Below are 42,280 nucleotides of genomic sequence, written 5' to 3'. Positions count from 1 at the left end.
GAAGTTTAAATCAGAGTGCAGGGTAAACTAAGCGTTCGCCGGTTCAGGTTTTGCTTCTAGTTTTTTCTCTTCTGGAGATAAGCTCTTTTCATATTTTCCGTACTTCCACCACGCGTAGCCAAGGAAGATAACAATCCCGCCCACGTTGTAGAAGATGATGGTCATGATGTCAGCACCTGTTGGGAAGGTTGACGCAAAGAAGCCAACAGTGAAAATGCCGATCAGAATCGAGACCACGGTAATGCCTGTCATACGTGAGCCCATTCTGAAATCACGAGGTAAGTGATCCAACTTCAAACGTAAATTAAGGTACGCGATCATGATGAATAGCGGTGGCAACATCGATGCTGCAGCTGTCATGTTGATAATGGTACTCATCAGATCTTGAACCGTATCGGACGCCAGTGTCGGAATGAACATCAGTGGAATCACAATCAAGAACTGAATCCAAGCCGCACGCTCTGGAACGCCTTGTTTGTTTAGAGCGACCGTTTTCTCACCGAAGATACCTTTAGGGATTTCAGAGAAGAAAATCTTAACGGGTGTCGCTGTCCACATCAGTAGAGAGCCCAGCATCGCCGTGAATGAAACCACGCCCACAAAGCGATTCATTAGGATTTCAGATAACCCAAAGTGTCGTGCTAGCCCTTCGAATACCTGCACTGAGCCGCCAGTAAATTTAAGCTCTTCTCGCGACACAAACACGTTTGCTAGTACTGAACCCACCGAGTAAAGCGCTCCAATGAAGATACCGGCAATGATGATCACTTTAACGAAAGACTTGTGACCACCTTTGATGTCATTAACGTAAACCGCTACCGATTCTGCACCGCCAGCCGCCATGAAGATCCAAGTGATTACCCCAAGGAATGCCCAGTTAAAGCTTGGTGTCATCGCTTCAATGGTGATTGGGTCCGCCGGTTCGATACCACCGATCAAGGCACCGCCTGACAGCAGAATGTAAGACATGGTCAGAAGCAGCATCAATGACGAAGTTAATGAAGTGATAGGGCCTAATAGTTTCGCGCCGTTGTTAGAAATATGCGTCGCGACCGCAAACAAAATGGTACTCAATATCGCGGTGGTAATTGGCGTGAAGATGTACTCGAAACCTAAGAACGCATAAGACGCGTAAGCGATGATTCTAGGCAGTAGAGACGTGAAGAAGAATAGGTTAACAAACCAGTATGTGTAAGCTGAAATAAACGCCCAGCGGCCGCCTAGAGAGCTTTTAACCCATGAGTAAACGCCCGCTTCTGAGTCTTTATTCAGGGATACGAACTCAGCAACAATCAGACAGAAAGGAACAAAATAAAAGATGGTTGCTAAAAAGAACATCGGAGCCGAGGAGAGGCCGATTTCGATGTTGTTATTAATGATGTTATTGAAGCTATATACCGCCGCGAAGGTCATAGACAGTAGGGCAAACTTGCCTATCGTACTGCGTTTATTATCGGACATGATGTTCTCCGGTGAATCACGTTGATGATCGTTATAACTTGGTCCTAGATAGGGTGAATCTAGGCCGCACTTTTATTGTTATGTTGGTTTGGCAAACACCAGCTTTGCTTTGTCAGGGTTGGCTCGTTGTTATTTTTATTCGATGTACGATCGGACGCATAAGTATTGGTTTTTATTGATTTCAGTAAATTTATTACCGAAATCAAGGGGCAAAGACTAATGCGTTCTACAAAGAGATTACGTATTTCATAAGCGACGTTTTTATGGGGCTTGTAGGGGCTTTGTGTCGTTTTTTTTATATGAACCAGTTTGTCTCTTCAGCAAGAAGATTAAAGATTAAGCGGCGGGAAGTTAATCGAAATTGATCAAATATGTGACATTGAGTAAATATATTTAGTTAATGTTTTACCTTGGTTTTTGTAGCTGTTTTATTTAGCGACTTATCGGTGTTTATGAGAGGTCTACACTTGACGGAATGGCGTTTTTATTCTTGTTATTAAAGTTTTAATTGGTTGATTTAAATGAAAAAAAAGCGCCGTATTAGGCGCTTTTTTATAAATACTGAAGGTTAACTAAGGTTACGACTGCTTAGCCGTTTCTAGCTTAGCTTCTTTTCCTGCTTGCTTCTTTTCAAAGCGAGAGATCCACCACCATGCAATGCCGGAGAATACCGCTGTCATAAATACGTTGATGAAGAAGGCTTGAACTAGGTCTACACCTGTTGGGAAGGCTGACGCTGTCATGCTCACAACGAAGATACCAATAAGTACTGATACTACTGCCATACCTTGAACTCGAGTACCCATACGGAAATCACGCGGTGTTTCGTCGTGTTTCAAGCGGAATACAAAGTAGGCCACCATGATGAAGATTGGCGGTAGCATTGCGGTACCTGCTGTTAGATTGATTGCTGTATTCATCATGTCTTGTACAGATTCAGAGCCGAAGCCGTTCACCACAAGCATCACGAATACAAACGCGAACTGCCACCAAGCTGCACGTACTGGCACACCGTGTTCGTTAAGCTCTGTTGTCTTCTCGCCGTAAACACCTTTAGGAATTTCAGAGAAGTGAATTTTTACTGGAGCTGCTGTCCACATCATCATCGAACCGAACATAGCAACGAATAGGATAATACCGACGAAGCGACCCGTTAGAGATTGTGAAATGTCGAAGTAGTTCGCCATACCTGTGAAGATTTCAACCATGCCGCCAGCGTAGGTCAGTTCATCACGAGCAACGAATACGTTTACTAGAAGAGAGCCCACTGCGTACATTGCGCCGATTGCGATACCTGCACCAATGATAACCTTGATGAAAGACTTGTGACCGCCCTTAACATCGTTTAGGTAAGCGGCTGCGGTTTCTGCACCACCGGCTGCTTGGAAGATCCAACACATGATACCTAGCGTTGCCCAGTTGATGGTCGGTGTCATTGCTTCAAGCGTGATTGGTTCTACTGGCTCATGGTTGCCGCCCAGTGCCATTAGTGCACCGATAACGTAGATTGCAAACAGAGCGAATACACCGTAGGCCACGATCTCGGCAATCTTACCTAGCCAGCTCGCGCCTTTGGTTGAGATGTGAGTTGCTGCAGCAAACAGAGCAATCGAGATAGCCGATGTGACGACTGGCGAGAAGGCGTATTCATAGCCCAACATCGCGTAAGACGCATAGGCGATTACGTTTGGTAGCAGGGATACAAACCAGAAAAGGTTTACGAACCAGTATAGGAAGGAACCTAGGTAGGCTGCTTTTGAGCCTAGTGGTTTTTTTAGCCAGTCATACATGCCTGACTCAGAATTTTTATTTGCTGATACGAATTCAGCAATGATGAACACGAACGGAATGAAGTAAATAAGGGTCGCGAGCAAAAAGATAGGGGCTGAACTCAATCCCAATTCGATGTTGTTGTTTACAATGTTGCGAACGTTAAATACCGCTGCAAATGTCATGGAGAGTAGGGCAAATTTGCCTAACTTACCGCGTACAGATTCAGACATAGTGTCCTCCGAGGAATCACGTAATTATAGTCGTTATTTCTCAATGCTTCCTTGTAGGGAGGAAGCATTGAGGCTTTGTTCAGCATGTTGGAGCCTTGAACGGCAAGGCTCGATACATACTGTGAATAGATAGCGTTATTGTTTATTTATTGAGGAAGTAACCGTCTTCAATGGTCACTTTCAGTACCACTTTTCGAACTCGGTTATCACCGTGGAAACGGTAAGCCTGATTGTTGTCAAAGATCGCCACTTGGCCTTCAGCTAGCTCACGAGTTTCACCGTTCCCCATTAGGTGTTCGCGGTCGGTTTCATCGCTATAAGCTTGGATCTGCTCTAGCTCTGATTTCGCTGCGAATTCAACCGTTTCACGGCCTTCTAGGTAGTAGTGCACGTCGAAGTAACGACGATTACCGGTGAAGTTTTCTGTGTTACGAGCCACACCGTCTTCAATCATGTAAGCCAGTGAATCACCAATTGAATACATCACGCCATCTTTGATGTTTCCGATGTTTTCAATCGCTTCTACACAGCGTTGCCATTTACGACCATCGCGGTAGACGACTTTAAATTGTTCTAAGTTCTCTAAAACGATCATCGCTTATGCCTCGTTCAGTTGTGGTTGAGCTTTTGGTGCATTCACCGTAAAAAACTCATCGCCAAAGTTGTGATTGATTAGGTGCTGCGCATCGCAATCGCCTGCTTGGAATGGAATCAGAGTTAAACCGTAGCGGAACTCGTCCATGTAAACGCGGTAAGAATCGAGCACTTCGCTGCCCCAAGAGTTAGAGCCTAAGCCCATCACTTGGTGATCTAGGTTTAACGTGATGTAACCGCTTTTCTCTAGCTCAATGGTGTGTTGTGCTTGGTGCAGGTTTTGGTTGGTGTAGAACCATGCGCTGAAGTTGATTTCTTGCTGTGGTTTTACTGCAATACCATTACCCGCGCGGCTTGAAAGCGCAGCCCAACGAACGTGTTGGCGGTTGCCGTTGTTCTGTGGGAACGGGTAGTTCTCGAACATGTCTGCAACGGTTGATTGGTACACATCAATCATGTTGGCTTGCTTGCTGTCTTGGTAGTTCTCTTCAGGGCCGCGTCCGTAATATTGGACTTGGTCGAAGTCGCCGTTGATGCCCATATCAAAACCAATCACAGGAATTACATGAGGGTACTCACCGTAACATTCGCCGCTTAGCTCAACGTTCAATTGGCCTTCAGCATTAACTTGGTAGCGATATTCACAACGCATGCCGAAATCGAATACTGGTGGAGCAATGATGCTGGTGGTGGTGATCTCTACCTTGCCATTTACCTGTTCAACGTTAACGCATTCAAGGTCAATGCTACGGAAGTGCTCCTGCATAATTTGCACGTGTGCAGGCTCCCAGTAACCATCGTGCTCTTGTTTATGGTTATCGATCATTGGCTTGAAGAAGTTGATTCGTGGTTCTGACTTAATCATCTCTTCGCCATTGACCAACCATGACGTCAGCTTGCCGTTCACTTTCGAGAAGTTCAGTGCGAAGTTGTGGCCTTTGATTAGGTAAGCTAAACGAGACTCTTCCACATTCAGTGCTGTCGCATTGTTGTTAGTGAAGGCTTCTAGCTGTGCTGTGTTCTCTTTCACTTGGAATTGATACACCGCGATGTCGTGGTTCGCTTCGCTGTAAGGCGTACGAGAATCCTTGCGCACGGTAAAGTTCACAAACACTTCGCGCTCATCAAGTTGTGGCAAGTTAAGTGTCAGTTCACGGCTCGAGTTTTCTGCCAGTTCTTCAATCTTGATGTGTTGCACAGCAATGGTTTCACCTTCAGCACGGATTTCCGCAGTGATGGTGTAGTCATCGATGTTTGAGAACCAAAGTTTGTTGTCTACTGTGAAGGTGCCGTCTTCAGCATTGAAGTCACGGATCTTCACTGGTGCGATAACCTGCTTGTACTCTTTTAAGCCTGGCCCCGGTGTTTGGTCTGGGTAGATCAAACCGTCCATGCAGAAGTTGTAGTTGTTCGGGTAGTCACCGTAGTCACCGCCGTACTTATAGAACTCAGTACCCGCTTCATCACGCGCTAGAATGCCGTGGTCACACCATTCCCAAACGTAGTGACCTTGAATTGCATCGTGCTTGTAGAACACGTTTTGGTATTCGGTTAAGCCACCTGGGCCATTACCCATTGCGTGTGCGTATTCACAGATAATGCGTGGTTTTTCGTGTGGGAATTCACCGAAGGCATTCATCAGTTGAGCACGTGAGTACATGGTTGAAATGATGTCGACCACTTCAGCATCGCGGTCTTCTTCATAGTGAACCAAGCGGGTGTCATCAATCGCTTTTGCCGCATCGTACATAGAGCGGATATTGCAGCCGTAGCCTGATTCGTTACCTAAAGACCACATGATGATAGAAGGGTGGTTCTTCTGAGCGTGGATATGACGTTCGATACGTTCAATAAACACCGCTTCCCATGCGGCATCGTTAGTGATGCGGCTTAGGTCGCCAACGTTAGCAAAGCCGTGAGTTTCGACATCGGTTTCGCCCATAACGAATAGGCCATAAATATCACACAGTTCGTAGAAGCGTGGGTCATTCGGGTAGTGCGCAGTACGTACTGAGTTGATGTTGTGCTGCTTCATCAACACCAAGTCTTTCTCAACGCGATCCATGCCCACAGCACGACCTTTCAGGTGGTCGTTGTCGTGACGGTTTACACCATGCAGCATCACGTATTTGTTGTTGATGTAGAACAGACCATCGCGAACTTTAATGTCTCGGAAACCAACGCGCTGTGGAATCACTTCTAGCACTTCGCCGTCTGTGTCTTTTAGCGTCAGCAACAGTTGGTAAAGGTATGGGTTTTCAGCATTCCATTGAACAGGGTTCACCACATCGATAGAGAATTGAGTGTTCGCATTGCCGCCAGTCTGTTGGTTAGGAACAGTTAAGTTATCTACTGAGCCTTGCGAGATAACTTGGCTGCCATCAAGCAATGCGTACTCAAGAGTTGCGTTAGTCGCTGCTGCTAGGTTTTCTAGAGCAACGTTGCACGAAAGGGTCGCGCTTTGGTAAGCGTCGTCAAAATCAGTACGAACCATTAGGTCTTGAACGTGAAGTTGTTCTTTACCAACAAGGTAAACATCACGGAAGATGCCGCCTGTCCACCACATGTCTTGGTCTTCAATGTAGGTTGAGTCGGCCCATTGCATCACGCGAATAGAAAGTAGGTTGTTGCCTGCTTTTACGTGGCTAGAGAGATCGAACTCAGCGGTGAGGCGGCTGCCTTTGCTGAAACCCACGTACTCGCCGTTTACGTAAACTTCGAAGTAAGTCTCTACGCCATCAAATTTGATGATGGTTTGCTTATCGTCCCAGCTTTCGCCAAGGAAGAAAGAGCGTTGGTATGCGCCTGTTGGGTTGTCTGATGGTACGAAAGGCACATCAATTGGGAATGGGAAACCTTCATCTGTGTATTGAAGATCACCGTGGCCTTCCATTTGCCACATGTTTGGAACCGTAATGTGGCCCCAGTCTTTCATTTCTTGAGAGTAGAACTCTTCAGGAACTAATAGTGGATTGGTGAAATAGCTAAAATTCCATTGGCCACTCAATAGTTGGAAGTGGCTGCTAAGTTCACGCTGAAACGTTTTTGCATTCTTTTCTGATGCGTATGAGAAGAAGTATGCACGCGGTGCCATACGGTTCTCATGTAAGTTCAGGAAGTTTTCCCAGTTGTTCACGTTGCCTCTCTCTCGGCCTAAATGCAATTTGCTGACCGACGTTCTTATGCGTAATTGGGTCGTAGTGAATACGAGTATTTTTGGACTAAGGTAATTATTAGTAAAAGTTTTACTAAATGAAATTAGTGAAAACGTTTTACTTTAACTCCATCACGTTTTTTATGGTCTTTTTACAGTGCTGTGTGATCCACTTAAAAGAATACTATTGGCTGTTTTATGAAGCAGGCTAAAGAGGCTGGTATGTGTATATAGGCGTATGTGATAGGCACAAAAAAGGCCACCTTCAATAAAGGTAGCCTTAGTTTATCTATTTGATACTTTTAACTATTTTGTCGTGTCACGCAGCTTTAATTTGCTTGGTACATAGACACGTAGTGGGATAGTACGGCCGTCGCGTACTTTCTCAATCAACAGGTTAACGCCTTGAATTCCCATTAGTTCAGAGTGAATACGAACAGTCGATAAAGATGGGAAGGTAAATTTAGCTGTTGGGATGTCATTTACACTGATCAGCGCAATATCTTCAGGAATGTTTAATCCGTGCTCATGAACGGCTCGTAAAACACCAATTGCGATGGAATCTGACGCAATAAACATGGCTTTAGGGTAGTCGCCAGTCGCTAGCATCTGTTTTGCAAGCTTATAACCTGAAGAGCTAGAGAAGTCACCACGGTAGATGTCTTGCTCACTGACAACATTTTTGAGGCCACCATATTCAGCAAAGGCGACTTCACGAATATCAGGGGTGTTGACGTCGTCTTGGCCACCAATAAAGCCGATGCGCTCATAGCCTTGGTTGATAAAGAAGTTGGTGATCTCTTTGCTGATCAAAGCCAGGTCGATATCGACAGAGTCATAAGGTTCTGAGTGATCGGTAAAATCGACATAACAGATATTATCGCTCAGCTTCTTAGCTTGCTCGATAACCTCTGGTGTCATTCTTCCGACCAGCAAAACACCTGTGATTGGCGCTGAATTAATTTGTATTTTACTTTCATAACAGTTGGTTAGCTTAACTTCCATCTTTTCACATTGGGTTTCAATCCCGTGGCGAATCGATAGGTAGTAAGGGTCGTTAACCTCTGCTTCTTGCTTGTAGTTATACAGTGCTAGGAAGTGATGGTTTTGTTTTTTACTGCTAACGGTTTTTCGTGAGCTGCTGGTTTTGTATTCCAACTTCTCTGCAATTTCAAAGATACGCCTTTTGGTCTCTTCCTTGACGCTTAATGTTGGATCTTCATTGAGAACCCTTGAAACTGTAGCCAATGATACATTCGCTTCAGTCGCGATATCTTTTAACGTTGCCATACTCACTTCCTGTTATTGGAACATTGCGCTGCTTTGAAATTGGTATTTAGTAAAAAAGCAATGCACCTCTTTATTCTACAGACCTATTGTAATCAAACTGGACGTCATTGCATTAACTTTTAGTAAAATAAATGCTCAACTCATCTGTGATGTCTCAAATCTAACTATCTATAATTATCTTATTAAAATTCAATGAATTAGATGTGTTTGTTTATAGGTTCTCCCTATGTCACGTTCAGTAACAATGATATGAGTTAGTGTAAACGTTTACACTTCGTGGTTTTGATCACAGAATTATAGTCAAAATGGCTGCTACTATTTCTGGCATACGGTGCTACTGAGCTGAATGTCAGTTCGAGTTAGTCCAAGAATGACGACAAAGAGAGGTTGATTGTGAAAGTACTGGTTACGGGCGGCATGGGTTATATCGGAAGTCATACATGTATTCAAATGATACAGGCGGGTATGGAGCCAATCATTGTTGATAACCTTTGCAACAGCAAAGAGCTAGTACTGGAGCGAATCGAATCATTGACCGGTAAGCGACCAACTTTTTATCTTGGCGACATTCGTGATCAATCTTTTCTAGATAGCGTGTTTTCAGAAAACGATATCCAAGCCGTGATTCACTTTGCTGGCCTGAAAGCGGTTGGGGAGTCGGTGTCTAAACCTTTGGAGTACTACGATAACAACGTCAATGGATCATTGGTGTTAGCTCGCAGCATGAAGAAAGCGGGCGTGAAAAGCATCGTATTTAGTTCTTCGGCTACCGTTTACGGTGATCCAGAAGTAGTGCCGATTACTGAAACTTCACCAACTGGCGCGACAACTAACCCTTATGGTCGCAGCAAATATATGGTGGAAGAGTGCTTGAGCGATCTGTTCAACGCGGAGAACGACTGGAACGTCACTTTACTGCGTTACTTCAATCCAGTTGGCGCACATCCATCGGGCACTATGGGCGAAGACCCACAAGGTATCCCAAATAATTTAATGCCGTTTATTGCTCAAGTAGCCGTCGGTCGCCGTGAAAAACTGGCTGTTTTTGGAAACGATTACCCAACAGTCGATGGCACAGGCGTTCGTGACTATATTCATGTAATGGATTTAGCGGACGGTCACGTCGCAGCACTAAAAGTGGTTGGCGAGAAAGCGGGCTTACACATTTACAACCTAGGTACGGGCAAAGGCTCAAGTGTACTCGAGATGGTTGAAGCCTTCGCACAAGCATCGGGTAAGCCGGTTCCTTATGAACTTTGCCCACGCCGCGCAGGTGACATTGCCGAATGTTGGGCAAGTACTGAAAAAGCAGAGCGCGAACTTGGCTGGAAAGCGACTCGCAGCGTGATGGAAATGACGGCAGATACGTGGAACTGGCAGTCGAATAACCCACAAGGCTATTCCCCTTCGTAATTGAAGCCGCAGCGTTGTTAGCTGCGCTTACCAATTCCAATTACATAGAAGATCTATGCTCATGGATATTGGAAATCTTGCTGCCTAGCTGCAACTCCAATTTCTTTGGGGAAGGCAAAGACAAGATATGAGAAAAGAGAGATTCCAGATATCTCGTGCCTCTATTCTGGAATGACGGATGAGCATAAGGCTATGAAGTGGTTGCCTTTGCACAACTAGCACAACGAGATCACACGTCATTCCCTACAGCGAGGAACGAGCGTGATAGGGAATCTCCTTGTAGAAGAATTATTCATCTTGGTGAATTGACCAAGACACAAAATTTGAGAGCAATCTAAACATGTCAAAAGTTGAATTTAACCCAGTAGACCACCCGCATCGTCGTTATAACCCATTAACGGGTCAGTGGATCTTGGTATCACCGCACCGAGCAAAACGTCCGTGGAGCGGCCAAGATGAAAAACCATCGACTGCGCAGCTTCCAGCGTATGAGAAAGAGTGTTTCTTGTGTCCAACTAACACACGTATCTCGGGTGACGAAAACCCAGATTATGACGGTACTTACGTATTCAGTAACGATTTCTCGGCGTTGATGCCTGATTCACCTGACGCTCCAGAGTCTGAAAACCCTCTATTCAAGACTCAAGGTGTTCGCGGGTTGAGCCGCGTGATCTGTTTTTCTCCGGACCACAGCAAAACGCTGCCAGAGTTACCAGTAAACAAGATTCGCGGTGTTATCGACACATGGAATGAACAGATTGAAGAGCTAGGTAAAGACTACCTATGGGTTCAAGCGTTTGAAAACAAAGGCGAGACCATGGGCTGTTCTCAGCCACACCCACACGGTCAAATCTGGGCAAACAGCTTTTTACCCAACGAGATTGAACGCAAAGAAAAACTGCTAAAAGAGTACTTTGAACAGCAGGGCACAAACCTATTAGTGGATTACGTTGAAGCTGAAATGAAAGACGGCTCTCGCACTGTGGTTGAAACTGAACATTGGATTGCTGTGGTTCCTTACTGGGCAGCGTGGCCATTTGAAACCATGTTGCTACCAAAAACACACATCCGCCGTATGAGCGAACTGACTGACGAACAACGTGATGATCTAGCGCTTGCGATTAAGAAGCTGACTAGCCGTTACGACAACTTGTTCCAGTGTTCATTCCCTTACTCAATGGGCTGGCACTATGCGCCGTTCTTTGAAGAAGGCACCGACATCGATCACTGGCAACTGCATGCGTTGTTCTACCCCCCATTGCTACGTAGTGCTTCGGTTCGTAAGTTCATGGTCGGCTACGAAATGCTGGCAGAGTCTCAGCGTGATTTAACCGCAGAACAAGCAGCGCAGCGTCTTCGTGATTTGAGTGACGTTCACTACAAAGAGCAGGAATAGCCTACTTCGTAGATAACGAGTGAGATTCCTGATATCTCGTCCCTCGATGCTGGAGTGACGGCCGGTGAAAGGCCTAGAAGTTTAGAAGCTTAAGAGCTTAGGACTTTGGAGCTTAGACGCCGATGTTGTCATTCCCTACCGTGAGAGACGAACGAGATAGGGAATCTAAAAGAATTAAAGTGGTGCCGTGAAGGGACCATAACCAATTGAACAAAGAGTTTAACCAGAGAGTTTACTTATGTCTGACCTAATCCAAAACGTGAAAGCATCTTTTGAGCAAGTCCTTGGTTACCAAGCGGCTCATATTATCCAAGCACCAGGTCGTGTGAACCTGATCGGCGAGCATACCGACTACAACGATGGTTTTGTTCTACCGTGTGCCATTAACTACCAAACGGTAGTCGCAGCGGCTAAGCGTGACGACAACATTGTACGCGTAGTATCAGTGGACTACGGCAATGCAGTGGATGAGTTCGATTTAACTCAAGAGATCACCTTCCAACAAGACAAGATGTGGGCGAACTACATTCGTGGTGTGGTGAAGTGCTTAAAAGGTCGCGGCTTTGAATTTACAGGTGCAGACATCTCTGTAACGGGCAACGTGCCTCAAGGTGCAGGTTTAAGTTCTTCTGCGGCACTGGAAGTGGTGATTGGTCAAACATTCAAGGTGCTTTACAACCTAGAGATCAGCCAAGCCGAAGTGGCGCTTAATGGTCAACAAGCTGAAAACGAATTTGTGGGCTGTAACTGCGGCATCATGGATCAAATGATCTCTGCTGAAGGTCGCGCAAATCACGCGATGCTTTTGGATTGTCGTAGCCTAGAAACTCAAGCGGTTTCAATGCCAGAAGATATGGCTGTGGTTATCATCAACTCAAACAAGAAACGCGGCTTGGTCGACAGCGAATACAACACACGTCGAGAACAGTGTGAAGAAGCGGCGCGCATCTTTGGTGTTCCGGCACTTCGTGATGTGACCATTGAGCAGTTTAAAGCGAAAGAGTCTGAATTGGATGAAATGGTCGCGAAACGTGCTCGTCACGTGATTACTGAAAATGACCGTACTGTTGAAGCGGCTCAAGCTCTGCGCACTCACGATATGAAGCGCATGGGTGAGCTGATGGCTGAATCGCATGCATCAATGCGTGATGATTTTGAAATCACGGTGAAAGAAATCGATACGCTGGTTGATATGGTCAAAGAAGTGATCGGTGAACGAGGTGGCGTGCGTATGACTGGCGGTGGTTTCGGTGGTTGTATTGTGGCATTGGTTCCACCTGCATTGGTCGATGAAATCAAAACAACCGTTGAACAGAAATATCAAGCGGCGACGGGGCTAAAAGAATCTATTTATGTGTGCCAAGCGAAAGACGGAGCTGGCTTAGTTGAAGTAATCTAACGGCTTCGAGACTTAATATAGAGCTTACCAAGTAAAAAGATCATGGTAGGCCAAATGCTAAAGCCTTTACTTCAGGTAGAGGCTTTTTACTGGCACTAGAAGGAATTTAGAATGACACAAGAGCAAAACCTGCATCAATCCATGACGCAGACTCCAGCCTATGATGGCCAACCCGCTCAGTTAGTGACGCTATCAAATACGCATGGCATGCAAGTGACATTCATGGATATTGGCGCAACATGGTTGAGCTGTATCCTGCCAGTAAAGGGAAATAAAAGAGAAGTTTTGTTGGGTGTTAACTCAATGGAGAACTTCGATAAACAAGCCAGCTATATGGGCACAACCGTTGGCCGTTATGCTAACCGCATTGCTAATGGTCGTTTCAAAATTGATGGTCAGAATTACAAGCTGGAAACCAACCAAGCGGGCAATACCTTACATGGTGGCCCGAACGGATTTGATAAACGCCGTTGGAATATTGCCGAGCAAAGCGAAACGTCAGTGGTGTATACTCTCGAGTCTGCTGATGGCGACCAAGGATTCCCGGGGAATTTGAATGTGTCGGTACGTTATGACATCACCGAAGACAATCGAGTGTCCATTAATTACTCTGCAACCACAGACAAGCCGACTGTAGTCAACCTAACGAATCATGCGTACTTCAATCTACTTGGCGCTGAAGCTGGACACGATTGTTTGTCACACATTGTCAGTATCAATGCTAATCAGTTCTTACCGACCAATTCGGTGGGTATTCCGTTAGGTAACCTTAAATCAGTGAAATCGACCAGCTTTGACTTCAATCAGCCTATGATGATCTCAGAGCGTTTGTTGGGCGATGAACAGCAGAAAGCAGCAAAGGGTTACGACCACTCTTTCTTATTGGCTGATGGCTGCAAACGCACTCAATGCGCCGCGACCGTAACCTCACCGGATGCGCTCGTCACACTAAAAGTATTTTCAACCAAACCTGCGATGCAGCTATACACCGGAAACTGGCTTGGTGGCACACCAAACCGAAGTGGTGGCAGCTATGAAGACTACGCTGGTTTGGCGCTAGAAACCCAGTTCTTACCTGACTCTCCTAACCACCCAGAGTGGAAGCAGGACAGTTGTATTCTCAAGCCTGAACAAGAATATAACTACAGTACCTGTTACCAGTTTGAATTTTCGGGGGATTCTTCAAACTAGTACGCTCTAGCTCAAAGCGGTTACGTCAATATCTTTTGTTTGTGAATAGGACGATGTGAATTATCGCGTTGTTCTTGGGGGATGAGCAAAAGTGGCGCTCAACAAGAGTGCGGTTTATTAAGCGCGATTGTTGAGTATCTGAGTAAGGTAGGAAAGCCCTAACAGAAGCGATTCTGTTAGGGCTTTTTTTGTTTATTGCTTGATGAGTCGACCAGAACCTAGACTTTCTCTACCGAATTACGGCGTACCAGAGTTGGAGAGAACATCATTGGTTCAGTTGAGGTGTTTTCACCTTTGGCTAAGTGCAACGCGAGTCGTGTCGCTTTCTCTGCCATCATCTGAATCGGATAGCGAATAGTGGTGAGCTTTGGATGAACATAGCGGGCAATCAAACCATCATCGAAACCGATGATCGACATTTTGTCTGGCGCTTGAATACCGTTTTCATCAAGGACAGACAAAGCACCAGCTGCCATGTAATCGTTGTACGCCACAATGCCAGTGATTGGCAGTGACTTAGTCAGAAGGTTAGTCATGGCGTATTCGCCACCGTCACTGGTCGGCGCTGAGTATTCAATATAGCTGTCAGAGAGCGCTATTTTGTAATCTGAGAGTGCCGCTAAGTAACCTTGGATACGCTCATCGGCATCTTCAATGCTATGCGATGAGGCGATACAGGCAATGTTCTTATGGCCATGGCGGATCAGATATTCCGTCGCAAGATACGCACCTTTTTTGTTGTCTAAGAAAATACAGTGGTTGGCAATCTCAGCAATATAACGGTTGATCAGTACTAAGCCTTTGACCTCTTTTGCATAGGCAATCAGTTCTTCGTCGGTGAGGCCTTTAGAGTGGATCACCAGGGCGTCACAACGGCTGTTAATCAGCAATTCAATCGCTTGTCTCTCTTCTTCACGATCGTGCGAGCCATTACCGACAAGGATATGTTTTCCGTTCTCACGAGCGACATTGTCGACAGCCTTAACCAGCGTGCCAAAAAAGGGATCGGAGATGTCACCGACCAATACACCAACAGTGTTCGTGCTTTGGCTTACCAGCGCTCGAGCATTGGCATTCGGTCGATAGCCAAGTTTAGACATCGCTTTAGTTACAGATTCTACCGAGCTTGCACTCGCCTTGGGAGACTTGTTGATCACTCGAGATACGGTTGCAACAGAAACACCAGCTTCCTTTGCTACATCTTTAATTGTTGCCATTTTTAACCTCTATACATTGCTTCATCTATTTAACACCGACAATGATAGTAAGGCAACGAAACTCTCATTTTACTTCCAGTAATGAGATCTTTACCGCTTGTAATTATTAGGCTTAATGCTAGTGTAAACATTTACATTTTACTTAATTTTAGTAAATGATTTAATGAGTGAAAATAAACCAATATAGGAAGTGAGAAATGGATACTGTCTCTTATGGTGACTTTGCTAAGTTAGAAATGCGTGTGGGTAAGATCATTGAGGTTGTGCGTCATGAAAACGCCGACAAGCTTTACATAGTGCAAGTGGATGTTGGTGACAAGACACTGCAAACGGTGACCAGCCTAGTCCCTTACTACACAGAAGAAGAGTTGATGGGTAAGCAGGTTGTTGTTTTGTGCAATCTAGCGAAGGCGAAGATGAGAGGCCACACTTCTGAGTGCATGTTGTTATGTGCCGAAACGGAAGATGAATCTGAAAGTGTATTGCTAACACCTGAACGTGCGATGCCTGCAGGTATTCGTGTCGTTTAAGCTCACTTTAGGTTGGTGAGTCAATGTGTTCACCAACCTAAATCAACTAGCTGCGTACAGTCAGTATCAAGCTATCAATCACACTGTGGTGGTGATCGGAAACCCCAGCAAGGTTGCCGTATTTAGGCTGGTGGCGATCATTTTCTAATGGGTGGTGCCAACCTTGTGTGTGTTTAACAAAATGCGCCGCAAAGCTTTCAGACACCTCTAAACATCCTGCCAATACCGTATCGACGTAGGTTTGAACGATAGGGCTGTTTTCGCAAGGTGCTTCAATCTCGTCTTTGATGTAAACCCAGATCGATTGATCCTGTTTGAACTCATCTTGGCTTTCTATCTGAGAGGCCTTTAATTCGATTCGGTGATAACCACGCTCACGGCGATCAAACTCAGCCAGTGCAATATCATCCACCTCAAGCAACACACCATTCACTTGTCCTTCGCCAAGATTGACGATCAAAGGTGATAACACATAGCTGTCATCGATCTTGCTCCAATGGCGAATCAAGCCATGAACAATCGCAGGGATCGCTTGCCCTGTCTGACCGGTAAGCTGACGTGAAGATGAGTTGATTAAACTGCCATAACCAAAAATATACATCGCATTCCTTGTCTGAGTTGTTCCATTTAAGTCTAGTCTTACTATATGTGGCGAGATACCAAAAGTCAGTAAGTTTCTATTTATACATGTATATGTCTTTATGACTCTTTTGGTTGTGTTTTTTTGACTTGTTTATTGGCTATTGAATCTCGTGAGTCGCTGTTTTTACTGGTTTTATCTAATTGGCGCGTTTCATGCAATGTGATCTGCATATTGCATCGGATTTGATGCACACAAAATTTGGTTTAGGTAATACCTTGGCCGCTTATCTGAGAATTAGGAGCGAGTTTGTTAAATATCACAGATAAAAGTGTAGAAGACGCGATTCCAGCCTACCTGCGTTTAGGCTTTCGACCTTTCTTCTTTTTAGGCAGTCTCTATGCAGTGATCGCGATTGTCGCTTGGGTCATCATGTTCCAAAACGGTCAGCCTGATATTTTAAAAGTTCCCGCACTGTGGTGGCACGTGCATGAGATGCTGTTTGGTTTCTCAATGGCGATAGTGGTCGGTTTTGTGTTAACGGCAGTACAAACGTGGACGGGTGTCAATGGCACCAAGCATTATCGATTAGCTGCGCTAGTCGGTTTGTGGCTCGCACCTCGTATTCTGTTTTGGACACCCGCTCCGTTATGGCTGATCTCGTCGGTTGAGGCGCTGTTCTTAATCTTCGCCGCCTACGAAATTGGTTTCCGAGTCGTGAAGTCGAAAGGCTGGAAGAATCTATTCTTTGTGCCACTGTTTATATTGGCTATCGTGGCGAACTTTGCTAGTTACGCGACCATTAAGGGGATGCCTCCATTCCCATCGTCTGCAGTTTGGCAGGCTATGTTGTGGTGGTTTACCTTGCTGTTATCAGTGATGGGTGGGCGAGTGCTCCCATTTTTTACAGCGCGTCGTTTTGATTTCGAAAAAGCGCAGCCCTTGGTTTGGTTGGAATGGTTAGCCAATCTACCTTTGGTTGGCTTATTTGTGTTGAGCTTCTTCCCATTGACCTTTGCTCAAGTCGGCAATGAGTTGATGGTATTTGCAGGTGTGACACAGTTGGTGCGCTTTATCCGCTGGAAGCCTTGGACAACACTATCAGAACCCTTGGTGTGGTCGCTGCATGCGGCTTACCTATGTATCCCTCTCAGCTTGCTGTTACGCGGTTTGCTAGATAACCCGTTCGCGAGCCATAACATGCTGCACCTGTTTGCGATTGGCGGTTTGAGTGGGTTAATTCTGGCGATGATCACGCGCGTGACAATGGGACATACTGGCCGTGCTATCTATAAAGGGCCAAGTATGGCTTTGGCGTTCTCGGCTATATTTATCGCGGCACTCGTTCGTAGTTTAGGTGTGACATTCTTCCCGGCGTATTTATTTGAGATGGTCAATATCAGCGCGGGTTTATGGACGTTAGCGTTCGGTCTATTTATCTGGAAATTTGGGATGATGCTGTTAACGCCAAGAGTGGATGGTCACCCGGGCTAAGCCAATTAGTTATCTATTGATATAGATAGGGAAGCTCAGAGCTTCCCTTTTTGATCTTGATAACTCATTAAGTACTCGCAGCAAGGTATTGGCGTACCTGTGTGATGAGATCTTCCTTGGCGTGAGGCGAGATAAAACTGGCTTCGATGGCATTAATACTGAACTGCGCCAATTCGTTTTTGGTCACTGGGTGAGCATTGGCGACGGCGAGGAAGTTATCATTCATATAGCCGCCGAAGTAAGCCGGATCATCGGAATTGATGGTGACGCACAGCCCTTTTCTCAGCAACTCGACGATGTTGTGCTCTTGCATGGTCTCAAACACCTTGAGCTTGGTATTCGACAGCGGGCAGACGGTCAGTGGTGTACGTTTTGCTATTAGCTGTTCCATCAACTCTTCATCTTCTACACAGCGAACGCCATGATCAATTCGGGTAATGCCTAGCAAGCTCAGTGCGTCGCTAATATTTTGTGCTGGGCCTTCTTCTCCGGCGTGCGCGACAGTCAGAAAGCCTTGGTTGATCGCTTCTTGGAATACATGTTTAAACTTCTCTGGTGGATTGCCCTGTTCTGATGAATCTAACCCAACGGCAATGATCTTATCTTTATAAGGAAGGGCTTGTTTGAGTGTTTCAAAAGCGCTGTCTTCATCGAGATGACGCAGAAAGCACATGATCAGTTGGCTGCTGATACCAAGCTCTTGCTCCACTTGATTCAAAGCTCGAGTAATCCCGCCAACGATGACTTCAAAGTCAATGCCGCGTTCAGTGTGAGTCTGAGGGTCGAAGAAGATCTCAGTATGAACCACATTATCTTGCTGACACTTCAACAGATAAGCCCACGTCAGGTCGTAGAAATCTTGTTCATGAATCAGTACGTTTGCACCTTGGTAATAGATATCGAGAAAGGATTGAAGATTGTGGAACTGGTACGCGTCTCGAACTTGGTCTGGGGTCTCAAAGGGAATCGACAGGTTATTACGCTTGGCGAGTTGGAACATCAGCTCTGGCTCTAATGTGCCTTCTATATGTAAGTGCAGCTCAACTTTGGGTAAATTTTTGATGAAGCTATCCATAGCAACTCCTTAGCTATTTTAATTATGAGCGGAGTAGGTGAGACAGTAGAGTCTATAAACCTGAGCAAGCAGGTATCTCTTTCATTTATCTCTGTTTGAGCATAGTTCATTTCATTGTTATCGATAAAATAGGATAGAAGTTGATGGTGAACCGAGAGTTATGAACCGATTGAAATTAGGCGCAAACGATTTGCAGCATTGGAGTGTGATCCGCTGCAAATATTTGCAGCAATATTCATTGATTTGTGCTCTAATACCGCGCTTACCAAGGGATGGTGTTAAAAGATGCTCACTTAGATGGAGTTATCAAAGTTGACCGATCCCTTAATGATCTCCCTTAGGAAAAAATAGAACATGTCTAAGAACAAAAAATTTGATATCCGCCTTACAGAAAAACGCAACGGTTGGTGTGCAGAGATTACTCGTCAAGTAACGTCTCGCAGCACTACAGTATCTAAGCGTGAGTCTGGTTTCGAAACTGAAGCTCTAGCACAAGAGTGGGCAGAGAAAGAGCTAGCATCTTTCATCGCTAACCAAGCTGAACGTAACGAGCGTAAATCAGAGCAACGTAAAGAGCGTGACGAACTACGTCACACTAAAGAGCTTAAAGCTGAGCAAGCACGTGAAGCGCGCGCTAAAGCTCGTGCAGAAGAGCAACAAGACGCTGAATAATTCAGTGCATGACTAATTTATAGATCCCTTAATTTTAAGATAAGGGATTTGTGAAAAAAAAGCCCCGATACAACTTTTTTCTTTCGAGTTAAAAGTGTTTTGGGGCTTTTTAGTTTGTGGAGTTCTGTTTTATTGTGTTTAAGAGCTCGGTTTGGCTTCTCGCTTTTAACGTCGAGCTCTTAAACTGTTAAGCATTGTCTGATCAGTTATTCAGTGCAGTTAGCCAATCGTCTTCTGCCACTTCTTCAATGTAGCTTTCTACTGATTGTCCTACTTCTTCATCGTCTTGCTTGAAGTAAGCGATGTGGAACACAGCATCACCTTCGTTGACCAAAGGCAGAGTTTGCTGACCAATCACGATACCGCCTTTGGTTGTGATCACTTGGCCTTCTTGGTGACCCAATGGAGAGCTGATGTAAGCAAGGGTTTGTCCTGCTTCAACCTGTTCGCCAAGTCTTACCATGTTACGCAAAATACCGTCTGATTCAGCGCGGATCCAGCTGGTGGATTTACTCAATACTGGCTCTGGTAACTTCTTACGGTTAGGGCGCAGCATGCCGATTTCTTTCATCACTTGATGCACGCCAAGGTAACCCGCACGAATCGCGAGGTGATCAAAACGCAGCGCTTCACCACCTTCGTAAGTTAATACAGGAATACCCAGTTTTTCCGCTTCGCTACGCAGTGAACCGTCGCGCAGTGGAGAATCAATAATCACGGGTGTTGCGAACGCTTTTGCGATGCGCAGTGTCTCAGGGTTCGATAGGTTTGCACGAATCTGTGGCAGATTGGTACGGTGAATCGCGCCCGTGTGTAGATCCAGAATGTAATCACAGTGCTTTGCCACGTTCTCAAAGAAGGTGTAAGCGATACGTGATGTTAACGATCCTTTCTCACTGCCAGGGAAGCAACGGTTTAGGTCACGACGGTCTGGTAGGTAACGAGATTTATGGATAAAGCCAAATACGTTAACGATAGGCACAACAATTAATGTCCCTTTCAGTTTCTTTGGATCAATCGCATTGGTCAGTTGTCGTGCAATCTCAACACCGTTTAGCTCATCGCCGTGGATAGCCGCATTTACCATCAGTGTTGGGCCTGCTTGGCGACCGTGAATAATTTCAATCGGGATCGAAAGTGGAGAATGCGTGTAAAGCTGAGCCGCTTGCATTTCAATCTCCATTCGCTGTCCTGGCTGAACAGTATAACCAAGTAATTCGAATGGTTGATTAGGTTTTAGTCTTGCCATTTAGGTTGTTCTCAACATGGTGATAATTCGTTAACACGGAATGTAGCAATCGTTGATTTTTAGTACGAATCAATCGCTTTACGGTGACGACAAAAGTTTTTTATGAAGGGGCTTCTGAATTGGTTTCAGTTTTTTATCTGGCTAATTGAAGGGTGTTTAAAATTTTGAATTTTCTGACAATACATTAACTTAGAGCTGATATTTGTCATTCAGTTCGTTGGTATTATCCACCGCCATTTTTTGGCGGCCAAATTCAAATATTGAGATCAAAATGAAAAAAACAATTTCAAAAGTTGTAGCACTAGCGGTGGTATCTGTTGCTTTATCTGGCTGTGTTGGTAGCAACGCAGTAACGGGTTACCTAATGAAGTTCAACATCAAGGCTGTTGATAACCGTTACGCTCGTGGTGGTTTGAACATGCTATTTGCACCTGCATACGGTCTAACAGTTGCTGCCGATTACCTAGTATTCAACTCACTAGAGTTCTGGACTGGTAGCAACCCACTAACAGGTGCTCCGCACATCTTTGATACTAAGACTGATACTTACCTAGACATCAACCACCAACTTGATCCGTCTCTAACGGAAGCGCCAGTGGGTCCTATCACGAGTGCAGATGTGATCGAAAAAGGTCAAATGCAGCAGATTGATGAAAACACGATCCAAATGGACATTACTTACCAGTCTGGTGAGCGTGCGACGTTAATCGGTGTTCGTGATGGCGAGATGGTGACGTACTTCATCGATGGCGAAGTTGTGGCACAAACTTCAATTGATGAGCTAGAAAGCTACGCGGCTTCACGCGCTTAATTGTTTATTTAGTCACAAGTAGTAGCTACAAAGATTAGATACAAAAACAGGTACTCATTGAGTACCTGTTTTATTTTGTCTCAGATAAACGGTGTTTACTGTAAAACACCATTTACTGAACAAACATAGCTTATCGAATTAAGCTTTTTCTGGGATCGCTTCAAGCAATGCAACCATTTGGTTCCAGAATAGCTCAACGGTGTCGATCTTCACTTTCTCATCAGGAGAGTGCGGAAACTTGATGGTTGGGCCGAAAGAAACCATATCCATGTTCGGGTAAGGTTCTTTGAATAGACCACACTCAAGACCAGCATGGATAACCATGATGTTTGGCTTGTGACCGTAGATACCTTCGTACATGTCGCGGAAGATATGCATGATTTCTGAATCTGCGTCTGGTTTCCAACCTGGGTAAGCACCAGAGAACGCGATGTTAGCGCCTGCTAGTTCAGCAACAGAGTGAAGCATGCTTTCTACTTGGCTACGACCTGAATCGATAAGAGAGCGGATCAGGCAAAGTACTGTGATTGAGTTCTCTTCTGTTGTGATAACACCTACGTTTAGAGACGTTTCCACAACACCTTCAATCTCGTCACTCATACGAATCACGCCGTTTGGACATGCGTTAAGTGCAGCGATAAAGCGAGCTTGGTCTGCTGACGCAAGTGCGCCCATTTCTACAGAAGCTTCTTCATTGAAAGTCACGATGCTGTCTTCTACTTTACCTAGCTCTGTTGAAAGCAGCTCAGTGTAGTAGTTGTATAGTGAAGCCAGTTTTTCTTGGTTTGCCGCAGGAACAGCAACCGTTACGAAACCTTCACGAGGGATCGCGTTACGAAGGCTACCACCTTTGAATTCGACGATGCGAAGGTCTAGCTCTTTTGCGTGACCCGCTAGGAAGCGAGCAAGCAGTTTGTTTGCGTTTGCACGACCTGTGTGGATGTCACAACCAGAGTGACCGCCTTTTAGGCCTTTTAGCGTTAGCTTACGTGTTACGAAGTCAGCTGGAATCGCATTACGAGCAATTTCAAATGTCATTGCGCCGTCGATACCGCCAGCACAACCCATGTACACTTCGCCTTCTTGCTCTGAATCGGTGTTAAGAAGGATATCGCCTTCTAACCAACCCGCTTCAAGACCGAAAGCACCAGTCATGCCTGCTTCTTCATCTACTGTTAGTAGAACTTCGATAGGGCCGTGCTGGATTTCGTTTGAAGCAAGAACCGCTAGGCAAGAAGCCATGCCCATGCCGTTATCAGCGCCAAGCGTTGTGCCTTTAGCTGTAACCCACTCACCATCAATGTATGGTTGAATTGGATCTTTAGCAAAGTCATGAACTGTGTCTTCGTTCTTTTGTGGAACCATATCGATGTGAGCTTGTAGCACTACACCTTTTTTGTTTTCCATACCCGCCGTTGCTGGCTTTTTGATGAATACGTTCCCCGTTGGGTCACGACGTACATCTAGGCCTTGCTCTGTTGCCCAAGCAATAATGTATTGAGCAAGCTCTTCTTCATGCTTAGAAGGGTGTGGGATTGAGCAAATCTTATCGAAGAACTGCCAGATAGGGGTAGGGGATAATTTACTGATCTCAGAATGGAATTCAGACACGGATGACTCCTTTTTTATTTAATAACCATATATTTAGGTTTTGCATGGGGGAAAACCTAGAACAAAAATCTAAAATATGGGTCTGTTTTGATGGCAACAGCATACCACTTGAGCGTTTTGACGAGTAGCGGTTCTAAACCTCAAATAGCTCAAATTTTGAAAGCGATATTGTCCATCTGATCACAGCTAAGCGCCTTGATGCTTATAAATGGAGCAGGCAAACGTTTGTTTAATTCTATTTTGTAATTTTATTACAAAATAAGTTTGCAAAATAACCGTAAATGGCCAAAAATGTGACGTATAGCAAAAAATACTTGTAATCTTTTTTCTTTGGGGTATATTAATAACCAACTTCTGAGATGAAGAGTAAATGCTCAAAGGATGAGTCCGTTTTATCGCCTCCAAGGAACCGAGAAATCAAATTCGTTTTTTATTGATTTATTAAGGTGATAGTTATGAAAGGTTTACCATCTGCAATGTTCTGGATTAACAGCTCTGTTTACACTAGCAACTTTGCATACCCTACAAGCTTTGGTTACTAATACCGTAAGCATGTAACTCGAACAGTTTTGTTCACCCCTATATATTGGAATTCTTTTACAGCCCTTTTGGTTGACAGATTCTACCGCCACTCAGTTTTGAGTGGCGTTTTTTTTGCCTGCTACTTTTCCAAACCGCTTTCGCTTGTCACTTTCCTTGCTGTTCTGCGTGGTTGTTTTTTAAACGCCGAAATATCAATTTTCGCCTTATTACTGATCCTGTTGAAAAATACATAACTATTGTGAGTTTGAATTCAGAATTTACTGGCTAGATTATCAATGAAAATAACCGATGGTAGAAAAAACAACCAACTAGTTTTAGTGAGTCTATTGTTGTTAATTGTTTGTTTTTAATGGTTATTTATCGATGATATCTTCATTTTCAATCGCTTTGTTTCATACGGCATTCTGATAAATATCGATTAGAGCCTTAATTCTATCTGGAATTTGTTATTTGATAACTTTATAATCCACAGCCAATCGATTACGCAACCGTTTACTTTTTACCCTTATAGGATTCGATAATGTTCGAAAAGCTATTCAAACTCAGTGAAAATGGCACCAATGTGCGCACTGAAATCATCGCAGGTCTAACAACCTTCCTAACAATGGCTTACATCATTTTTGTAAACCCAATGATTCTAGCTGATGCTGGTATGGACCATGGCGCTGTATTTGTAGCAACCTGTTTAGCGGCTGCTATTGGCTGTTTCATCATGGGCTTTGTTGCTAACTACCCAATTGCTCAAGCTCCAGGCATGGGTTTGAACGCATTCTTTACCTACGCTGTTGTAATGGGTATGGGTTATACGTGGCAAGTTGCTCTGGCAGCGGTTTTCGTATCAGGCGTAATCTTCATCTTCTTAAGCATCTTTAAGATCCGTGAATGGATTATCAACTCGATCCCTATGTCTCTGCGTGTTGGTATCTCTGCAGGTATCGGTCTTTTCCTAGCGTTTATTGCGCTTAGCAATGCAGGCATCGTTGTTTCTAACCCAGCAACTAAAGTTTCACTGGGCGACATTACCGCGATTGCTCCTATCCTAGGCTCACTTGGTTTCTTCCTAACGATTGCTCTTGTTCACCGTGGCGTGAAAGGGGCAGTAATGATTGCGATTCTAGCTATCACAGCTCTTGGCATTGTTATTGGTGACGTTCAATACGGCGGCATCATGTCTACACCACCAAGCCTTGCTCCTACATTCATGCAGCTTGATTTCTCTGCTGTATTTGAAATCGGTATGATTTCAGTGGTATTCGCGTTCTTGTTCGTCGATTTGTTCGATACAGCGGGTACTCTGGTTGGTGTTGCAACGAAAGCAAACCTAATCAAAGAAGACGGCAAACTACCTCGCTTGAACAAAGCACTGCTTGCTGACTCTACAGCAACATCTATTGGTGCACTGCTAGGTACATCAAATACTACTTCTTATGTTGAGAGTGTTGCGGGTGTTGCTGAAGGCGGCCGTACCGGTCTAACGGCTGTTGTTGTTGGTATCTTATTCCTACTGGCTCTTTTCTTCTCGCCACTTGCAGGTATGATTCCGGCTTACGCAACATCAGGTGCACTTTTCTATGTAGCAATTCTGATGATGTCTGGCCTAGTTGGCATTGATTGGCGTGATCTTACGGAAGCAGCACCAGTCGTGGTAACATGTCTGCTTATGCCGCTGACGTACTCTATCGCTGAGGGTATCTCACTAGGTTTCATCGCTTACGCTGCAATTAAGCTGCTAAGTGGTAAAGGTCGCGACGTTTCACCTGCTGTGTGGGTAATGTCGGCTATCTTTATTCTTAAATACATTTTCGCTTAATCGTCTAGATTTCTGCTTAATCGCTGAAGAGGCTATGTTTGAAATAGCCTCTAATAACATGACAAAATTATTAGGTTTTATACTATGAGCAACAAATTCGTTATCACTTGGGACAACATGCAGACTTACTGCCGTCAACTTGCTGAAAAGCAAATGCCAGCAGAGCAGTGGAAAGGCATCTGGGCAGTAAGCCGTGGTGGTTTGGTTCCTGGTGCAATCTTGGCTCGTGAGCTAGGTATTCGTCACGTAGATACGATTTGTATTTCTAGCTACGACCACGATCACCAACGTGATATGACAGTAGTTAAAGCACCTGAAGGTGACGGCGAAGGCTTCCTAATCGTTGAAGACTTGGTTGATAGTGGTGACACTGCACGTAAGCTTCGCGAAATGTACCCTAAAGCGAAACTGATCGCTGTATGTGCAAAACCATCTGGCGCTGATTTGCTAGACGAGTACATTGTTGATATCGCTCAAGACACATGGATTGAGCAACCTTGGGATACTAGCCTAAGCTACGTAGAGCCAGTAAATCGCAAGTCAAAATAAGCGTAAACTTAGTTTTTTGAGAAATGACCCTTTATAGGGTCATTTTTTTTTATATTATTAGTGACAACCATTTCTTATTAAGTATCCCAATGTCTGAACCAGAAGAAACGAGCTCGAACCTTTCGGAAACTTTGTTTGTAAAGCACAAGCAAGCGAAAGAGACCTCAATGTTGACACAATACATGCCAAGCTCTGAAGCGCTATTGGATGAGAAACGTGAACAGCAAAACTCATCATGGTATCGAAACCTAAGACGTCTTCAGTGGGTATGGCAAGGCGTTAATCCAATAGAGCAGGAAGCGGTATTGGCTCGCATCGCGTCATCAGATAACTCTCGTACAACCGATGAGTGGCTTGATACGGTCATGGGTTACCGAAGTGGTAACTGGGCATACGAATGGACCAAGCTGGGTATGCAGCATCAAAATCGTTCTAATGAGAAGAATGGTGAAGAGATGGCTGAAGAGCTATTTTCCGCATCGTTGTGCTTCAGTATTGCGGGTTACCCACACCTCAAGAACGACAACTTGGCAGCTCAGGCTCAAGTGTTGGCCAACGCAGCGTATTCTGAAGCGATCAAGCACACTAAGTTGATCGTCAAGCAGATTGATATTCCGTACCAAAACAAGAAGATCAAAGCGAACTTGCATCTAACCAAGACAGATAAACCACAACCGGTTGTGATTGTCAGCGCGGGTCTAGATAGCTTGCAAACCGATATGTGGCGCCTGTTTAGGGATTATTTAGCACCTAAGAACATTGCTATGTTAACGGTAGACATGCCATCAATAGGGCACAGTGCACATTGGCCGTTAACAGAAGACTCATCTTGTCTTCACCAAGCAGTGCTGAATGAATTGCCTAACATCCCATGGGTCGATCACCACAAAGTCGGCTTGTTTGGTTTCCGCTTCGGTGGCAATGCGATGGTGAGATTATCTTTCCTCGAGCAACATAAGATTAAAGCGTGTATTTCTTTAGGCGCGCCAATTCACGATATCTTTGTTCATGCAGACAAACTTAAGCAGATGCCTAAAATGCATCTAGATGTGTTGGCTTCGCGCCTTGGTAAAGGGGCGGTCGATATCAATAGCCTTTCTGGGCAGTTGATGGCGTGGTCACTCAAGGTACAAGGTTTGCTGTCAAACAGTAAAACCAGTGTTCCTATCTTGGCATTGGCACTGGAAGGCGACCCGGTTTCACCGCCAATGGATAATCAACTGGTTGCTATTTACAGTGATTACGGAAAAGCGAAGAAAATCAAAGCTAAGTCAATTACACAAGGTTATGAGCAATCCCTCGAATTGGCGATAAAGTGGCTTGAGGATGAATTATTTAGATGACATTTCTCCTAAATTAGTTAAGCATGAAAAATGTACAAACTAAGTACCTGATACTCAGAGGTCATTTATAAAATCCAAATGCGTAGTTTCTACGTATAACAGTCTGAGTAACGTCATTCTTAACATTGAAAATGGAGATTCAATATGTCAGAAGTGACACAACAACCTACGCATTACCGCTTGTTGAATGTTTTAAAGGCGATCGGGCCTTACTTAAGGGAACCGCAATCAGAAGAAGGCCACTATATCTTTGATTGCTTGTCTGTATGTGTGAACGATAAAAAATCACCAGAAGAACGCGAGTTCTGGGGCTGGTGGCTGGAATTGGATAAGTCGGAAGAGGGATATTCGGCGAAGTACAATATCGGCAAGTACAACATCGATGGTAACTGGGATTCTTTGCCGTTACCTAAAAAGGCGGTCGCTGAGGTCTCTCGAACTCAAGAAGCCTTCCACAAGAAACTGGTTGATGAACTTCAAAGTAAGTTTGAAATCAGTATCCAATTAGACGAAGAGTCTGTCGAATTCGTCTAATTTTAAAGGTTACTCTTCTATATAAAGCAAAAAGGTGCGATTTCGCACCTTTTCTGCTTGTGAATTCCCCTTTTGATTGCTAAAACATCACCTCTTATTTGTTTTATCCATAAAAGACTTCATGACAACAAATCATCAAAGCGGGACAACAACACAGCGTAAAACTGTCGTTGTTAAACTGGGTACCAGTGTCTTAACTGGTGGAACATTGGCATTAGACCGCGCTCATATGGTTGAGCTGGTTCGTCAATGTGCTGAATTAAAAAAACAAGGCCACTCTGTGGTTATGGTTTCGTCTGGTGCAATTGCAGCAGGACGTGAGCACCTTGGTTACCCCGCACTTCCCAACTCAATGGCGAGCAAACAGTTGCTTGCGGCAGTTGGGCAAAGTCAGTTGATTCAAGTTTGGGAGTCTTTGTTTGCTATCTATGGCCTTAAGATTGGCCAGATGCTACTGACTCGTGCTGATCTCGATGATCGCGAGCGTTTTCTTAATGCACGTGACACGATCAACGCACTGGTTGAGCACGATATTATTCCGGTAGTAAACGAAAACGACGCAGTAGCAACCAACGAAATTAAAGTGGGCGACAATGATAACTTGTCGGCCTTAGTGGGTATTTTGTGCGGTGCTGATAAGCTTTTGCTACTAACAGACCAAAAAGGCCTGTTTACGGCTGACCCTCGTAAAGATCCAAATGCTGAGCTCATCAAAGAAGTGAAAACCATTGATGACACGCTGCGTAAGATCGCAGGTGGCAGCGGTACTACGTTGGGTACTGGCGGCATGGCGACAAAACTGCAGGCGGCTGACATTGCTCGTCGCGCAGGCATCGAAGTGATTATTGCTGCGGGCAGTGCTGAAAATGTGGTGTTTGATTCACTGAGTGATAACCCACAAGGCACACGTTTCTTGCCTTTAGCGGAAGCGCTTGAAAACCGTAAACGCTGGATTTTAGCGGGCCCTGCTTCAGCAGGTGACATCGTGGTTGACGACGGCGCAGTAAACGCAGTCAACACCAAAGGCAGCAGCTTGTTGGCGAAAGGGGTTGTTCGAGTTAAAGGCGAATTCTCTCGTGGTGAAGTTACCCAAGTCACAGACAGCAAAGGCAAAGTAATTGCGCGTGGTATCGCCAGTTATTCAAGCCAAGACCTAGCAAAAATTGCAGGCAAGCACAGTAAAGATATTGGCGACATCCTTGGATACGATTATGGGTCAGAAGTCATTCACCGTGACGACCTAGTTGTAATCCAAGAGTAGCTCGTGATGATAAGGTGAATCACCTTTTTGCATCCAAAGACAGACAGAATTTAGGGAGAGTTAAACGTGGATTTAACTAACATGGGTATCGCAGCAAAAGACGCTGCTTTCCACCTAGCGACCGCATCTACGGCGCAAAAGAATAAAGCATTGGCGATTATCGCTGATGAGCTAGAAGCAAACGCAACAACGATTTTAGAAGCGAACGCGAAAGACATCGAACTGGGTCGTGAAGCGGGTTTAACTGACGCACTGCTCGATCGTCTACTTCTTAACGAAGAGCGCTTAACCGGTATCGCTAACGATGTTCGTAACGTGATTAGCCTGAATGACCCAGTTGGCAGCGAAATTGACAGCAAAGTACTAGAAAACGGTATGTCACTGTCTCGCCGCCGCGTGCCACTTGGTGTGGTGGGTGTTATCTATGAAGCGCGTCCGAACGTAACCATCGATATTGCAGCTCTGTGTCTGAAGACAGGTAACGCAAGCATTCTACGTGGTGGTAAAGAGACGTTTTTCTCGAACATGGAACTGGTTAAGGTTATCCAGTCTGCATTAGAGAAAGCGGAGCTACCAGCCGCTTCTGTTCAGTACATCGAGAAGCCTGATCGTGAACTCGTTTCTCAACTGCTTAAACTGGACGACTACGTGGATATGATCATTCCTCGTGGCGGCGCTGGTCTGCACAAGATGTGTAAAGAGAACAGCACCATCCCAGTAATCATCGGCGGCTTTGGTATCAGCCATATCTTCGTTGATGAAAGCGCTGATCTTGAGAAATCTGTCGATGTGGTCGAAAACTCAAAAGTTCAACGTCCATCGGCGTGTAACTCGTTAGATACACTGCTAGTGCATGAAGCGGTTGCTGAAGCTTTCCTAACTAAGCTGAAACAGCGTTTAGCCGGCAAGGTAACCTTAGTTGCTGATACCAGTGCAAAATCGCTGCTAGCGGGTTTTGAAGACCAACGTGATGCGGTTGAAGGCGACTTTGACACTGAATGGCTAAGCTACACGCTAGGCGTGAAAGTGGTAGCGGATGTGGCAGAAGCGATTGACCACATGCGTGTACACAACGCGAGTCATTCAGATGCGATCATGACCAATAGCTTAGAGAGCTCAGAGCGTTTCATTAACTCTGTTGGTTCTGCAGCGGTTTATGTGAATGCATCAACACGTTTCACTGATGGAGCACAGTTTGGTTTAGGTGCTGAAGTTGCCGTGTCTACTCAGAAATTGCATGCTCGCGGCCCAATGGGCTTAGAAGAGCTGACAAGCTACAAATGGGTAGGTAAAGCGAACTATTTAGTCCGCGGTTAACGCTGGTCGTTAATTTTACTCCTCAGCTCATTTTTGAAATGGCGGTCGAGTAGCAATAATCAATGAATCACCACACAAAAGGGCCTTAATTGGCCCTTTTTCTTTCCTAACGTTTGGCAATTCCGTTACACTGATATTCAATTATTTGGAGGTGATATGCATTGTCCTTTTTGTTCAGAGAACGACACTAAAGTAATCGATTCAAGACTGGTAGCCGATGGCCATCAGGTTCGTCGTCGCCGTCAATGCCTTGCATGTAGTGAACGTTTTACTACGTTCGAATCGGCAGAACTTGTGATGCCTAAAGTCATAAAGTCGAATGGAAACCGCGAACCATTTAATGAAGATAAAATGGTGGGTGGTGTACAGCGCGCCCTAGAAAAACGCCCAGTGAGTGCTGACGCGATTGAACTTGCGATCAGTACGATTAAGTCACAACTCCGTGCAACTGGTGAGCGTGAAGTACCAAGCGAGATGATTGGTAATCTTGTGATGGGCCAATTGAAAGAATTGGATAAAGTGGCGTACATTCGTTTTGCCTCTGTTTACCGCAGCTTTGAAGACATCCGAGAGTTTGGCGAAGAAATCGCTAAATTAGAGGATTAACTCCTCAATCATGTCAAACTTTACTCCCCTAGATTTTCAAATGATGTCGCGTGCTATTCAGTTAGCAAAACGCGGCATTTACACTACTGCGCCAAACCCTAATGTGGGTTGTGTCATTGTACAAACCGACGGTCAGATCGTTGGTGAAGGTTTTCATGCCAAAGCTGGCGAACCTCATGCTGAAGTACATGCCATGCGAATGGCAGGCGACAAAGCAAAAGATGCGACGGCTTATGTCACGCTAGAGCCTTGTTCTCATTACGGTCGAACGCCGCCTTGTGCTGAAGGTTTGATTAAGGCTCAAGTAGCCAAAGTGATTTGTGCCATGCAGGACCCAAACCCAAAAGTCGCAGGTCGTGGTATCAAAATGCTACGCGATGCGGGTATTGAGGTTGAAATCGGTTTGCTAGAGCAAGACGCTCTCGACTTGAACCCTGCATTTATCAAGCGTATGCAAACTGGCATGCCATTCGTTCAGTTAAAGATGGCCGCTAGCCTTGATGGGCAAACGGCATTGGAAAATGGCCAAAGCCAGTGGATCACATCGCCAGAAGCACGTCGTGATGTTCAGAACTACCGAGCAAAATCAGGCGCTGTGTTGTCAACTAGCCAGACGGTGATTGAAGACAACGCGTCGTTGAATGTTCGTTGGGCAGAGTTGCCAAGCAGTATCAAAGGTCATTACGCTGAAGACGAGCTGCGTCAGCCGATTCGCGTGATTCTTGATCGTCAAAACCAACTGCGTCCTGAACTCAAGTTATTCCAGACTCCAACATCGGTGTTGAGAGTTGCCGAAGCATCTGCTGATATTGAAGTCGCAACCACAGATGCAGGTCAGCTCGATTTGCACGATCTGATGCGTCAATTACCTGCCAATCATATCGACCATATTTGGGTCGAAGCGGGCGCAACATTGGCAAAAAGCTTGATTGAAGAGCAGCTGGTGGATGAGCTAATCCTTTATTTAGCACCTAAACTTATGGGCAGTGACGGACGAGGTTTGATGGGTGCATTAGGGCTCACTTCAATGTCTGACGTTATTGACCTAGAAATTAAAGATGTTCGACAGGTTGGTGTGGATATTCGCATCGTTGCGAAACCCGTATTTCGAAACAGATAGTAACGAAACCACAGTGGAAATAGTTACTCCAACTACATACGTGTCGTTGACAACAAAAAGAGTTTTAAAATGTTTACAGGAATTGTAGAAGCCGTAGGTACATTGAGTGCAATCACTCCCCGCGGAGAAGACATCACCGTAACGGTTAATGTTGGTAAGCTTGATATGGCTGACGTTAAGTTAGGCGACAGTATCGCTACCAATGGTGTGTGTTTGACAGTTGTTGAATATAACGACCACAGCTACAGTGCAGATCTTTCGCTTGAGACCCTGAAAAAAACGGGTTTTGTCGATTACCAAGCGGGCGATAACGTTAACCTTGAGAAAGCAATGTTACCAACCACGCGTTTCGGTGGACATATAGTGTCTGGTCACGTTGATGGCGTGGGTGAGATTGTTGAACGTAACCAAGTTGGCCGTGCGATTGAATTCTGGGTAGAAATGCCAGCAGAAATCTCAAAATACGTGGCTCAAAAAGGCTCAGTAACAGTTGATGGCATTAGCCTGACTGTGAACGATTTACGTAAGAACGCATTCAAGCTGACTATCGTTCCTCATACTTCTTCAGAAACCACCATCGACCAATTCAATGTCGGTCGTAAAGTGAATCTAGAAGTTGATGTATTAGCACGTTACATGGAGCGTTTACTGCAAGGTCAGCAACAAGAATCTGAGCCTGAATCTCGATTAACGATGGAATTCTTACAGCAGAATGGTTTTGCTTAACCGTTGATACAAAGTGCGTTAAGCGAGACTTTGTAAAGCGAAGCAATATCATCAGGTTTAAATAGTGTCGGTTCTAGGAAGCAGAACCATTTCAAAGGATATAGAACAATGCCAATTAGTACTCCTCAAGAAATTATTGAAGACATTCGCCTAGGAAAAATGGTTATCCTGATGGATGATGAAGATCGCGAAAATGAAGGCGATCTGATCATGGCAGCAGAACATGTGACGCCAGAAGCGATTAACTTCATGGCGATGTACGGCCGTGGTTTAATTTGTCTGACGCTAACCAAAGAGCGTTCAAACCGCATGGGTCTAGCGCCTATGGTTCAAGATAACAACGCACAGTACACCACTAACTTTACTGTTTCGATTGAAGCGGCTGAAGGTGTAACGACGGGTATCTCTGCATCAGACCGTGCAGTGACGGTTCAAGCGGCAGTGGCGAAAGATGCGAAAGCGGCTGATCTTGTTCAACCTGGTCATATTTTCCCACTGACAGCGCAAGATGGCGGTGTTCTGACTCGCGCAGGACACACAGAAGCAGGTTGTGATTTAGCACGTCTTGCAGGCTGCGAGCCAGCATCGGTTATCGTTGAGATCCTAAACGACGACGGCACCATGGCTCGTCGTCCAGATCTTGAAGTGTTTGCTGAAAAACACGACATCAAGCTAGGCACAATTGCTGACTTGATCGAATACCGCAACAACACAGAAACAACGATTGAGCGCGTAGCCCAATGTCATTTACCAACTGAATTTGGTGATTTCGAGCTGGTGACTTACCGCGATACAATTGATAACCAGATCCACTACGCGATGCAAAAAGGTGACCTATCTGAAGGTGCTCCTTTGGTACGTGTTCATCTGCATGACACGTTCACCGATCTGCTTCATTCAGACCGTGGTACGGAGCGTAGCTGGTCGCTAGATAAAGCGATGAAGCGTATTGGCGACGAAGGCGGTGTGTTGGTTATTCTTGGCAACGAAGAGTCGTCTGATTCTTTGATTCACAAAGTGAAGACATTCGAAGCGCAAGACAAGAACGAGCAGCCAACTATGGCGAAGAAGCAGGGTACCTCGCGTCGTGTTGGTGTCGGTTCTCAGATTCTTCAAGATCTAGGTGTGCACGATATGCGTCTGCTTTCTTCAAGCACTAAGCGTTACCACGCATTGGGTGGTTTTGGCCTTAACGTTGTTGAGTACGTTTGCGAATAAACCATGCGTTAGCAAGCAGACGTTTCTCCGTTTGTAGCAACATAATTTACCGATGATTTCAGTGGCTCTTTTGGTGATAAATCTTGCCAAAAGAGCAAAGTAGCCAAGTCCGACTCAAAACGTGTTCAACACACAAACTTGGTTACTCGCTGTTCCTATATGCTTGGGATCAGCGCTGCATTATCATCTTTACATTGCCGGTGTCTGTTCTTCTAAATTACCATTAGATATTGCTCACAGTTTTGTGCTAGAATCCGGCGATTCTCACTTGATGAAAATAGTTAAAGGAAGGCTTATGAAAGTGATCGAGGGTGGCTTCCCAGCGCCAAATGCAAAAATTGCTATCGTTATTGCTCGTTTCAACAGTTTTATTAACGAAAGTTTACTTTCTGGTGCAATCGATACTTTAAAGCGTCATGGACAAGTAAGCGAAGACAACATCACTGTTGTTCGTTGCCCTGGTGCAGTAGAACTTCCACTTGTAGCGCAGCGCGTTGCAAAAACAGGTAAGTTCGATGCGATTGTATCTCTTGGTACAGTAATTCGTGGCGGTACACCTCACTTTGACTATGTTTGTAGTGAATGTAATAAAGGTTTGGCACAAGTGTCTCTGGAATATTCTCTTCCAGTAGCGTTTGGTGTTCTTACTGTTGATACGATCGATCAAGCTATTGAACGCGCAGGAACCAAGGCTGGTAATAAGGGTGCAGAAGCAGCACTTAGCGCACTTGAGATGATCAACGTTCTTTCTGAAATCGATTCCTAATGGGGGCCAGTGTGAAACCAGCCGCACGTCGTAACGCACGTCAATTTGCTCTACAAGCAATTTATTCTTGGCAAATTACTAAAGAAAATATTGCTACCGTTGAAGAACAGTTCTTATCTGGTGGTAAGTATGATGAAGAAGAGCATCATGCTGCAGAGCCTGCTCTTGCTATGCCAGAAACAGACGTTGCATACTTCCGCGACCTACTAACTGGTGTTGCTCTTAGCCACATGGAACTTGATAGCAAGCTTCGTCCATTCGTATCTCGCCCTATGCAAGATCTGGATCTGATGGAACTAGCGCTTCTACGTTTAGCTATGTACGAGATGACTCGTCGCGAAGATGTACCATACAAAGTGGTTATCAACGAAGCTATCGAGCTTGCAAAAGTATTTGCAGCAGAAGACAGCCATAAGTTTGTTAACGGTGTGCTTGATAAAGCTGCACCGCACGTTCGTAAGAAATAAGACGTTCGTATATTGAATCTAAAGGTCAGCTTTTATGCTGGCCTTTTTTGTAACTAAATTTCTGTAATATCCATAATTACGGCGATTTTTATGAGACTAAAGATAGGGCATGTGATGTCTGGTGAATTTAACCTGATTGAAAAATATTTTGTAAATCGACAACCACAACGTAAAGACGTTCTTCTGGCTGCTGGCGATGATTGTGCTTTGGTCAAAGCGCCGGGCAATGTTGAGATAGCGATCAGCACGGACACCTTAGTGGCTGGTACCCATTTCTTAGCTGAGGCGAATCCGGCTTGGGTGGCACACAAAGCGTTGGCTTCCAATATCAGTGACCTTGCTGCAATGGGCGCGACGCCTGCTTGGGTGTCTTTTGCTTTAACCATGCCTGAAATCGATGAAGCATGGCTTGCTCCCTTCTGTGACTCCTTTTTTAAACTCGCAGACTACTTTGGTATTCAGTTAATTGGTGGCGACACAACCAAAGGTCCACTAAGCCTGACACTGACGGTACAGGGCTTTGTTCCTGAAGGACGAGCGCTGCGCAGAGATGGCGCGAAAGTGGGCGACTGGATTTACGTAACAGGTAATCTAGGTGACAGCAAAGCTGGCTTAGAAGTGTTACTTAACCCTGAGCAGAACAGAGCGAAGCCCTATGCTGCTGAGCTTGAAGAGAGACATTATGTGAGCGCCCCACGAGTGTTAGCGGGTCAGGCTCTAGTGAACCTTGCTTCATCTGCGATTGATATCTCTGATGGCGTTATTGCTGATTTAAAACATATCCTTAAGCGTTCTCAAGTTGGCGCGAGTATTGATGTAAGCACGCTGCCTATCTCTCCAGAGTTACGTCAGTTCGCTCCTGATATCACTTCAGCTCAGCAGTATGCGCTAACGAGTGGTGAAGAGTACGAACTGTGCTTTACTGTACCAGAAGAGAATAAAGGGTCGCTGGAAAGTGCTTTGTCACACACTGGTACAAAAGTCACCTGCATTGGCCAGATAAGACCTGTAGAATATTTTGAATTACACAATAATGGTGAACCACTAAACTGGAACTTAACTGGTTACGATCACTTTAAGGTTAATTGATGACAAACCCACTTTCTCTTATTTCTCTTAAAAATCCTTGGCATTTCTTAGCAACGGGTTTTGGCAGTGGCTTATCGCCTATTATTCCCGGCACAATGGGCACGCTTGCGTCAATTCCGTTGTACCTATTGTTGGTTCAGCTACCGTTTCCTGCTTACGTTGCCGTGGTGGTGGTAAGCTGCATTATTGGTATTAAGATCTGCCAAGTAACGTCTGATGATATGGGCGTGCATGACCACGGTTCTATCGTTTGGGATGAGTTTGCGGGCTTTTGGATCACCATGAGCTTAGTGCCTATGCTGAATATCCCTGCCGATGACTGGAAATGGCTTCTGACTGGTTTTGTGCTTTTCCGCTTCTTTGACATGGTAAAACCTTGGCCGATTGGTTGGCTAGATGCGCGAATTCACGGCGGCTTGGGTATCATGATTGACGATATTGTAGCGGGTATTATGGCGGCTATTTCGTTGTATGCCGTGGCACATTTCGCAGGTTGGTTAGTGTGAGTTAACTGAAGGGCTAAGGTTTAGTTGGCGATACACCAAACTAATTAGCAGATACTAAAAAGGTTGACCCTAGGGCCAACCTTTTTTGTTTGCGGAGCTTACGAGCTTACGCATTAAAGCTACTTGGCAAGATAGTCAGTGATAGACTTCTCAATCCCTTTCGCATCTAAGCCAAGCTCTTCATGCAGCTCACCTTGAGTACCTTGAGCAATAAACTTGTCTGGTAGGCCAAGGTTCAATACTGGCATCAGTAGTTTTTCTTGCATCAAGAATTCAATCACACCCGCACCCGCACCACCTGCAATCGCGTTTTCTTCGATAGTCACTAGTACATCGTGGTCAGCAGCAAGTTGTTTGATCAGAGCTTCGTCGAGGGGCTTAACAAAGCGCATATCTGCCACTGTAGCATCGATAGCATCAGCCGTTTGAAGTGCACTCTCAAGGAAAGTACCGAAGCTTAGGATAGCGACCTTCGAGCCATCTTTTGCTTTTTCGCTTTCGCGAACGATACGACCTTTACCAATCTCAAGAGCGGTAAACTCACTTTGAATCTCAGTACCCATGCCATTACCGCGAGGGTAACGAACGGCACTTGGACCCGTGTGCTGGTGACCGGTGTAAAGCATTTGGCGACATTCGTTCTCGTCGCTTGGTGCCATGATCACCATGTTTGGAATACAGCGCATGAAACTTAAGTCGAACGCACCTTGGTGTGTTTGACCATCGGCACCGACGAGACCTGCACGGTCAATAGCGAACATAACCGGTAGATCCATGATTGCCACATCGTGGATCAGTTGATCGTAACCACGTTGTAGGAAAGTCGAGTAGATAGCCACAATTGGCTTATCACCCGCAATCGCCATACCCGTTGCTAGGGTCACAGCATGCTGCTCAGCAATTGCTACGTCGAAGTATTGTTCTGGGTACTCTTTCGAGAAACGCACCATGCCAGAACCTTCACGCATTGCAGGCGTGATTGCCATTAGCTTAGGATCTTGCGCAGCCATATCACACAGGAAGTCGCCAAAAATCTTAGAGAAAGTTGGCTTAGAGCTGGTGCTCTTAGGTAGGCTTGAGTGTGCGGGATCGAACTTTGGTACACCGTGGTAGCCAATTGGATCTTTCTCAGCTGGCTCGTAGCCTTTGCCTTTCTTAGTCATGATATGCAGGAACTGAGGGCCTTTAAGGTCTCTCATGTTCTTAAGCGTTTTAATCAGCTCATTTACATCGTGGCCATCAATTGGGCCAATGTAGTTAAAGCCTAACTCTTCGAACATGGTGCCAGGTACAACCATGCCTTTTAGGTGTTCTTCTGTACGACGAACCAACTCTTTAATCGGCGGAACGCCTGATAGCACTTTCTTGCCGCCCTCACGAATTGACGTGTAAAGACTGCCAGAAAGAACTTGAGCTAGGTGGTTATTTAGCGCACCTACGTTTTCAGAGATCGACATCTCGTTATCGTTCAGGATAACCAGCATATCATTGTGAATATCGCCTGCGTGGTTCATTGCTTCAAATGCCATACCAGCAGTAATCGCGCCATCACCAATCACACTCACGACTTTACGGTTCTTACCTTCTTTCTTTGCACTGATAGCCATACCAAGTGCAGCACTGATCGAAGTTGAAGAGTGACCAACAGAAAGTGTGTCGTATTCGCTCTCTTGACGCCATGGGAATGGGTGCAGTCCATCTTTTTGACGGATAGTCGATAAACGGTCGCGACGACCAGTAAGAATTTTATGCGGGTATGCTTGGTGGCCAACATCCCAAACCAACTGGTCAAAAGGCGTGTTGTACACATAGTGCAGAGCAACGGTTAGCTCTACTGTACCTAAGCCTGACGCTAAGTGACCACTTGACTGGCTCACCGAGTTAAGAAGATAGGTACGTAATTCATCACAAAGCTGTGTAAGCGTCTCTTTTGGAAGTAGACGCAAATCCTCTGGCTTATCAGCCAAAGCAAGAGTTGGGTACTTTGATATATCAAGAGTCATAGGTAATGCGCGCTTATTGTCTTAGTTCTTGCGCTCGATGACGTATCGGGCGAACTCTTCGAGTGACTGGGTATTGTATGGGATTGCAGCCAAAGCTTGAAGCGCTTCCTGTAGCAGAGTTTGCGCTTTTTCTTGAGCGCCCTCTAAACCTAGCAAAGAAGGGTAGGTGCTTTTGTTCAATTCTTGGTCAGAACCCTGTGGCTTACCCAAAGTTTCAGTATCGCCAGTGATATCTAAAATATCATCTTGAACCTGGAATGCTAATCCAATGGCGTCGGCGTACTTGTCTAATTGAGGCATCACTTCAAACGCTTTTTCACCAGCAGCGAGAGCACCTAAACGAATCGCACATTTCATTAGCGCGCCCGTTTTATTGCGGTGAACTTCTTCTAACTCTTCTAGCGTGACAGAGCGGTTTTCAGCTTCAATATCAAGTGCTTGTCCAATGCACATACCTTGTGCACCAGAGGCTTCGGCTAGGCGTTGAATCATTCGAACGCGATTGCTTTCACCGTCAGCACTTAATGTACCTTCCGCAAGTATAGTAAACGCGAGAGTTTGTAGTGCATCGCCAGTTAAAATTGCCGTTGCTTCATCGTATTTGATGTGACAAGTCTGATGGCCACGACGCAGTTCGTCGTCGTCCATTGCTGGCAGGTCGTCGTGAATCAGAGAGTAGGCATGAATACATTCGACTGCAGAAGCTGGAGTGTCGAGTTCTTCAGCGGTGCAACCGAGCATCTCCCCTGTAATATAGACAAGAAATGGACGCGCGCGCTTGCCGCCTAAAAGTAACCCATAACGCATTGCGTTGATCAGGTTCTGATTTTGGTGTGGCAGGCGATCAAGCCAAAGGTTCAGTTGCTCGTTATTACGTGCCTGATAAGACAATAAAGTCTCGATCATAGGGGATCTCATACAATTCGTTATTCTGGTTGTGGGTTAAAGTCACTAAGTTCTGCGTTTTCATCATTTTGCAGTAGGATGCTAACACGCTGTTCAGCATCGTTTAGTTTGCTTTGACCGGCACGAGCGAGGGAGATACCTCGTTCAAATTTTTTCAGCGCATCATCTAAAGCTAGATCACCGTTTTCTAGTTGATCAACCAAGCCGTCGAGCTCTTCGATTGCCGCTTCAAAGCTCATATTTTCAGGTTTCTTAGTAGCCATAATAAATCTGCGTTTGGAAAGATGAACGAACGTTACCTTAGGGCGTTGAGATGGTCAAATGTAACCAATAAATTTTGCTAGAAAGTTCGTTTTTAAGAGGCTTGAAGCCACTTTCATCTAATAACCTCACCTTTATCGAGTTTATGACTGCTCGAGAACGGGGAAGCGGGTAATAGTTGTGATACAAAAAGCAAAAGTGTGATACTTAGGCCAAGAATTTACTAAAAGATCTTATAGTCTTGCCGATAAAAAGATTATCGTCGACATAGAGCTACAAAAAAGCATGAGGAGTGCTCAGTGGATTTAGCAACCCTAATAGGTTTGATTGGTGGATTTGCCTTTGTAATTATGGCAATGATCCTAGGCGGAAGCCTCGGGATGTTCTATGACACGACATCCATTTTGATCGTAGTTGGGGGCTCAACCTTTGTTGTTCTAATGAAGTTCACCATGGGACAGTTCTTCGGCGCGACTAAAATCGCAGGCAAAGCTTTTATGTTTAAAGCGGATGAGCCTGAAGATCTTATTGCGAAAGTTGTAGAGATGGCTGATGCGGCTCGTAAAGGTGGTTTTTTAGCACTGGAAGAGATGGAAATTAACAACAGTTTCATGCAAAAGGGCATCGATCTTTTGGTGGATGGCCATGATGGAGATGTAGTTCGTGCTGCACTGCAAAAAGACATCGCATTAACCACAGAGCGTCATGAGCAGGGCGCGAAGGTGTTCTCTGCATTTGGTGATGTAGCACCCGCGATGGGTATGATTGGTACCTTGGTTGGCTTGGTTGCCATGCTTTCTAACATGGATGATCCAAAAGCGATCGGCCCTGCGATGGCGGTGGCACTTTTAACCACCCTATATGGTGCGATTCTTTCGAACATGGTGTTCTTCCCAATTGCCGACAAGCTTGCGCTGCGTCGTGACCAAGAGACACTCAACCGTCGTTTGGTGATGGATGGCGTACTCGCGATTCAAGATGGTCAGAACCCACGAGTAATCGATGGTTACCTGAAGAGCTACCTAAACGAAGGTAAGCGTACGATTGATGGTGAACCTGCGTAAGAGGAGTTGAAGATGGATGAAGAAAATCCATGTAAATGTCCTCCTCCGGGATTGCCTCAATGGATGGGGACATTTGCTGACTTGATGTCACTGCTGATGTGTTTCTTCGTACTGCTGCTCTCATTCTCTGAGATGGACGTACTGAAGTTCAAACAGATCGCTGGCTCGATGAAATTTGCGTTTGGTGTACAAAACCGCTTGGAAGTGAAAGACATTCCTAAAGGCACCAGCATCATTGCACAAGAGTTTCGACCTGGTCGTCCAGAGCCGACACCGATTGATGTGATCATGCAGCAAACGATAGATATCACTCAGCAGACGCTGGAATTTCATGAAGGTGAATCTGAGCGCGCTGGCGGTACCATGCGTGACCAAGGCAAGATGACCGGAGGCAAGTCGCCAGAGGTATCGACTCACGACAATCAAAACTCTGAGTCAGACCAACAGCAACAGCAAGCCGAAGCTCAATCTCAAGAGATGGAAACCTTGATGGAAAGCATCAAGAAGGCGTTGGAACGAGAGATCGACCAAGGCGCGATTGAGGTGGAAAACCTTGGCCAGCAGATTGTGATTCGAATTCGTGAGAAGGGTGCATTCCCATCGGGTTCTGCTTTCCTACAGCCTAAGTTCCGACCTTTGGTGAGACAGGTTGCTGAGTTGGTGAAAGATGTTCCGGGTATCGTTCGAATCTCAGGGCACACCGATAATCAACGTCTTGATTCCGAGCTTTATCGCTCTAATTGGGACTTGTCATCACAGCGAGCAGTGTCTGTTGCTCAAGAGATGGAAAAGGTGCGTGGTTTCTCTCATCAACGCTTGAGAGTACGCGGCATGGCGGATACCGAGCCAGTCGAGCCGAACGATACTGAATGGCAACGTAGCCTCAACCGCCGCGTTGAAATCAGCATCATGCAGGGCGAGCCGCTTTACAGTGACGAAGTGCCTGTTATTAATGAATAGCCGATACGTGTACACACGGTAGCATGCAGATAGCATCGAAAGCCCAACCTTATAATGAGGTTGGGCTTTTTGTTGGTTCATCGCGGCTTTC

Annotated in this window: 37 protein-coding genes; 24 read left to right on the top strand and 13 right to left on the bottom strand. The window is 45.3% G+C overall.

Annotated elements, in window-relative coordinates:
* Window positions 1-27: 27 nt before the first annotated feature.
* The 5 genes from AB4507_RS07315 to ebgR form a co-directional block, all read right to left on the bottom strand.
* The gene (locus AB4507_RS07315; RefSeq protein WP_372182461.1) at window positions 28-1,461 is read right to left on the bottom strand and encodes an amino acid permease; all 1,434 of its coding nucleotides are present in this window, start codon (window positions 1,459-1,461) and stop codon (window positions 28-30) included.
* 578 nt (window positions 1,462-2,039) lie between these two features.
* Window positions 2,040-3,464, bottom strand: coding sequence for an amino acid permease (locus tag AB4507_RS07310; protein ID WP_372156552.1), 1,425 nt, complete (start codon window positions 3,462-3,464; stop codon window positions 2,040-2,042).
* Window positions 3,465-3,606: 142 nt separating this feature from the next.
* Window positions 3,607-4,059, bottom strand: coding sequence for a beta-galactosidase subunit beta (locus AB4507_RS07305; RefSeq protein ID WP_017066026.1), 453 nt, complete (start codon window positions 4,057-4,059; stop codon window positions 3,607-3,609).
* 3 nt (window positions 4,060-4,062) lie between these two features.
* Window positions 4,063-7,194, bottom strand: a complete 3,132-nt coding sequence (gene ebgA, locus AB4507_RS07300; RefSeq protein WP_372182460.1) for a beta-galactosidase subunit alpha — start codon at window positions 7,192-7,194, stop codon at window positions 4,063-4,065.
* A 324-nt stretch (window positions 7,195-7,518) separates the two neighbouring features.
* Window positions 7,519-8,502 (bottom strand): transcriptional regulator EbgR, encoded by a 984-nt coding sequence (gene ebgR / locus AB4507_RS07295; protein ID WP_017069515.1) that lies wholly within the window; start codon window positions 8,500-8,502, stop codon window positions 7,519-7,521.
* Between the two features lie 393 nt (window positions 8,503-8,895).
* On the opposite strand from ebgR, the gene galE reads away from it, so the two are divergent.
* The 4 genes from galE (at window position 8,896) to galM (ending at window position 13,901) form a co-directional block, all read left to right on the top strand.
* Entirely contained in the window at window positions 8,896-9,915 is a 1,020-nt protein-coding gene (galE, locus tag AB4507_RS07290; protein WP_372182458.1) for a UDP-glucose 4-epimerase GalE, read from the top strand.
* A gap of 340 nt (window positions 9,916-10,255) precedes the next feature.
* Entirely contained in the window at window positions 10,256-11,311 is a 1,056-nt protein-coding gene (locus AB4507_RS07285) for a UDP-glucose--hexose-1-phosphate uridylyltransferase (protein WP_372182456.1), read from the top strand.
* Window positions 11,312-11,549: 238 nt separating this feature from the next.
* Entirely contained in the window at window positions 11,550-12,710 is a 1,161-nt protein-coding gene (gene galK, locus AB4507_RS07280) for a galactokinase (RefSeq protein WP_372182455.1), read from the top strand.
* Between the two features lie 111 nt (window positions 12,711-12,821).
* A complete protein-coding gene (gene galM, locus AB4507_RS07275; RefSeq protein WP_372182453.1) occupies window positions 12,822-13,901 on the top strand; it encodes a galactose-1-epimerase in 1,080 nt (359 codons plus the stop codon).
* Between the two features lie 218 nt (window positions 13,902-14,119).
* Here galM and AB4507_RS07270 read toward each other — a convergent pair whose 3' ends face one another.
* On the bottom strand, window positions 14,120-15,118 hold the full coding sequence (locus AB4507_RS07270; RefSeq protein WP_017066816.1) for a substrate-binding domain-containing protein: 999 nt from the start codon (window positions 15,116-15,118) through the stop codon (window positions 14,120-14,122).
* Between the two features lie 197 nt (window positions 15,119-15,315).
* Between AB4507_RS07270 and AB4507_RS07265 the strand changes: the two genes are divergently transcribed.
* Entirely contained in the window at window positions 15,316-15,648 is a 333-nt protein-coding gene (locus AB4507_RS07265; protein WP_017060796.1) for a tRNA-binding protein, read from the top strand.
* A gap of 46 nt (window positions 15,649-15,694) precedes the next feature.
* On the opposite strand, the gene AB4507_RS07260 is transcribed toward AB4507_RS07265, so the two are convergent.
* Window positions 15,695-16,249, bottom strand: coding sequence for a gamma-glutamylcyclotransferase family protein (locus AB4507_RS07260; protein WP_372182451.1), 555 nt, complete (start codon window positions 16,247-16,249; stop codon window positions 15,695-15,697).
* Between the two features lie 288 nt (window positions 16,250-16,537).
* Between AB4507_RS07260 and AB4507_RS07255 the strand changes: the two genes are divergently transcribed.
* Window positions 16,538-17,722, top strand: coding sequence for an NnrS family protein (locus tag AB4507_RS07255; protein WP_372182449.1), 1,185 nt, complete (start codon window positions 16,538-16,540; stop codon window positions 17,720-17,722).
* Between the two features lie 67 nt (window positions 17,723-17,789).
* On the opposite strand, the gene AB4507_RS07250 is transcribed toward AB4507_RS07255, so the two are convergent.
* Window positions 17,790-18,797, bottom strand: a complete 1,008-nt coding sequence (locus AB4507_RS07250; RefSeq protein WP_017069510.1) for an adenosine deaminase — start codon at window positions 18,795-18,797, stop codon at window positions 17,790-17,792.
* A gap of 354 nt (window positions 18,798-19,151) precedes the next feature.
* On the opposite strand from AB4507_RS07250, the gene AB4507_RS07245 reads away from it, so the two are divergent.
* The gene (locus AB4507_RS07245) at window positions 19,152-19,469 is read left to right on the top strand and encodes a DUF3622 domain-containing protein (RefSeq protein ID WP_017069509.1); all 318 of its coding nucleotides are present in this window, start codon (window positions 19,152-19,154) and stop codon (window positions 19,467-19,469) included.
* A 202-nt stretch (window positions 19,470-19,671) separates the two neighbouring features.
* On the opposite strand, the gene AB4507_RS07240 is transcribed toward AB4507_RS07245, so the two are convergent.
* Complete coding sequence (locus AB4507_RS07240; RefSeq protein WP_372182448.1) at window positions 19,672-20,718, bottom strand: succinylglutamate desuccinylase/aspartoacylase family protein; 1,047 nt, start codon at window positions 20,716-20,718, stop codon at window positions 19,672-19,674.
* A 271-nt stretch (window positions 20,719-20,989) separates the two neighbouring features.
* On the opposite strand from AB4507_RS07240, the gene AB4507_RS07235 reads away from it, so the two are divergent.
* Window positions 20,990-21,529, top strand: a complete 540-nt coding sequence (locus AB4507_RS07235) for a DUF3332 domain-containing protein (RefSeq protein ID WP_017070352.1) — start codon at window positions 20,990-20,992, stop codon at window positions 21,527-21,529.
* Window positions 21,530-21,667: 138 nt separating this feature from the next.
* Here AB4507_RS07235 and AB4507_RS07230 read toward each other — a convergent pair whose 3' ends face one another.
* Window positions 21,668-23,140, bottom strand: a complete 1,473-nt coding sequence (locus tag AB4507_RS07230) for an aminoacyl-histidine dipeptidase (RefSeq protein ID WP_017069507.1) — start codon at window positions 23,138-23,140, stop codon at window positions 21,668-21,670.
* A gap of 1,063 nt (window positions 23,141-24,203) precedes the next feature.
* Between AB4507_RS07230 and AB4507_RS07225 the strand changes: the two genes are divergently transcribed.
* The 14 genes from AB4507_RS07225 to pgpA all read left to right on the top strand — a co-directional run bounded on the left by AB4507_RS07225 (window position 24,204) and on the right by pgpA (window position 36,995).
* Window positions 24,204-25,493 (top strand): NCS2 family permease, encoded by a 1,290-nt coding sequence (locus tag AB4507_RS07225; RefSeq protein WP_017060789.1) that lies wholly within the window; start codon window positions 24,204-24,206, stop codon window positions 25,491-25,493.
* Between the two features lie 84 nt (window positions 25,494-25,577).
* Window positions 25,578-26,042 carry an oxytetracycline resistance phosphoribosyltransferase domain-containing protein Tet(34) gene (tet(34), locus tag AB4507_RS07220; RefSeq protein WP_009847475.1) on the top strand — a complete coding sequence of 155 codons (465 nt, stop codon included), beginning with the start codon at window positions 25,578-25,580 and terminating at the stop codon, window positions 26,040-26,042.
* An 89-nt stretch (window positions 26,043-26,131) separates the two neighbouring features.
* On the top strand, window positions 26,132-27,385 hold the full coding sequence (frsA, locus tag AB4507_RS07215; protein WP_017060788.1) for an esterase FrsA: 1,254 nt from the start codon (window positions 26,132-26,134) through the stop codon (window positions 27,383-27,385).
* A 144-nt stretch (window positions 27,386-27,529) separates the two neighbouring features.
* Window positions 27,530-27,919 (top strand): sigma factor-binding protein Crl, encoded by a 390-nt coding sequence (crl, locus tag AB4507_RS07210; RefSeq protein WP_017060787.1) that lies wholly within the window; start codon window positions 27,530-27,532, stop codon window positions 27,917-27,919.
* A gap of 76 nt (window positions 27,920-27,995) precedes the next feature.
* Window positions 27,996-29,180 (top strand): glutamate 5-kinase, encoded by a 1,185-nt coding sequence (gene proB / locus AB4507_RS07205; RefSeq protein ID WP_012604650.1) that lies wholly within the window; start codon window positions 27,996-27,998, stop codon window positions 29,178-29,180.
* 66 nt (window positions 29,181-29,246) lie between these two features.
* The gene (locus AB4507_RS07200; RefSeq protein ID WP_017060786.1) at window positions 29,247-30,497 is read left to right on the top strand and encodes a glutamate-5-semialdehyde dehydrogenase; all 1,251 of its coding nucleotides are present in this window, start codon (window positions 29,247-29,249) and stop codon (window positions 30,495-30,497) included.
* Window positions 30,498-30,653: 156 nt separating this feature from the next.
* Window positions 30,654-31,103, top strand: a complete 450-nt coding sequence (nrdR, locus tag AB4507_RS07195; RefSeq protein WP_004734394.1) for a transcriptional regulator NrdR — start codon at window positions 30,654-30,656, stop codon at window positions 31,101-31,103.
* Between the two features lie 40 nt (window positions 31,104-31,143).
* Window positions 31,144-32,223, top strand: a complete 1,080-nt coding sequence (gene ribD / locus AB4507_RS07190) for a bifunctional diaminohydroxyphosphoribosylaminopyrimidine deaminase/5-amino-6-(5-phosphoribosylamino)uracil reductase RibD (RefSeq protein WP_137001902.1) — start codon at window positions 31,144-31,146, stop codon at window positions 32,221-32,223.
* 69 nt (window positions 32,224-32,292) lie between these two features.
* Window positions 32,293-32,949 (top strand): riboflavin synthase, encoded by a 657-nt coding sequence (locus tag AB4507_RS07185; RefSeq protein WP_372182447.1) that lies wholly within the window; start codon window positions 32,293-32,295, stop codon window positions 32,947-32,949.
* A gap of 108 nt (window positions 32,950-33,057) precedes the next feature.
* A complete protein-coding gene (gene ribBA / locus AB4507_RS07180; protein WP_017060784.1) occupies window positions 33,058-34,167 on the top strand; it encodes a bifunctional 3,4-dihydroxy-2-butanone-4-phosphate synthase/GTP cyclohydrolase II in 1,110 nt (369 codons plus the stop codon).
* Between the two features lie 295 nt (window positions 34,168-34,462).
* Window positions 34,463-34,933: a 6,7-dimethyl-8-ribityllumazine synthase gene (gene ribE / locus AB4507_RS07175; protein ID WP_004741508.1), complete on the top strand. Its 471-nt coding sequence runs from the start codon at window positions 34,463-34,465 to the stop codon at window positions 34,931-34,933.
* On the top strand, window positions 34,933-35,400 hold the full coding sequence (gene nusB / locus AB4507_RS07170) for a transcription antitermination factor NusB (RefSeq protein WP_004734399.1): 468 nt from the start codon (window positions 34,933-34,935) through the stop codon (window positions 35,398-35,400). Before ribE ends, nusB begins: the two co-directional genes overlap by 1 nt.
* A gap of 114 nt (window positions 35,401-35,514) precedes the next feature.
* A complete protein-coding gene (gene thiL / locus AB4507_RS07165; RefSeq protein WP_136981672.1) occupies window positions 35,515-36,489 on the top strand; it encodes a thiamine-phosphate kinase in 975 nt (324 codons plus the stop codon).
* On the top strand, window positions 36,489-36,995 hold the full coding sequence (gene pgpA, locus AB4507_RS07160; RefSeq protein WP_017060782.1) for a phosphatidylglycerophosphatase A: 507 nt from the start codon (window positions 36,489-36,491) through the stop codon (window positions 36,993-36,995). Before thiL ends, pgpA begins: the two co-directional genes overlap by 1 nt.
* 119 nt (window positions 36,996-37,114) lie before the next feature.
* Here the strand turns inward: pgpA and dxs are convergent, their stop codons facing one another.
* The 3 genes from dxs to xseB are packed head-to-tail and all read right to left on the bottom strand — an operon-like array spanning window position 37,115 to window position 40,167.
* A complete protein-coding gene (dxs, locus tag AB4507_RS07155) occupies window positions 37,115-38,998 on the bottom strand; it encodes a 1-deoxy-D-xylulose-5-phosphate synthase (RefSeq protein ID WP_137001904.1) in 1,884 nt (627 codons plus the stop codon).
* A 21-nt stretch (window positions 38,999-39,019) separates the two neighbouring features.
* Window positions 39,020-39,904: a (2E,6E)-farnesyl diphosphate synthase gene (gene ispA, locus AB4507_RS07150; protein ID WP_372182446.1), complete on the bottom strand. Its 885-nt coding sequence runs from the start codon at window positions 39,902-39,904 to the stop codon at window positions 39,020-39,022.
* 20 nt (window positions 39,905-39,924) lie between these two features.
* Window positions 39,925-40,167, bottom strand: a complete 243-nt coding sequence (xseB, locus tag AB4507_RS07145; protein WP_004734405.1) for an exodeoxyribonuclease VII small subunit — start codon at window positions 40,165-40,167, stop codon at window positions 39,925-39,927.
* 297 nt (window positions 40,168-40,464) lie between these two features.
* Here xseB and pomA point away from each other — a divergent pair, with 297 nt between their 5' ends.
* Window positions 40,465-41,229, top strand: a complete 765-nt coding sequence (gene pomA / locus AB4507_RS07140) for a flagellar motor protein PomA (RefSeq protein WP_017060778.1) — start codon at window positions 40,465-40,467, stop codon at window positions 41,227-41,229.
* Between the two features lie 12 nt (window positions 41,230-41,241).
* Window positions 41,242-42,189, top strand: coding sequence for a flagellar motor protein MotB (locus AB4507_RS07135; protein ID WP_017060777.1), 948 nt, complete (start codon window positions 41,242-41,244; stop codon window positions 42,187-42,189).
* The last annotated feature ends 91 nt before the right edge of the window (window positions 42,190-42,280 follow it).

Origin of the sequence: Vibrio sp. 10N.222.54.A3, assembly GCF_041474095.1 — a bacterium.
GTDB lineage: Bacteria > Pseudomonadota > Gammaproteobacteria > Enterobacterales > Vibrionaceae > Vibrio > Vibrio crassostreae_C.
This window is presented reverse-complemented; position numbering and strand designations above follow the sequence as displayed.

Coding starts and splice junctions, on each gene's coding strand:
- AB4507_RS07315 (WP_372182461.1), bottom strand. CDS start 1,461: ATGTCCGATAATAAACGCAGTACGATAGGCAAGTTTGCCCTACTGTCT.
- AB4507_RS07310 (WP_372156552.1), bottom strand. CDS start 3,464: ATGTCTGAATCTGTACGCGGTAAGTTAGGCAAATTTGCCCTACTCTCC.
- AB4507_RS07305 (WP_017066026.1), bottom strand. CDS start 4,059: ATGATCGTTTTAGAGAACTTAGAACAATTTAAAGTCGTCTACCGCGAT.
- ebgR (WP_017069515.1), bottom strand. CDS start 8,502: ATGGCAACGTTAAAAGATATCGCGACTGAAGCGAATGTATCATTGGCT.
- AB4507_RS07285 (WP_372182456.1), top strand. CDS start 10,256: ATGTCAAAAGTTGAATTTAACCCAGTAGACCACCCGCATCGTCGTTAT.
- galK (WP_372182455.1), top strand. CDS start 11,550: ATGTCTGACCTAATCCAAAACGTGAAAGCATCTTTTGAGCAAGTCCTT.
- galM (WP_372182453.1), top strand. CDS start 12,822: ATGACACAAGAGCAAAACCTGCATCAATCCATGACGCAGACTCCAGCC.
- AB4507_RS07270 (WP_017066816.1), bottom strand. CDS start 15,118: ATGGCAACAATTAAAGATGTAGCAAAGGAAGCTGGTGTTTCTGTTGCA.
- AB4507_RS07265 (WP_017060796.1), top strand. CDS start 15,316: ATGGATACTGTCTCTTATGGTGACTTTGCTAAGTTAGAAATGCGTGTG.
- AB4507_RS07260 (WP_372182451.1), bottom strand. CDS start 16,249: ATGTATATTTTTGGTTATGGCAGTTTAATCAACTCATCTTCACGTCAG.
- AB4507_RS07250 (WP_017069510.1), bottom strand. CDS start 18,797: ATGGATAGCTTCATCAAAAATTTACCCAAAGTTGAGCTGCACTTACAT.
- AB4507_RS07245 (WP_017069509.1), top strand. CDS start 19,152: ATGTCTAAGAACAAAAAATTTGATATCCGCCTTACAGAAAAACGCAAC.
- AB4507_RS07240 (WP_372182448.1), bottom strand. CDS start 20,718: ATGGCAAGACTAAAACCTAATCAACCATTCGAATTACTTGGTTATACT.
- AB4507_RS07235 (WP_017070352.1), top strand. CDS start 20,990: ATGAAAAAAACAATTTCAAAAGTTGTAGCACTAGCGGTGGTATCTGTT.
- AB4507_RS07225 (WP_017060789.1), top strand. CDS start 24,204: ATGTTCGAAAAGCTATTCAAACTCAGTGAAAATGGCACCAATGTGCGC.
- frsA (WP_017060788.1), top strand. CDS start 26,132: ATGTCTGAACCAGAAGAAACGAGCTCGAACCTTTCGGAAACTTTGTTT.
- crl (WP_017060787.1), top strand. CDS start 27,530: ATGTCAGAAGTGACACAACAACCTACGCATTACCGCTTGTTGAATGTT.
- nrdR (WP_004734394.1), top strand. CDS start 30,654: ATGCATTGTCCTTTTTGTTCAGAGAACGACACTAAAGTAATCGATTCA.
- ribD (WP_137001902.1), top strand. CDS start 31,144: ATGATGTCGCGTGCTATTCAGTTAGCAAAACGCGGCATTTACACTACT.
- AB4507_RS07185 (WP_372182447.1), top strand. CDS start 32,293: ATGTTTACAGGAATTGTAGAAGCCGTAGGTACATTGAGTGCAATCACT.
- ribBA (WP_017060784.1), top strand. CDS start 33,058: ATGCCAATTAGTACTCCTCAAGAAATTATTGAAGACATTCGCCTAGGA.
- ribE (WP_004741508.1), top strand. CDS start 34,463: ATGAAAGTGATCGAGGGTGGCTTCCCAGCGCCAAATGCAAAAATTGCT.
- nusB (WP_004734399.1), top strand. CDS start 34,933: ATGGGGGCCAGTGTGAAACCAGCCGCACGTCGTAACGCACGTCAATTT.
- thiL (WP_136981672.1), top strand. CDS start 35,515: ATGTCTGGTGAATTTAACCTGATTGAAAAATATTTTGTAAATCGACAA.
- pgpA (WP_017060782.1), top strand. CDS start 36,489: ATGACAAACCCACTTTCTCTTATTTCTCTTAAAAATCCTTGGCATTTC.
- dxs (WP_137001904.1), bottom strand. CDS start 38,998: ATGACTCTTGATATATCAAAGTACCCAACTCTTGCTTTGGCTGATAAG.
- ispA (WP_372182446.1), bottom strand. CDS start 39,904: ATGATCGAGACTTTATTGTCTTATCAGGCACGTAATAACGAGCAACTG.
- xseB (WP_004734405.1), bottom strand. CDS start 40,167: ATGGCTACTAAGAAACCTGAAAATATGAGCTTTGAAGCGGCAATCGAA.
- AB4507_RS07135 (WP_017060777.1), top strand. CDS start 41,242: ATGGATGAAGAAAATCCATGTAAATGTCCTCCTCCGGGATTGCCTCAA.